The organism is Dysgonomonas sp. 520 (assembly GCF_010501095.1).
Classification (GTDB): domain Bacteria; phylum Bacteroidota; class Bacteroidia; order Bacteroidales; family Dysgonomonadaceae; genus QVMP01.
Genome location: NZ_QVMP01000002.1, coordinates 222,294 through 268,634, shown reverse-complemented (window position 1 = coordinate 268,634; position 46,341 = coordinate 222,294). Strand labels below are relative to the sequence as shown.

40 protein-coding genes (1 of these 40 cut by a window edge) are annotated in these 46,341 nt (G+C 40.5%); 29 read left to right on the top strand and 11 right to left on the bottom strand.

Annotation, left to right across the window (positions count from 1 at the left end; all coding sequences use genetic code 11):
* Nucleotides 1-274 precede the first annotated feature (274 nt).
* Entirely contained in the window at nucleotides 275-640 is a 366-nt protein-coding gene (locus D0T56_RS02550) for a polymer-forming cytoskeletal protein (protein ID WP_255490991.1), read from the bottom strand.
* 103 nt (nucleotides 641-743) lie between these two features.
* Here D0T56_RS02550 and folB point away from each other — a divergent pair, with 103 nt between their 5' ends.
* The 6 genes from folB (at nucleotide 744) to D0T56_RS02520 (ending at nucleotide 6,258) form a co-directional block, all read left to right on the top strand.
* Nucleotides 744-1,097 carry a dihydroneopterin aldolase gene (gene folB / locus D0T56_RS02545; RefSeq protein WP_163318562.1) on the top strand — a complete coding sequence of 118 codons (354 nt, stop codon included), beginning with the start codon at nucleotides 744-746 and terminating at the stop codon, nucleotides 1,095-1,097.
* A gap of 97 nt (nucleotides 1,098-1,194) precedes the next feature.
* Nucleotides 1,195-1,722: an RNA methyltransferase gene (locus tag D0T56_RS02540; RefSeq protein ID WP_163318561.1), complete on the top strand. Its 528-nt coding sequence runs from the start codon at nucleotides 1,195-1,197 to the stop codon at nucleotides 1,720-1,722.
* Nucleotides 1,723-1,822: 100 nt separating this feature from the next.
* Entirely contained in the window at nucleotides 1,823-2,272 is a 450-nt protein-coding gene (locus D0T56_RS02535; protein ID WP_163318560.1) for a sigma-70 family RNA polymerase sigma factor, read from the top strand.
* Between the two features lie 21 nt (nucleotides 2,273-2,293).
* Nucleotides 2,294-2,884 (top strand): hypothetical protein, encoded by a 591-nt coding sequence (locus D0T56_RS02530; RefSeq protein ID WP_163318559.1) that lies wholly within the window; start codon nucleotides 2,294-2,296, stop codon nucleotides 2,882-2,884.
* A gap of 439 nt (nucleotides 2,885-3,323) precedes the next feature.
* The gene (locus D0T56_RS02525) at nucleotides 3,324-3,908 is read left to right on the top strand and encodes a non-canonical purine NTP diphosphatase (protein WP_163318558.1); all 585 of its coding nucleotides are present in this window, start codon (nucleotides 3,324-3,326) and stop codon (nucleotides 3,906-3,908) included.
* Between the two features lie 10 nt (nucleotides 3,909-3,918).
* Nucleotides 3,919-6,258, top strand: a complete 2,340-nt coding sequence (locus D0T56_RS02520; RefSeq protein ID WP_221412324.1) for a hypothetical protein — start codon at nucleotides 3,919-3,921, stop codon at nucleotides 6,256-6,258.
* Nucleotides 6,259-6,328: 70 nt separating this feature from the next.
* Here D0T56_RS02520 and D0T56_RS02515 read toward each other — a convergent pair whose 3' ends face one another.
* From D0T56_RS02515 to dacB, 4 genes are all read right to left on the bottom strand, one after another.
* Nucleotides 6,329-7,144, bottom strand: a complete 816-nt coding sequence (locus D0T56_RS02515; RefSeq protein WP_163318556.1) for a purine-nucleoside phosphorylase — start codon at nucleotides 7,142-7,144, stop codon at nucleotides 6,329-6,331.
* Nucleotides 7,116-8,210 (bottom strand): tetraacyldisaccharide 4'-kinase, encoded by a 1,095-nt coding sequence (gene lpxK, locus D0T56_RS02510; RefSeq protein WP_163318555.1) that lies wholly within the window; start codon nucleotides 8,208-8,210, stop codon nucleotides 7,116-7,118. Before lpxK ends, D0T56_RS02515 begins: the two co-directional genes overlap by 29 nt.
* 20 nt (nucleotides 8,211-8,230) lie before the next feature.
* Nucleotides 8,231-10,006 carry a signal peptide peptidase SppA gene (gene sppA / locus D0T56_RS02505; protein WP_163318554.1) on the bottom strand — a complete coding sequence of 592 codons (1,776 nt, stop codon included), beginning with the start codon at nucleotides 10,004-10,006 and terminating at the stop codon, nucleotides 8,231-8,233.
* A gap of 195 nt (nucleotides 10,007-10,201) precedes the next feature.
* Nucleotides 10,202-11,632, bottom strand: a complete 1,431-nt coding sequence (gene dacB, locus D0T56_RS02500; protein ID WP_163318553.1) for a D-alanyl-D-alanine carboxypeptidase/D-alanyl-D-alanine-endopeptidase — start codon at nucleotides 11,630-11,632, stop codon at nucleotides 10,202-10,204.
* Nucleotides 11,633-12,290: 658 nt separating this feature from the next.
* On the opposite strand from dacB, the gene D0T56_RS02495 reads away from it, so the two are divergent.
* Both D0T56_RS02495 and D0T56_RS02490 read left to right on the top strand, forming a co-directional pair.
* Complete coding sequence (locus tag D0T56_RS02495) at nucleotides 12,291-13,421, top strand: AI-2E family transporter (protein WP_163318552.1); 1,131 nt, start codon at nucleotides 12,291-12,293, stop codon at nucleotides 13,419-13,421.
* A 51-nt stretch (nucleotides 13,422-13,472) separates the two neighbouring features.
* Nucleotides 13,473-13,838 (top strand): DUF3127 domain-containing protein, encoded by a 366-nt coding sequence (locus D0T56_RS02490; protein WP_163318551.1) that lies wholly within the window; start codon nucleotides 13,473-13,475, stop codon nucleotides 13,836-13,838.
* Nucleotides 13,839-13,955: 117 nt separating this feature from the next.
* On the opposite strand, the gene D0T56_RS02485 is transcribed toward D0T56_RS02490, so the two are convergent.
* The 3 genes from D0T56_RS02485 to D0T56_RS02475 form a co-directional block, all read right to left on the bottom strand.
* The gene (locus D0T56_RS02485; protein ID WP_163318550.1) at nucleotides 13,956-15,185 is read right to left on the bottom strand and encodes a hypothetical protein; all 1,230 of its coding nucleotides are present in this window, start codon (nucleotides 15,183-15,185) and stop codon (nucleotides 13,956-13,958) included.
* Between the two features lie 647 nt (nucleotides 15,186-15,832).
* Entirely contained in the window at nucleotides 15,833-16,342 is a 510-nt protein-coding gene (locus D0T56_RS02480; RefSeq protein WP_163318549.1) for a hypothetical protein, read from the bottom strand.
* A 184-nt stretch (nucleotides 16,343-16,526) separates the two neighbouring features.
* A complete protein-coding gene (locus D0T56_RS02475) occupies nucleotides 16,527-17,234 on the bottom strand; it encodes a DNA alkylation repair protein (protein WP_163318548.1) in 708 nt (235 codons plus the stop codon).
* A gap of 185 nt (nucleotides 17,235-17,419) precedes the next feature.
* Between D0T56_RS02475 and D0T56_RS02470 the strand changes: the two genes are divergently transcribed.
* The 13 genes from D0T56_RS02470 (at nucleotide 17,420) to D0T56_RS02410 (ending at nucleotide 31,979) form a co-directional block, all read left to right on the top strand.
* The gene (locus D0T56_RS02470) at nucleotides 17,420-18,364 is read left to right on the top strand and encodes a DUF6340 family protein (RefSeq protein ID WP_163318547.1); all 945 of its coding nucleotides are present in this window, start codon (nucleotides 17,420-17,422) and stop codon (nucleotides 18,362-18,364) included.
* A 13-nt stretch (nucleotides 18,365-18,377) separates the two neighbouring features.
* Entirely contained in the window at nucleotides 18,378-19,490 is a 1,113-nt protein-coding gene (gene pdxB / locus D0T56_RS02465; RefSeq protein ID WP_163318570.1) for a 4-phosphoerythronate dehydrogenase PdxB, read from the top strand.
* Nucleotides 19,491-19,499: 9 nt separating this feature from the next.
* Nucleotides 19,500-20,396, top strand: coding sequence for an FkbM family methyltransferase (locus D0T56_RS02460; RefSeq protein ID WP_163318546.1), 897 nt, complete (start codon nucleotides 19,500-19,502; stop codon nucleotides 20,394-20,396).
* Between the two features lie 410 nt (nucleotides 20,397-20,806).
* Nucleotides 20,807-21,565 carry a LytTR family DNA-binding domain-containing protein gene (locus D0T56_RS02455; protein ID WP_163318545.1) on the top strand — a complete coding sequence of 253 codons (759 nt, stop codon included), beginning with the start codon at nucleotides 20,807-20,809 and terminating at the stop codon, nucleotides 21,563-21,565.
* A gap of 12 nt (nucleotides 21,566-21,577) precedes the next feature.
* Nucleotides 21,578-22,567 (top strand): sensor histidine kinase, encoded by a 990-nt coding sequence (locus tag D0T56_RS02450; RefSeq protein WP_163318544.1) that lies wholly within the window; start codon nucleotides 21,578-21,580, stop codon nucleotides 22,565-22,567.
* A 300-nt stretch (nucleotides 22,568-22,867) separates the two neighbouring features.
* Complete coding sequence (locus D0T56_RS02445; RefSeq protein ID WP_163318543.1) at nucleotides 22,868-23,218, top strand: translation initiation factor; 351 nt, start codon at nucleotides 22,868-22,870, stop codon at nucleotides 23,216-23,218.
* On the top strand, nucleotides 23,196-26,444 hold the full coding sequence (locus tag D0T56_RS02440) for an exodeoxyribonuclease V subunit beta (protein ID WP_163318542.1): 3,249 nt from the start codon (nucleotides 23,196-23,198) through the stop codon (nucleotides 26,442-26,444). Before D0T56_RS02445 ends, D0T56_RS02440 begins: the two co-directional genes overlap by 23 nt.
* Nucleotides 26,445-27,182: 738 nt before the next feature.
* Nucleotides 27,183-27,803 carry a TetR/AcrR family transcriptional regulator gene (locus tag D0T56_RS02435; RefSeq protein ID WP_163318541.1) on the top strand — a complete coding sequence of 207 codons (621 nt, stop codon included), beginning with the start codon at nucleotides 27,183-27,185 and terminating at the stop codon, nucleotides 27,801-27,803.
* A 186-nt stretch (nucleotides 27,804-27,989) separates the two neighbouring features.
* A complete protein-coding gene (locus D0T56_RS02430; RefSeq protein ID WP_163318540.1) occupies nucleotides 27,990-28,610 on the top strand; it encodes an FKBP-type peptidyl-prolyl cis-trans isomerase in 621 nt (206 codons plus the stop codon).
* An 81-nt stretch (nucleotides 28,611-28,691) separates the two neighbouring features.
* The gene (locus D0T56_RS02425; RefSeq protein WP_163318539.1) at nucleotides 28,692-29,387 is read left to right on the top strand and encodes an NAD-dependent deacylase; all 696 of its coding nucleotides are present in this window, start codon (nucleotides 28,692-28,694) and stop codon (nucleotides 29,385-29,387) included.
* Between the two features lie 53 nt (nucleotides 29,388-29,440).
* Nucleotides 29,441-30,019, top strand: a complete 579-nt coding sequence (locus D0T56_RS02420; RefSeq protein ID WP_163318569.1) for a DUF5063 domain-containing protein — start codon at nucleotides 29,441-29,443, stop codon at nucleotides 30,017-30,019.
* On the top strand, nucleotides 30,013-30,591 hold the full coding sequence (locus D0T56_RS02415; protein WP_163318538.1) for a 3'-5' exonuclease: 579 nt from the start codon (nucleotides 30,013-30,015) through the stop codon (nucleotides 30,589-30,591). Before D0T56_RS02420 ends, D0T56_RS02415 begins: the two co-directional genes overlap by 7 nt.
* 71 nt (nucleotides 30,592-30,662) lie before the next feature.
* Nucleotides 30,663-31,979: a UDP-glucose/GDP-mannose dehydrogenase family protein gene (locus tag D0T56_RS02410; RefSeq protein WP_163318537.1), complete on the top strand. Its 1,317-nt coding sequence runs from the start codon at nucleotides 30,663-30,665 to the stop codon at nucleotides 31,977-31,979.
* A 60-nt stretch (nucleotides 31,980-32,039) separates the two neighbouring features.
* Here the strand turns inward: D0T56_RS02410 and pbpC are convergent, their stop codons facing one another.
* Together pbpC and dnaG are read right to left on the bottom strand one after the other, a co-directional pair.
* A complete protein-coding gene (pbpC, locus tag D0T56_RS02405; RefSeq protein WP_163318536.1) occupies nucleotides 32,040-34,472 on the bottom strand; it encodes a penicillin-binding protein 1C in 2,433 nt (810 codons plus the stop codon).
* A 158-nt stretch (nucleotides 34,473-34,630) separates the two neighbouring features.
* The gene (gene dnaG, locus D0T56_RS02400) at nucleotides 34,631-36,673 is read right to left on the bottom strand and encodes a DNA primase (protein ID WP_163318535.1); all 2,043 of its coding nucleotides are present in this window, start codon (nucleotides 36,671-36,673) and stop codon (nucleotides 34,631-34,633) included.
* Between the two features lie 175 nt (nucleotides 36,674-36,848).
* Between dnaG and D0T56_RS02395 the strand changes: the two genes are divergently transcribed.
* The 8 genes from D0T56_RS02395 (at nucleotide 36,849) to D0T56_RS02360 (ending at nucleotide 45,861) form a co-directional block, all read left to right on the top strand.
* On the top strand, nucleotides 36,849-37,868 hold the full coding sequence (locus D0T56_RS02395; RefSeq protein ID WP_163318534.1) for a branched-chain amino acid aminotransferase: 1,020 nt from the start codon (nucleotides 36,849-36,851) through the stop codon (nucleotides 37,866-37,868).
* Nucleotides 37,869-37,887: 19 nt separating this feature from the next.
* Complete coding sequence (gene lptB, locus D0T56_RS02390) at nucleotides 37,888-38,652, top strand: LPS export ABC transporter ATP-binding protein (RefSeq protein WP_163318533.1); 765 nt, start codon at nucleotides 37,888-37,890, stop codon at nucleotides 38,650-38,652.
* Nucleotides 38,653-38,685: 33 nt separating this feature from the next.
* Nucleotides 38,686-39,120, top strand: a complete 435-nt coding sequence (gene ruvX / locus D0T56_RS02385) for a Holliday junction resolvase RuvX (protein ID WP_163318532.1) — start codon at nucleotides 38,686-38,688, stop codon at nucleotides 39,118-39,120.
* Nucleotides 39,117-39,674: a peptide deformylase gene (def, locus tag D0T56_RS02380; protein ID WP_163318531.1), complete on the top strand. Its 558-nt coding sequence runs from the start codon at nucleotides 39,117-39,119 to the stop codon at nucleotides 39,672-39,674. The genes ruvX and def overlap by 4 nt, the downstream gene beginning before the upstream one ends.
* 14 nt (nucleotides 39,675-39,688) lie before the next feature.
* On the top strand, nucleotides 39,689-40,468 hold the full coding sequence (locus D0T56_RS02375; RefSeq protein WP_163318530.1) for a polysaccharide biosynthesis/export family protein: 780 nt from the start codon (nucleotides 39,689-39,691) through the stop codon (nucleotides 40,466-40,468).
* 9 nt (nucleotides 40,469-40,477) lie between these two features.
* Nucleotides 40,478-41,245: a polysaccharide biosynthesis/export family protein gene (locus D0T56_RS02370; protein WP_163318529.1), complete on the top strand. Its 768-nt coding sequence runs from the start codon at nucleotides 40,478-40,480 to the stop codon at nucleotides 41,243-41,245.
* A gap of 33 nt (nucleotides 41,246-41,278) precedes the next feature.
* Nucleotides 41,279-43,675: an exopolysaccharide transport family protein gene (locus tag D0T56_RS02365; protein ID WP_163318528.1), complete on the top strand. Its 2,397-nt coding sequence runs from the start codon at nucleotides 41,279-41,281 to the stop codon at nucleotides 43,673-43,675.
* Between the two features lie 128 nt (nucleotides 43,676-43,803).
* Nucleotides 43,804-45,861 (top strand): tetratricopeptide repeat protein, encoded by a 2,058-nt coding sequence (locus tag D0T56_RS02360; RefSeq protein WP_255490989.1) that lies wholly within the window; start codon nucleotides 43,804-43,806, stop codon nucleotides 45,859-45,861.
* A 275-nt stretch (nucleotides 45,862-46,136) separates the two neighbouring features.
* Here D0T56_RS02360 and D0T56_RS02355 read toward each other — a convergent pair whose 3' ends face one another.
* Nucleotides 46,137-46,341: the 3' portion of a DUF1570 domain-containing protein gene (locus D0T56_RS02355; protein WP_163318527.1), read on the bottom strand. Its footprint extends 569 nt past the window's final position; 205 of the gene's 774 nt are visible here — the last part of the coding sequence; the start codon falls outside the window, past its right edge; its stop codon occupies nucleotides 46,137-46,139.

Below are 46,341 nucleotides of genomic sequence, written 5' to 3'. Positions count from 1 at the left end.
TGGTTTTGACGATTTAGTCATGATTATTGCTTGCGGTCTGCATAATTTTAGAATTGCAAATTCATTGATTTTTAATCATATATAGTTTTATTGAATATAATGTCTATTAAATTGTATTATGATATGGTTTACTTTTACCTGATTATATAGTAAACAGGGTACAAGACGCAAGATACCGGTTTTTTCACTTGCGTTGCATGGGATTTGCAATCCCCCTGCTCGGCTGCTATCCGAATTCTGTAAAGATACTAAAAAAAATAGCCTCTATTAAAGGCTATTCATCTATTCTGCGGTCATTCATCTGACATGTTCCATAAAAAGAAGCGCCCGGTTCAATCTCTATTATCTGGGTTTTTATATTTCCATCCAGCCTGGCACTGGATCGTAATATAACAATCTCGGAGCATTGGATGTTTCCCGACACCTTGCCCATCAGGTCGAGGTTGTGACATTCTATGTCGCCCGAAACATTTCCATTGTTTCCCACAATTATTTTCCCACTACTAATAATATTCCCTTCAATTGTACCGTCGATACGTATATCGTCGCCTGTCACCAAATTTCCTGTCAACACTGTCCCCGAAGATAGCACGTTGTGCATACTGCTCGGATTTGGAGGTGTTATTTCTTTTCGCCCCATATTCATTAAAAAAAACGTTCGTTAGATAATATATAAGAAGGGCAAATATAAAAAAAAAACATAGTTTTGCACTTACTAAACAAAAGAAAGATGTTTTACGATTATGAAAACTTTCATTTTAATTGAAAACGCCCGGTTTTATGCTTATCACGGGGTATTTGAGCAAGAAAATATTGTTGGTAATACGTTCGTAGTCAACGTTAAAATTGAACTTAACGCTCTCTCTGCCTGTGAGAAAGACGACTTGGAAGGAACTGTGAGTTATGCCGATGTATTCGGTATAATTGAGCAGGAAATGCAAGTCAGATCGAAATTATTGGAGAATATTGGGTACCGAATTATTAAAAAACTTAAGTGCGAGTTCAAATTAATAGAAAAAATAGAATTGAAAATATCGAAAGAAAATCCTCCGATTGGTGGTCAGGTAGAACAGGCCAGTGTTGTTTTGATAGACTAAAGAATATTTTGTCATGCTGACGATAGGAAGCATCTGGAGAAGAGCAGATCCTTCGTTACACTCAGGATGACAAATTCTAAAAAAAATAGAAATAGACATGAGAAAACTTAAGATAACCGAACTGAACAGGCTTTCTGTTGATGAATATAAAGAAACCCGAAAAATTCCATTGGTGGTGGTGCTGGACAACATACGCAGCCTTAACAACATAGGTTCGGTGTTCAGAACATCCGATGCCTTTCTGGTAGACAGCATTTATCTTTGCGGAATAACCGCTACGCCTCCGAACGCTGAAATTCATAAAACAGCACTTGGTGCGGAACATTCCGTTTCGTGGAAATATTTTGAAGATACGCGAGCGGCTGTTTCCGAACTGAAAGAGGCTGGTTATCATATCTTCGCAATAGAGCAGGTAGAGAGCAGTGTTATGCTTGACAAACTTGCTGTTGATAAGGATAAAAAATATGCCGTTATTCTTGGCAATGAAGTGAAAGGGGTGCAACAGGATGTTGTAGATATGTGCGACGGAACCATAGAAATTCCCCAATTCGGAACCAAGCACTCCTTGAATGTTTCGGTAACGGCAGGCATTGTGATATGGGATTTCTTTAAACTCCTGAGCTGATTTTTAACATTCTCATTTGTGACAAAACTGCAAAACTATCGACTAACAATAATAAAATACAATAAACGTGCATAGGGGATCGGAACAGGAAAAGGAGTTTATGAGGGTGATACGTGAGCATGAGCGTATCATTTACAAAGTCACTTCTTTCTATGTGAGTGAAGATCAGCCTATCGGCGATTTGTATCAGGAGGTTGTTATCAACTTGTGGCGGGCTTATCCAAATTTCAGGGGCGAGAGCAAGATATCTACATGGATATACCGCATAGCACTGAATACTTGTGTGACTTTCTTTCGGAGGAGCAAGAATAAGCCTCAGTATGTAGATATAACGATGGATGTTCCGGATATTCCGGACAACAGCGACGATATTAAAACTTTATACAAACTTATAAACAGGCTAGGTAAGATTGAACGGGCATTGGTTTTGCTTTACCTGGACGATAAACCCTACAAGGAGATAGCCGAAATTACAGGATTGACGCCTACGAATGTGGCTACTAAATTGGGGCGGATTAAAGAAAAATTGAGAAAAATGTCGAACGAGTAAGAGTGAGGAGAACAATATAATATGGATTTAGACAACATAAAATCGAAGTGGAACAATCTGGATGTGGAGCCAACCATCAGCGAAGAAAAAATACGCAGAATGGTTGACAACAGAGGACAAGGTGCTTTGAGTAAACTGAAAAAAATGGAATTTATTTTTCTTTTTACCACTCTGTGCTGTATCCCTTTTCCGTTTATTCATAATATGATTTTTGTTCATGCACAGTACAATACAGTGCTTAAGGCATGTTATATAGCCACCTGTTTGATAATGTTTTGTTGGCAAATGTTCAAGTTTAGATATTTGAAAAATATTGATTTTGAAAAACAGGATATACTGACAAGTTCGAAAAAAATACTGCGATATAAAATGTATATTTCGTATGAAAAATGGGGTGGGGCGGTTTTTGCCATCCTGTTTATGTCTTCTTTCACCTACACTATTATCGGAAATCTACCGGAATATGCGAGGATATATTTTATCATCTACACTGCCATCATAATTGCGGCGATACTATTCATCGTCTTCTTGTTTTATAAAAAGACCTACCGGAAATTTATCCAGCAAATACAAGATTCATTGAAAGAAATAGAAGACTTCGAAACTGAATGACGCTTGCTTCAATTTTTTTTAATGTTGAATAGTGTGGTTGGATTACATTAGATAGATCTTTCGGGCAGAGCAGAGCCCTGCCCCTACAAACGCACCCCTACTCTCATTGCATTTTGTCGGATAAAATCCAACATTTTTCAACTACTGGTTCACATATTTTATGATTTTCGCAATTGGCTTTATTCTGTTGTTTTGAAAAAGTTGGGAAGACTTCTATGAAGTCATCTAGACTTTTTAAATTATACTTAATTTTTGAGTTTTTGTCATGTTGAACGTAGTGAAACATCTAAAAAAACAGATCCTTCGATACTCTCAGGATGACAAAATTGAATAAAACGGAAAAGTCTAGACGGTTTCTATATTAAAATACTTTCAATGTGATGTCTTTTCAATCTAAATTTAATATATTTGCCAAAGACCACTGTTTTTTACAATTACTATGTTTTTGAAAAAGTTGATTTTTGCGACAAATAACAAACACAAATTAGATGAAGTGAGAGCCATATTGGCAAACGATTTTGAAGTACTGAGTCTGGAAGACATCGGGTGCATTGTTGACATTCCGGAAACAGGAACAACCTTAGAAGAGAATGCGAAAATCAAAGCACAGTATGTAAAAAACAATTATAAGTTCGATTGTTTTGCAGATGATACAGGTTTGGAAGTGGAGGCTTTGAATAATGCTCCGGGTGTTCATTCGGCACGCTACGCCGGAGAAGACAAGGATTCTCAAAAAAATATAGAAAAACTTTTGTCCGAACTGAAAGGCAAAGAAAATAGGAAAGCCAGGTTCAGAACTGTTGTTGCGCTTATAATTGATGATGAAGAGCACTGTTTCGAAGGAGAGGTGAGAGGTGTTATAGCAAACTCATGCAAGGGCAACTCCGGCTTCGGATACGATCCGGTATTTGTTCCCGAAGGATATGATAAAACATTTGCCGAACTTAGTCTTGAAACAAAAAATACGATAAGCCACAGGGCTTTGGCAATAGACAAACTATGTAAATTCCTAAAAAATGAATAATAATCTAACTATGAATTATACAAAGACTATATTGATTGCTTCTTTCGTTTTTCTTTGTAATTTGCTATATGCTCAAACAGAAGAAAATACGTGGAAATCGCACTTCTCGTATGAAAAAGATGTAGAGCAACTAGCCACCGGAAATAGTGGCGAGGCATTTGCTGTTATTGATGGCAAGTTATTTAAATATGATGCTGTTTCAGGTGGTTATGACATCTGTTTTCGTCAAGACAGGGGCAACGATAAAGTTATGAAATTGGCATACAACAGTCTTCGGTCGGCATTACTCATTGTGAGAGAAAACAATAAAATGGATGTGATGACTTCCGATAAAACATTCTATTCCGTTCAAGGATTGGATTCTTCAAATCCGGCGTTAAACAAGAAGGTGAATGACATATTTATGTTGAATAATGTGGCTTATGTGGCCACAAATTTTGGCATTTATGCTATCGACATAGACAATAAAACAGTAAGACAGACATGTTTCTTCAATATTCCGGTATATTCTATAACATACCTTGATAACCAGTTTTTTGCTGCAACCAGTGATGGAGTGTATACGATACCCGAACAAAAGAACATTCAAGATATCTCGGAATGGAAGAAATTGAATCTGAGTAGCAAGTATGTCGGTTCGGTATCATTTTCCGATTCTGAAATATGTAAATTATCATCTTATCAGGATAAGTTGCATTTTTTAGTTTCGGATAAAGGTTTGTACACACTGTCCGATAGCGATAAAGTAGAGGACATTATTACCGGAACCAGTTCTGCTATAATGGTTTCGGAGAATATAGAACATCTTGCTGTTTATCAAAAGAACAAAATTTATTATTTTTCGGGTTACAAGTCTTACAAATCATACGATACAAATAATCTAATTACCCTTTCATATGCAAATTATTCCTCCGGCCTGTTTTGGGTTGCATTCAATGGAAGTAGATTGTCTCAGATTCAGCTTGACCTGAATGGATCAAGTATATCTCAACTGAAAAGTAATTTAAGACCTAATGGGCCTCATAGCAATTATCCATTTTTCATGGCATATACCGGAGGGAAAGTAAGAGTTGTTAGCGGAGGCTATTACCTTGACAACTACAATTATCCGGGACAGCTTAGCGAATGGGACAATAACTCGTGGTTTAACTATCCGGCTGTAAATGGGGGGAGAATTGATTTTTCGAATGTTATAAGCGACCCGGAAGATTCAGATCACCTATTTGTAACCAGCTGGGGAATGGGTATTTATGAATATAAATCGAAAGGCGATCCTTATTTATATAATAGCTCCACTACCGGAGGTAAATTTTTGCCTATAAGTGGTTGGTATGGTTTTTTGCGTGTCAATGGGTTAGCTTTTGATAAGAATGGGGTATTATGGACTGTTGGATCACATACAAAAACTAAAATATATTCTTTCGAAAGAAAAAGTGGACCTTGGGAAATCAAAGCACATTATATCCCGGAATCGGAATTTCTTGGAACAAATAGTAAATCTTTAGCTATTGATAGTTATAGCAATAAGTGGTGTGGGGGAGAGCGTGGAGACTTCCCGAACTTGGTTCTTTTTAATGAAAACGGAACACTAGGAGACTCGTCGGATGACAAATCGAAAGTTGTTTCTTCCTTTCTTGATGAGAATGGAAATAGGCTAGATATAGAGCGCTTTATGAGGATGGTTGAAGACAAAAAGAAAACCATGTGGATTTGTACAAACATAGGCGTTTTTACTATTAAAGTAACAGAGGATTTATTAGATAACGACATTCGGTTTGGTTATGCGAAAACAATAGACAAGGGGTCGGGCAATTTGATAAATTTATTCGAAAATACGTTTGTCCGCTCAGTAGCAATAGACAGAATGAACAGAAAGTGGTTTGCCACTGACGATCTTGGTTTATTTTTGATGGATGAAGATGGGAGAGAAACAATTTATAACTTTACAACAGAAAATAGTTGCCTTCCATCAAATTGTATTTTTGATGTGGTTGTAGATAATGACAATGATATTGTATATGTTGGAACCGATAAAGGGATGGTTTCGTTTAAGTGTACACCTTCAAGCGCAAGTTCCAGAGAAATATCGGTTCTTGTTCAGCCAGCATCAATGTCTGTGAACGGAACCAAACAGGTTAATATATTCGGACTGAAACCAAATTCGTATCTGAAATTGGCTGATGAGAAAGGTAATTTAGTTTTGGAAACAAATGCAGTAAAAGGTGAGTATTTATGGAATCTGAAAGATAATACCGGAACTATCGTAACACCCGGATTGTATTATATATTCGGAACGGATGAATTTGACAAAACAGGGATGGTTGGGACAGTGTCCGTCACAAATGAATAGAAAGACATTGTGCATATATACAAAAAAAGGAAACCCGGTCAGGTTTCCTTTTTTGTTATGTTTTCTTTCATTAGCTAATTCGCCGGATGATTTCTTCCATGATGAGCGCCATTTTGGGTTGGGCTATTTTGGCCGCTTCCTGCACTTCTTCGTGCGACACTTCCACAATCTTACCGATCACACCCAAATCGGTGATTATAGAGAACGCCAGAACCTTCATTTTAGCATGATTGGCGACGATAACTTCCGGCACAGTTGACATGCCCACAGCATCACCTCCAATTATTTTGAAATAATTGTATTCCGATGGCGTTTCAAAGGTAGGACCTGATGTACCCACATATACTCCGTATTGCAGTTTTATGTTGTTCTCCTTTGCAATGTCAGTCGCCATTTTCCTTAGTTCTTTGTTGTAGGCTTCGCTCATATCGGGAAAACGGGTTCCCAGTTCGTTGAAGTTCTTGCCTCTGAGCGGATGTTCGGGAAACAGGTTGATGTGGTCTTCAATCAGCATGATGTCTCCTATCTCGAAGCTGCTGTTCATTCCTCCGGCAGCATTAGACACGAAAAGATAATCAATGCCCAACGCTTTGAAAACCCGAACAGGAAAAGTAACTTCTTTCATGTTATATCCTTCGTAGTAGTGAAAGCGTCCTTGCATTGCCAGCACGTCTTTTCCCCCTAGTTTTCCGAAGATCAGTTTTCCGCTGTGCCCCTCTACTGTGGAAACAGGAAAGTTGGGAATTTCTTCATAAGGAATTTCTTTTTTCTCGGTAATGACATTTACCAATTCGCCCAACCCTGTGCCAAGTATGATGGCATAGTTTGGTATTACCGTTATCTTACTTTTAATGTAATCAGCTGTTTGTTGTATCTTCTGTAACATGCTTAATTATTTTATCGTTAAATGTTTCTTTATCTTCTGCATTAACAAACTTTATTTCTATCGGCAGATAGTAGATAGCGTTTCTCACGTCGTCACTTATCCCCGGCATCGATTTTAATCTTGCTGCATCTTTTTCAGTTACCACTACCATTTTATCGTTGCCACTCATTTTTGCAAATCGTTTGTTGATAGCAACAATATCTCTCCTCTGAAAGTTGTGGTGATCGGGAAAAATCATTGTCTCAACAAATTTTGTAGACCGATTCAGCTTCTTTATCAGAGGGTGGGGCGAGGCAATGCCCGTAACCAGCAAAACCGTTTTACCTTTTAGCTGCGATAGCTTTGCTTTAGGCTTCTTTTCGCTGAAAAGGGGTGTCAACTCGCCATAAGAGAGTGATGTATAAAATAAATACTGATAAGGAAAAGGATTCAACTCGTGATTTAGTATCCGTTGGTCGATGGGTTTCAGGTCTTCCGGGCACTTTGTTACGATTATTATATTTGCACTTTCCGAGTATAATGCCGGTTCGCGCAATCTTCCGGCAGGCAATAGCGCATCAAACGTGTACAACCTGTTGTAATCGGTCAGAAGGATGGAAAAAGATGGCTTCACATACTTGTGCTGGTAAGCATCATCCAGAAGGATGATTTGAGGGCGGGATGCTTCGGGCAGCGAGAGGAGCTTTTCTATTCCTTTGCATCTGTTTTCCGATACGGCAAAAGTCACATCGGGAAATTTAAGCAACATCTGATATGGTTCGTCTCCTATGTCCTTGTATGTAGATGTCTTATCGGCAAGGATATATCCTGAGGTTTTGCGTTTATAGCCACGGCTCAAAACTGCTATCCGGTAATTATTCTTCAATAATGTTATGAGATACTCTATATGCGGAGTCTTACCTGTTCCTCCCACAGTGAGGTTTCCGACACAGATAACAGGAATGTCGTATGATTTTTGTTTGAGGATGCCCCATTGGAAGAACTTATTGCGTAGATACACAACAAATCCGTACAACCAAGATAATGGTAATAAATATTTCCTGATATGTACGGTATGTTTACTCATTCATCGTGTTTCATGCAATTTTAGCGAACTTCCATTTCAAATGGCATACGGGCTTGCATATAATCCTGATTTTTCAATTCTCTCAAAGTTTTGACAATCTCGTAGTCTGCACCCAAATATTCTTTCAGGGCACGGGTTGCCAGTTCTTCTTGATTGGAGTTCAATATCGTTTCAAAAAACTCCTTTTTATGCGGATATTCCGTTGTTGAATAGTCTGTCAATTCTGCTAATTCGGCAGCTATTGAGATCGCTTTTTCCAAACCGCCCAGTTCATCCACAAGCCCAAGTTTCAGAGCTTGCTTACCAGACCATACACGACCCTCGGCAATAAGGGCAAGAGAGTCTTTCGGCATTTTTCTTCCGTCGGCACAACGTGTAAGGAACAGATCATAACCACGCTCTACGTAGGCCTGTAACAATCTTTTTTCGTCATCACGCATTGGGCGAGTGAAGTCTCCGAAGTCGGAATACCTGTTTGTCTTCACTTTATCGAAAGACAATCCTATTTTTTTAGTCAAACCTTCCACATTAGGGAACATGCCAAAAATTCCGATCGAACCGGTCAGCGTTGCCGGCTGTGCAACAATCTTGTTTGCGTTGCAAGAAATGTAGTATCCTCCCGAGGCGGCATAATCGCCCATCGACACTACTATCGGCTTTTTAGCTTTCACTTCCGAAACGGCTTTCCATATCTGTTCCGAGGCATAGGCACTTCCCCCTCGCGAATTTACTCTGAAAACCACGGCTTTCACATCATCGTCATTTTTCAGTTTTTCCAATTGCTTCACCACATCCCTGTCAACGATGGTTCTGTCGTCGTCGGTGTCGGTTTCGGCAGACACGATGCTACCTTCGGCATATAAAACTGCAATCTGAGGTTTTTCCGTATTTATTTTTATTTCGTCTAAAAGAACGAAACTCATATTGTCAATGCTTGCGAGATTCAGTTTGTCGTCCTTTTCTATTCCTACCATAGTTTTCAAATAATCTTTCACTTCCGATGGGTAAAGCAAAGAATCTACAAAGCGATTGTCTATCAAGAATTTCTGGTCTTGAAACGTTACGAGCGAATCGGTAAATATATTGAGTTGCTCAACGGAAATATTTCTCGAATTGGATATTCCTGTCAGCATCTCGCCCCAAAGGTCGCCCATATAAGCCGTTATTTGTTGCCTGTTTGGCTCACTCATCTTGTCGGAAGAATATGGTTCGACAGCCGATTTGAAAGTGCCGACTTTAAATATTTGCATTTCGATGCCCAATTTGTCGAACAAACCTTTATAGTAGGTTGGTACAGCTGCCAGACCGTGCATATCTACTTGTCCTTGCGGATTCAGGAATACTTTGTCGGCCATAGACGAAAGGTAATAACAACCTTGCGTGTATACGTCTCCGTATGCAACGACAAATTTGCCGCTTTCCTTGAAGTCGGTCAAAGCATTACGTATTTCTTGCAGGGAGGCTGTTGAAGCCGAAAACATTCCGGCGTGTATGTAAATACCTTTTATTTTGTCGTTGCTCTTGGCTTTTTTTATAGAACCGAGAATGTCGTCAAGTCCGATTTCGGTAACCGATTCCACGCCTAACATTTTGAACAAGGGATTTTTTACGCTTGTCCGTTCAAACAAGACGCCCTCCAGCTTCAGCTCCAAAACAGTATTTTCTTTCAGTGAAAAAGAACCGGATGATGAACTTACAATAATTGATACGATAAGAATTCCTAATAGGAAAAACAAGAAAGTAGCGACTAAAACACCGACTACCGTAGAAAATACATTTTTAAAAAACTGTCTCATTTTAATTCAAAATATATGCAAATAACAAAAATAAATAAAAATCAGGACAATATGCCCTTTCACAAGAGATAAAAATGAAAGGAACAACATGCCTGTCAAAATATTATAAGTCGCACTAATTGGAATTTTGTCACAGAACTCTTGTTTGTGAACAAAATGGGGGTTCTTTATGCACCCGCAGACGAAAGAAACAAGTCAAAATACATCCAGCAATAGCTTCTCTATTGCTTTGACCACATTTCGCCGTTGACCTGTGAAATTATTTACCATCACGGCAAATGGGTATTTATTCTTCCCCACAATCACATAACCGGCATAGCATTGCACATTGGCAATACTCCCGCTTTTGAGGTGTACTTTCCCTTCCAGACGGGTTCCTTTCAACAAGTTTCTCACAGTTCCTTCTTTTCCTGCCCTTGGCAGAGACTCGAAAAAAGCGTCCTTGTGTTTCGATTTCGTATTCATATAGTGAAGAATACCACAAATAAATTCGGCACTGACGGCGTTAGACGGAGCCAATCCGCAGCCATCGTACATAAACAGGGCATCGGTATTCAATCCCTTCTCTTTCCACAGTTTCTTTGCCTGATTGATGCTTTCGGCTAAAACGTTTTTTGAGTCGGAACCTTGCTTCTTTCCCACCAAACGGATGAGATGCTCTGTGTAATGATTGTTGCTGCGCACATTCACCACACGGATTATGTCTTTGAGAGTGGGTGAGTGGTGAGTGTAGAATACTTTATATTTGCTCTTACTATCATTTCCCTCGAAAGGGATAGTTCGGATCGTATTTATTGCTCCAACCTGAATGCCACTATCAGCAAGGCAGGTTGCTAATGTTTGTCCCAGATAAAAACCGGGATAGGGGATGTCTCCTTTTATGCTGAACGATTTTTTGTTGACAGGAATGTCACCCATCAACAGCCTGTCGTGCGAAAAAGGTTCACCCAAAATGTAGCCATTATCCTGGCCTGTTTTGTTTAAGGTCATATTGTTAGTAAATACCAGATCCGGCATGTCAGGTTCTGTCCTTACAATTACAGGACGATCGGACAAATCAAGACCCTGTGTGTCGAAAAACAACCTGTATGTGTTATCGAAAATGCTGATTCCGTAACTTCCTGCCGCAAAGTAATTGCCCATATCTTCACGAATCCATTTTCTGGAAATCCCGTCATATCCAAAATAACTGTCGTCGATTGTGATATCAACAGGCTGCCCTTTCACATTCTTTTCAATTGCCCGATACCATTTGCCGATAAACGCTTTGGCCGGTTCGTCCATATATTCCGAACCTAGCGTGGGATCGCCATATCCCGTAATCAGAAGCCTGCTTGGCGATAGGCTGTCGACAGCCAACTCAGTCTTGATGCGATAGTCGCTGCCAAGAACTTCCAAAGCCGTTGAGGTAGTCACCAATTTCAGAACGGAAGCGGGTGTCAGTGACTTTTGCTTATCGTGTTGATACAATATCTTTCCTGTATTGTCCATAGCGCAAAACCCAAGGGAAGCATTTTCCAGACCTTTTGTTTTGACAAAAGCATCTATCGCCTGCTTTTTATTCTGAGAAAAGAGTGAAGCTGACAAGGAAAAAATAAATATCAGCAAATAAGCCTTTAGTTTCATCGACAAAAAAATAGAATTGTTGAAAAATCAAATATCTTTGTAAAGATAAAATTAAATAATGTGAATCAGTAGTTGAAAAACGTTCTTTTATTTTGAAGTCATCTAGACTTTTTCGTTTTATTCAATTTTGTCATCCTGAGAGTATCGAAGGATCTGTTTTTTAGATGTTTCACTACGTTCAACATGACAAAAACTCAAAAATTAAGTATAATTTAAAAAGTCTAGATGACTTCTTTGAATAAATTGCATTTGTCCGTTAGGAACAACGTATAGCAGGCGTAAAATTTACGCCCGAATATCAACAATACCTGTTCTCCGGAGTTTGTAACCCCGGAGTATTATTTTCCGGATTTTAAATCCGTACAGTAGCTAAGGGCGTGTGTCAAAAGTTCCAAATTTCAGAAAATAACCCCCAGCCCCTAAAGGGGTGTATCGATTATCAATTGTTTAAAAAGTCCCCTTTAGGGGATCTAGGGGTAGAAAAGACTTTTGGCACACGCTCGACGACAGGTTGTTGACTGATAACTGTTTTTATAGATGCTTCGCGTTGCTCAGCATGACAAATCTTTCGGGCAGACCGAAATGTTATTTCTACTCCACCCGGAAAAGGTAGAATAAAAAAAGAAGACTTAATATCAGACATAAAGAAAAAAAAAATATGGAGTATCGCGATTATGAAAAACCCTTTACTTTCGACAGGGTTGTGAGGCTGGTCATCAGCATTGCTTTGTTTGCTTTTGGTATCTACCTGATCTATATTCTCAGCAGTGTTCTCCTTCCTTTTCTTGTGGCTTGGCTGATAGCTTATTTGCTTAATCCTGTTGTCCGTTTTTTTCAGAACAAAATAAGAATAAAGAATCGGTTGGCATCCGTCACGCTTACTTTTGTGCTTATGATAGGGATAATCATAGGTGTTGTAGTGGGTATTACCCCGTTGGTGGAAGACGAAATCAACCAGATCAACCAGCTTATAGCTTCATATCACCTGCAAACGCTTAACATAGAAGGACTTCCTGTAAGTATGCGGGAGTTTGTAAATCAATATTTAGACTTTAATAAAATAAGAGAAGCCATATCAAAACAACAAGCACAAGAGGCCATTAAGTATCTTATTCCTACTGTCCGAGGCATTTTGTCAAGCGGTATATCCGTCTTGTTAGGTGCTACCGTGATTTTCATAATCATACTTTATCTTATTTTCATATTGCTCGATTATGAAAAGATCAACAAGCTGTGGATAAACCTCATTCCTCCCAAATACAGGGCTTCGGTGCAGAAACTTGCATCGAACGTAGAATTCAGCATGAACAGGTATTTTCGCCATCAGGCACTCATCTGCCTGATTGTGGGAACGTTGTTTGCTATATGCTTCCAGATTGTGGGCCTTCCGCTCTCTATCCTGATGGGAATATTAATTGCCATCTTGCACATGATACCATACATGCATGCTCTTACCATAGTTCCCGCAGCAATGCTTTGCTGGCTGAACGTTGCCCAGACCGGAGGAAGTTTTTGGGCTCAGTTTGGGGTTATCTTCCTCATATACATAGGCATACAATGTATTATAGACCTGGTTCTTACTCCTAAGATAATGGGGAAGGCAATGGGTCTGAATCCGGCAATCATATTGCTCTCGCTTTCGATATGGGGTTCGTTGATGGGCATTGTGGGTATGATTATAGCCATACCGATGACGACCTTGCTTTTGTCGTATTATCAACAATTTATCGATTCAATGGCGTCAGACATTGAGCCTAAAGAAAAGCCCGGCGACAAACAAGATGGATAAATCAGTATTTTTTGTACCTTTGGCGTTCAAAATTAATTAAAAAATATATTCATGCAATTAACAGCAAAATTAATACAGGTATTACCTTTGCAAACAGGAACCGGGAAAAACGGCGAGTGGAAAAAACAAGATATAGTTGTCGAAACAGACGGGCAATATCCTAAAAAAGTATGTATCTCTATCTGGGGAGATAAAGCCAGCGAATCAGTCTTGCAGGTAGGCAATGTTTTGGATATATCGTTCGATGTTGAAAGTCGTGAATATAACGGACGCTGGTATACGGACGTAAAGGCTTGGAAAATTGACTTGGTTGGAGCCAATGCAGCAGGCACGCCTCCTTCCTATCCTGCTCCTGACATGGCATCTGCCCCTCCTGTCGACTTGTCGGGTGACGGAACAGACGATTTGCCATTCTAAGAAATTCCGAGAATTAATATAAAAAACAAAAGAGTTTGCTCACTCTTGAGCAAACTCTTTTCATCTTCAACTTATTTGAATAAAATAACCATGTGTGGTTGGTTATGTGCTGTTATGTTATAGCTTTACCTTGCTGGCTACTTCTCCTATACGAACGATAACTATTTGTCCCGAATTGATGTCGGATATTTCCGTAACTGCTTCCGAAGCTATACCTGTGTAAAGTATGCGTCCGCTCAGGTCGCTGACTGTGATTTTCTCGCCTCCATTTGCTTTCACTGTCAGGATGCCATTGTTTGCGTATGCATAAGCAGCCTGAGAAGTTTCGTCGTCCATCCCTACGGTTGAGTTATCTTGAAATTTATAAGCCACAATACCATTTTCTGCCGCCATTGCAAATATCTTCACATGATCTGCTTGAACATCTACACAAATTGGTGTTATTGCAGGAGATTTCCCTTTATCTGAATTGCCTAAATCGTCAGTGATAAATACTTCTTCTGCTTTGTTTAGTCCGGCTGTAATGTCCAGTATACGTATTGCTCCAAAACTTCCATGTGCAATTATCAGATATTCTTTACCTTTAAATTTGAAGTATGCGCCACCAGAATTTGTCCCGGAAGGGGCAGCATCAACGCCTGCCATCTCAACAAAAGTAAAATCTGTCTTGTTGAATAATTTGGGTTTAGGGTTTTGAAAAACATAGAAAAACGAATTTTCATCTTTTACGATTGCTAACGCAGATGTTAAGGAGGAAACAGCAGCATCAATTTGTCCCGAAAGAACAGGTGTTCCGAATACGCCGTTTGCCATTGGGATATATCCCACTTTGTTAGAGTTGCTTGCAAATGCTATATATCCACCTTCTGCTGTATTTCTGTTTCCATATATGTCAAAATAGTCTGATCTACCCATGCCATTAACAGTTACATTGCCCAGGGAAGTTGTACTTGCCGTGGCAAGGTCGCAAGAAGTAAATATAAAGTAAGTTGAGCCGGTACCGCTACTACCCAATATTGCTTCTCCATCGTCGGTTATAGCGATACAGTTTTTGTACCAGAAGTTAGGATTGGCTATTAAAGTAGTTGTTACGTCACCCAAGGTTGTACCATCGGCCGTATTAACTTTTGCGATGTTGCCATTACCCATGTTGTTTATATATAAAACGTCATTATGCACAGCCATTGAGCGTTGAGACATGTTCCATACATAAGGAACCATATAAGATGGTACTCCGTTCTTGTTCAAAGAAAATTCCCATAAAGGTTCTAATTTCAGGTTTGAAAGGGCCGACAAGGATGATACTAGTACACACAAACTTACAAGTGAAAGGTATAATTTTTTCATATCCGTATGATTTTAGGTTAGTAATTCACTTTACTAAAAGCAAATATAACACATAAAATCATAGTTGATTACAAATTTTCCTATATATTATGTTTTGTTTATTTATTTTAAATGAAATTAATATATCGTTACTAAATTTAATATTTTGTGCTATCTCTTACATAACTGCCTGTGTATGGGCAAAATACTAAGCATTTGAGGCATGTTGAGCATCGACGTACATCTACAATACTACCCGTGGTGCATTTAGTACTTTGATATAAACTCATTTATTATAAGATTCATATCGGTTTTGTCATTTTGAGCGAAGTGAAAAATCATGATGTTTCAATTCAGACCCTTCGTTTTACTCAGAGGGTGTCCCAAAAGTAAATTTTAATGTCTTTTTGTCATCCTGAACAAAGTGAAGGATCTGTTTTTAGAAAGTACAGATTCTTCATTGCACTCAGAATGACAATGTTCGAGAAGCGAAAGCGAGGCAATGACAAAGTCCTCAATCAAAAAACTTTTGACACACCCGTCGTTGCACGGGGATTTGCAACCCCATGCAACGATACAAAACTCGTATCTCGCACCCTGTATCTTGTTTACTATATACTCAGAACTACAACAAACACAACCGGCTAAAAATAAATCACACGTAATTTCTATCGGAAATTTCTATGCTTTGGTTTCGGCAAAAGCATTTCCGACATATCAACCACAAATTTCATTACATTCTCATCTATTTCTTCCGTCAAGGTTTCCAGATTGTTGAAATTTGGTTCTTCAACCAGCATCTTTTCCAGAATAAATCTATCAGGTTTGGCAGGAAGTTTGTATTTTCTCTGTCTCTTTTTCTTAAGCATCTGCCAATATTCGTCCTGAATCTGTTTGCTTTGTCCTGTCAGCCAAATTTCGAAGCATATTTTTTCGTGATTAAATATCACGGTTATTTTCAGTTTCCTATTCCTCAAAGCCTCAGGCGTGAATGTAAAGAACGACATGTCCATATACCCCTGATAAACATGTCCGCAGATATAATCTTTGGGGTATTTATTTGCAAAATGCCCTCTTAGAAGCACTAGAAATTCCAACAAATGCTTATAGGCTATCTTCACATCCCCTATTGCCAATTGTTCCCTATACACATTCACATAATCGTTAAAAGATTTCATATTCTAATTTATTTAAATTTACAATCAGATCCTTAAATTCTTCACTATTTATCAAGATCAAGTGTAATTTTGTAACCTTTCTGAGTTTCTCAAACTTTTTCCTTTTATAATATAAATAACGTCGCAGGAGGTATCTTCGTTCATTTTTTTTTTGTGTAAAATATGCTTAGAAGAACTTTCCTCCTTATTTTTCCATTGCTTTCGTCCTCAAGTCCTGAGACATCTTTTCGATTGCATATCTCAGCGATGTGCGGGGCATGATGGCTTTTTTGCTCATCACATATTCAAACACTTCCTGCTGGTGTGCTTGGCTGGCAGCCTTTAGCATCCACCCATAACCTTTCTGCACCATATCATCGCTATCGAGCAATAGTATGTCAGAGATTTCGAAAATATCTTTCAAGAACATGCCCTTACGGGCAGGAAGTATCAGGGTTACGGCAGCTCCACGCTTCACCCAGCGATTTTCCGATTTTGCCCATCGTTTCAGGTCTTCTATATGTTGGGGATACATTTCAATAAATTCACCTACCGAATGATTGCAAAAAGAATCGCACGAAGACCAATTGTTTACATACAAGTCGACCCATTTTTCAAAAACTTTGAAATCTTCCGGCTTATAATCTTTTCGGATATAAAAAGACCAATCGCAGGCGATATAGGTTTCTTCGTTCAACCCCGATTTCCATAATTCTTCACAAAGTGCAAAAATTTCTTTTTTGGGTTTATCTTTTATCCGGCTGAATGCTTGTTTGGCAATTTCGTGAACTTTAGTGACTTTCACTCCATAAAACCGGATTTCTTCCTTGAAAAATTTTTGACCGGTACTTTTTGTTTTCTCGTCCACACTGTTTTTCAGTGCTTGCCTTATATCTGCAATAATGTTTCCCATGAGTTCATTTTGATGACAAATATATGCTTATTCAAGAAATAACCTACAAAATATTATCAGTATTTAAGTTTTTTGGAAGTTAAGGATAACTTTTTTCAAATAGGTTGAACCTAAATCTGCGAATTCAGTTGCTGATTCGTATTAATAATCATTTTTTTCTTACTTTTAGAGCAAAATAGACAGATATGAAAAAGGTTGTATATTGCATGCTATTGTCTCTGTTGCTGGGTGCGTGTAGTTCATGGAATTATGTGAGTATCGAAACACGCGAACCGGCTATACTGCCTCTTCCTGCCGATGTAAGGAATATTGTATTTATTGATAATTCTTTGGTAGGACAGAGAGATAGTTCCAACATTATTTTGTTAAATGCTCTAAGCCAATTTATTCGAGAAAATCAGTATTTTGATAATGTGGACGTTCTTGCCGAAACAGAGGGCAGGATAAACGGAGAAAGGCTAAAGAGTATACGTGACTCGCTGGATGCAGATGCGTTTGTGCTTCTGAATAGTTTTGTAATGTCTGCCACGAAAACAAAAAGTGGAAACCATCAAATACACGTTGATTCGCTGATTGCATATTTGCAGGTGAATATGAGCCTGTTTGGGGCGGATGGGCAAATTTTATCTACAACTCCGCTCAGTATGTCGGACAGCCTGTTGTGGGTCGAGGTTCGAAGCGGAGACGATTATTACTTGACAGAGCCTTTGCCATCGGGCGAAGAACTGCTGAAAGAAATCACTATCTACACAGCCACTCAGCTCGAAAAATACTTTGTGCCATATTGGAACAAACGTGACAGGCAATATTACACCGATGGAACCACGCAGATGAAGCAAGCCTCGGCCTTTGCCAGGGGAAGCAACTGGGAAAACGCTTTAGAGGTATGGCAAAGTCTGTATAACGAAAATAAGAATGTGAAAAAGAAGGCTCGATTGGCATTGAATATCTCTCTTGCACATGAAATGTTGGATAATCTGGAGGATGCTTTAGCGTGGATTGCCAAAGCGGAAAAAGATTATTCCGGAGTCGAAGTTGATGTTGAAGAATCGGACTATGTAGAGGCATACAAAGAGGAACTACAAAACCGGATCGAGGCCTTTAAAGTGTTAGATTCACGGGAAGAGTAACAAGACAGCGATGATGAAAATAGTAGCAGACAAAAACATACCATACCTAAAAGGAATTGCCGAACATTATGGTGATGTGACCTATCTGTCGGGCAATGAATTTACGAAGGAATCGATAAAAAATGCAGATATACTGATTGTGCGTACTGTCACATATTTTGGCAGGGAAATATTGGAGGGGTCGAGAGTGAAACTTATTTGCTCTGCTACCATCGGGTACGATCACATCGACACGGATTATTGCGATAGAAACGGAATAAAATGGACAAACGCACCGGGGTGTAACTCTGCTTCTGTTCAGCAATATATTGTTTCGGCTTTAATTCAAATATCCCGTAAAAAGCGCATCAGCCTGAAAGGTAAAACTATCGGCATAGTTGGTGTAGGGAATGTCGGCTCCAAGGTTGCTAAAGCCTGCGAAATACTGGGAATGAAGGTCTTGCTGAACGACCCTCCTCGGCAAGAGGCGGAAAAATCGAAAATATTCGTTGAATTGGAGAAAATACAGCAAGAGGCCGACATCATTACCTTTCACACACCATTGAATAAGACAGGAGAGTATAAGACCTTGCATCTTGCCGATAAGGACTTTTTTCTCGGATTGAAAAAACAACCGATAATCATCAATTCGGCAAGAGGGGGGATTATTGATACAAATGCGGTGAAAGAATCGATAAAATCGGGAATAATATCCGCTTCCGTCGTTGATTGTTGGGAAAATGAACCGGATATTGACATCGAATATATGAATATGGCGGATATTGCGACTCCGCACATTGCCGGATATTCAGCAGATGGTAAGGGCAATGCCACAAGAATGTCTTTAGAGGTGATTGCCGATCTCTGCAATTTGCCAAGAACGCCCATTTATTCGATAAAAGTGCCCGATCCTGAGAATTTGGTTATAGACTTAAATGCTTTTCGTGCAGAAAACAGGGTGTATGAGGCGATATTGAAAACTTATAATCCCGAGGACGACTGCTTACTTTTGCGGGAAAATCCCCGGAATTTTACTAAATTGCGTGGCAGTTATCCTTTGCGACGAGAATATCCGGCATATAGAGTAATAAATGAAACTCCCGATGAAAAGGAAATATTAAGTCAACTGGGATTTATAACAAATTAACCGAAAACGATGCAAACAAAACAAAAGAATTTTTTTACAAATTCTTGGGATTATGTGAAAATGAAACTTGGGGCATTCTCCCTGTGGCAATTGAAAAGAGATATTCTGAGCTATTATAAGAATGTGGATAAGAAAACTCAGGATGTGAAAATCGCTGAGGCTTTGGAGTATCTCCGTAAGCACAGGCTTCATGTTTTTCCATATCCGTTTGCCAAAAAATACAAGAAAGAAGACGTAGAGGTTTTCATAGATCAAAAGTGTGGTTTGAAATATGTTGTGCACAACAACGGACACCGCCTGTATTTTAGAAGAGGCTCGAAAACAAAGCGTATTCAACGGCAATATTCGTTCCTTTGTTGCGAGCAGGACCCCAAATCTGCTCATTGCTATCTGTCCGATACTTTCCGCCTCTCGGACGGGGATATTTTGTTTGATGTAGGAGCTGCCGAAGGAAATTTCTCTTTGTCGGTGATAGAGAAACTGAAGCATGCTTATCTTTTCGAATGTGATGAAGAATGGATAGAAGCATTGCAAAAAACGTTTGAACCCTGGAAAGAAAAAGTGACCATAATCAACAAATTTGTTGCCGATAAGGATTCTCCCGAAACTATCAAAATAGACACAGTGACGGAAAATATGAAATCGGGTTCCCTCTTCTTGAAACTGGATGTGGAAGGTATGGAAAAGGAAGTTCTTGAAGGTGCTAAAAATACGTTGAATTCGGAAAATTTTGACACAAAAGTTGCTCTTTGCACATATCACAATCAGAATGATTTTGAAGAGCTTTCAGGCTCGATGAAGAAGAAAGGCTATAAAATTGAGCCATCCGACGGATATATGCTTTTTGCGATGGAAAAATTGTCTCCTCCATATTTCAGAAAAGGACTTATTCGCTGCTCCAAGTAAGAATTTCTTCGATAGTTTTTGTTCTCAGGATGACAAAAATCGTTGGTGTGCGATAGCCTCCCGTTATTTCATCCCCCGAATTCTGAATTTCGTCAGAATCCGACCAACGCATATACGATATATAGATGATTATAAGTAAATTTATGATTTATTTGACCCGTGGTGCATTTAGGTCTTTGATATAAACTTATTTATTATAAGATTCATATTGGTTTTGTCATCCTGAACAAAGTGAAGGATCTGGTTTTAGAAAGTACAGATTCTTCGTTGCACTCAGAATGACAATGTTCGAGGAGCGAAGGCGACTCAATGACAAAAATGAGTAACACTTTGATAGTGCAATCTTACTTTTGGGACCTGGTTATCTTTCATTATCTAAATGCACCACGGGGTTTATTTATTAATTTCCGATGACAAAATACCTGATCATAGAAGACGAGCGTTTCGCATACGAAGAAATGAAACGTATGATGGAAAAACTGCGCCCCGATTATCAACTCACCAATTGGATAGGAACAGTAGAGCAGGCCGCCCTTTATCTGAAAGATAACAAGGTAGACCTGATTTTGATGGATATACGGCTCGCCGATGGCAGTTGCTTCGAAATATTTGAGCAGGTTGAAGTCTCCGTTCCCGTAATTTTTACCACCGCCTACGACGAACATGCCATTCAGGCTTTCAAGGTAAATAGTGTCGACTATCTGCTGAAACCGATTGAAGAGGCAGACTTGCAAGCCGCCTTAAGCAAGTTTGAAAAATACGGGCATGCAGAAACAACTATTCCCGCATACAAGAAACTGGAAAACGCCATCATCGGCAACAGCAAGAAAAACCGTTTCCTGATTCAGAAAGGTGAAGCGTATCATTACATCGAAACGCCAGAGATCGCATTCTTTTATAGCGAAGAAAAGGTAGTTTTTCTGCATACTGTTTCGGATAAAAGGTATATCGTAAACTACACACTCGATCAGATTGAGCAACTGTTAGACGCAAGCGTATTTTTTCGGGTATCACGAAGCTGTGTTGCCAATATCAGCTCGATCAGGAAGATTTCGAAATATTTCAACAGCCGCCTGAAAATCAGCTTTCAACCCGAATGCCCCCACGAGGTTTTGGTGAGCCGCATAAGGGTTCCCGAATTTCTGAAGTGGGTAGACGGAATTGTGTAAATTAGTCCGGTTATGAAAAACAAAACATACATATTCTTTTTCGTGCTGATAATATCGTTCCTGCTTTTTATATTCTTGCTCATGTCTTTTGCCTGGGAAGGAAAATATTCGCAGGAAAGAGTGTTGTCTAACTTCTTTTTCAACCTCCCCAGCTGGTTGTTGATGGGCGCATCCGACTATTTTGTGATCAAACTGTTGAGCAATAAAATAAAATGGAAAAACGACACGGTCAGGATAATGACGGGGTTGGTCTTGAATAATTTATTCATCATACTACTGTTTCTTGTAGCGCATTATTTCATTCTTTCGACAGGGTATAGTTATATAACCCGCTACATAATTCCACTTTGCATCTGGAACAGTATTATTGTTTTCCTGATAGAAATATTCAGGTACAGCCGAAAGCAGGTAGAGATAGAGAAAAGACTGGCAACAATAGAAAAAGAAAAAATACAATATCAGTACGAAACCTTGAAGGCACAAGTTAACCCTCATTTTCTGTTCAACAGCCTGAATGTGCTTTCATCACTGGCATATCAGGATGCGGAAAAGACAAACCTTTTTGCGAAAAAAATGTCGGGCGTATACCGTTACCTGCTACTGACAAACGATCGGCCGGTGGTTACCCTGAGGGAAGAACTGGCGTTTCTTGAGTCTTACATATTTCTTGAGCAGATCAGGTTTGAAGATGCCTTGTTCGTTGAGATAGTGAATGATGAATCGCAACTGAACAGGAAGGTAATCCCCGTAAGCCTGCAATTGCTTGTGGAGAATGCCGTCAAGCACAATATTACAACAACACATTCCCCCCTGACCATCCGTATTGTCATCGGCAACGAAGGTATCACCGTTTCCAACAACCTGCAATTGCGCAGTTCGGTTGATAAAGGTGGCGTGGGATTGAAAAACCTGCAACGGCAGTATGCCTTGTATCAGAAGTCGATTGATGTGGAACAAACAGGCGGCGATTTCATCGTGAGAATACCGTTTATGGAGGAATAGAATTTTTGTGGAAAATTTAAATACTGACTGGTATAACAAATTTATTTATTATAAGATTCATATCGGTTTTGTCATTTTGAACGAAGTGAAGGATCTGTTTTTTAGAAAGTATAGATTCTTCGTTGCACTCAGAATGACAATGTTCGAGGAGCGAAGGCGACTCAATGACAATATAGATGTAAAGGACTGCAAGAATCCTCATACAACTTCGGTTCGGTAGGTTTTGATGCGTTTACTTTAATTTCTATCCAATAAAATCCGGCAAAATCGTATCTTTGTTGTACATATAACGGAAAAATCATGGCAAAAAGCAATAACGACTGGAAAGACCGCCTGAATGTGGTATATTCCACTAATCCCGACTTCAAGTTTGAAACAGAAGACGAGGACGATGTGGAAACCATTGCACAGGAGAAACAACAACTACGCATTCAACTAGACAAACGCAATCGGAAAGGAAAAGCCGTTACTCTGATAACAGGCTTTATCGGATCGGAAGACGATTTGCAGGCATTGGGCAAAATGCTGAAGGTGAAATGCGGAGTCGGAGGAAGTGCCAAAGACGGAGAAATAATCATTCAGGGAGATTTCAGAAACAAAATATTGGAATTGCTCCAAAAGGAAGGTTATGCCAAATCACGAATCATCTGATCGCTCCAACCTTGTTGTATACAGGGCGTCTGCCGGCTCGGGAAAAACCCATCAACTGACAGGGGAATACCTTCGTTTGCTTTTTTCTTCGCCGTACGCTTATCGCCATATCCTTGCCGTAACCTTTACCAACAAGGCTACGGACGAGATGAAAACCCGTATCATAGACGAGTTGGCAAATCTGGCTTCCGGCAATAAATCGGATTATATAGAAAAGCTGCTGCAACCCCGTTTCGATACCGAAGAAAAAGTAAGGGAGGAAGCACGTATCATACTGACTCATATTCTGCACGATTATTCGGCTTTTTCTATCAGTACCATCGACCGTTTTTTTCAGCAAACCATGCGAGCCTTTACCCGCGAATTGGGTCTTGGCGGTGGCTACAATGTGGAGCTTGATACGGAAAAGGTATTGGGCGAGGCTATCGACTCCATGCTGTCCGACTTAGAGAAGAAAGATAACAGGCAACTTCTGGACTGGCTGATACGGTTTTCGGAAGAAAAGATAGAAAGCGGTAAAACGTGGAACATAAGAAATGATATCCGTTCGCTTTCGTTCGAAATTTTCAAAGAAAGTTACAAGGCTTTCAGCGACGATGTGCAGAAGGATATTTCCGACAAAAATCTGATGGACGATTATAAAGAGATGCTGATAGCATATATCCGTCAGTTTGAAAAAATATCGCAGCAAATAGGCGAAAAGGCTCTTAATACGATGGACAGGTTTGGGCTTGTACCCTCCGATTTTAAGGGTAGCACCCGTTCTCCCATGAACAGTTTTGTGAAGTGGGCAAATGGCGAAATTAAAGACCCATCCATGACCTTTGGCCTGCTAGCCGGAGAGGTTTCGGTTTGGTATACGGCAAAAGACAGTGCCGAAAAGAAGAACAAAATAGAAGAAGCGTTTTCGGGTGGGTTGAACCGATGTGTATGCGACATTATAGATCACTATCAGAATACGAGAAACTACCAGACTGCATACGAGATCAACCGCTATTTCTTCACGCTGGGTATTCTTGGCGATGTGGATAAAAAGATAAGGGAATATGCTGCCGAAAAGAATATTATGCTCATTTCGGATACTACCGAATTGCTGAATAAAATAATTAAAGGTTCGGATACTCCTTTCGTTTACGAAAAAATCGGAACGTATATAGATCATTACATGATTGATGAGTTTCAAGACACATCAAACATGCAGTGGATAAATTTTTCACCCCTGATTAAAGACAGTCTTGCAGCAGGAAAAATGAACCTCATAGTGGGTGATGTGAAGCAAAGCATCTATCGTTGGCGAAATTCCGATTGGAAACTGTTGGACGAACAGCTCGATATTGAGTTCAGGGAAAGGGGGATAAACCACCAGTCGCTCGATAATAATTGGCGAAGCCTGCCCAATGTGATAAATTTCAACAATACGGTTTTCACAAAAGGCTCAAAACTTTTGCAAGCCTTATATAACACCTCTTTGCCCGAAGATACGGAAAAGAAAAACCTGAGCCAGTTCGAAACGAAGATTCAAAGTGCCTATAAAGGTTCTGTCCAGACAATTCCATTGGCTAAAGGAGAAGAAGCAGGTCACGTAAAAATCAACTTCATTGACAGGGAAGAAAACCAGAACTGGCAGCAGAAGTCGTTGGAAGAGCTGCCTCTGATTATCGAAAATCTGCAAGATAAAGGCTATTCACTGCAAGATATTGCCATCCTTGTCAGGACAAAAAAGGAGGGTGCTGACGTGGCAAACACCCTGTTGGAATATAAAGGCAGTAACCCCGACTCAAAGTATAAGTATGATATTATTTCTGATGAAGCTCTTTTCCTGAGCTCTTCACAGAGTGTGAAACTGGTGGTTTCCTTGTTGCGATATTTGCAAAAACCGGCAGATTTGTCATTGAAGGCATTGGCTGTTTACGAGTATTATAAGTTTAAAAATCAGCTTATGGCAGAAGATGCGCTTAATATTTATTTCTCTACTTCGCAAGATTTTCCTGCGGAGGTTTTGGAGAGGCTCAATCATATCAGGGAACTTCCCCTGTATGAAATGACGGAGGAGATTTTCGACCTTTTCCGTGATGCCATGGAGAAGAACGAGAATATATATATCCAGTCGTTTCTTGATGCAGTACTTGATTTTACGGTCAGAAATATATCCGACCTCGATTTGTTCCTGCAATGGTGGGACGAATCGGGAGTGAAAAAGACAATCTTCACACCCGACGGGCAGGATGCAATACGCATTATGACTATACACAAATCGAAAGGCTTGGGCTTTAACGTTGTTTTGCTTCCTTTCTGCAATTGGGATCTGGATCATAAACTGACTACTATCCTTTGGTGTCAGCCGAAGGAAGAACCATTCAGCAGGTTGCATCTTGTGCCTGTAAAATATTCTCAAAAATTGACGAATACAATTTTCGAGTACGACTATTTCGAAGAGCGTTTGCATGCCTTTGTCGATAATCTGAATGTGCTTTATGTGGCTTTTACGAGAGCAAAAAAGGAATTGATAGCCTTTGCGCCGAAGCCAAAGGAAAAGGACGAAATTTCAAACATATCAACTCTTTTGTGGCAATGTATCAATAATACGGTGGAAATAAGAAATGAAGGATGCGTTGATCTGGCAGAATATCTGGATGAAGAATCGGGGATTTTCGAGATCGGTGCGGAGTATCTTCCGTCTGCAAAAGGAAAAAAAGGGCAGGCAAAGCAAGAAGAAATTTCGGTAGGTGCCTTAACCGGTGTTCCGTTTGATGAAAGGTTGAAACTCAGGCTGAATAACAAATATTATTTTGCCGATTCGGGTCAGCGGGATTATGGAAATATGATGCACGATATTCTGAGTGGTATCGATACTTTCGACGATCTGGAAAATGCGGTGGATAATTTCTGCCTTAACGGAATGATAAACTCGGAAGAGAAAGAAACTATCTATCAAGAGCTGAAGAATTTTTTGTCCGACGAGCAAATATCCGACTGGTATTCGGGCAAATATAAAATATTGAACGAGGTGCAGATATTACAGCCAAAAGGACCTTTTGTGCGCCCCGACCGTGTAATGATCTGCGGAGATGAAGTGGTTGTTGTAGACTACAAATTTGGAAAGCAGGAAGACCGCAAATACTTGAAGCAAGTAAAATATTATACCGACCAGATACGGAAAATGGGATATGAAGATGTCAAAGGTTATATCTGGTATGTAAGGCTAGGTAAAGTGGTGGAGGTGTAGGGTGCGCTTGTAGGGGCGGGACTCTGCTCTGCCCGGAAATTAAACACAAGATAATGTCCTGCAATTCGGGTGGAGCAGCCCCCCTACACTTCTCCTTAACCCTCTCCAAAAGAAAGGGAACAAACTCCTCCTGTCGTCGCAAGGGATTTGCAATCCCATGCTTGGCTACTGCTCGGATTTAAAACGGAGTAGCACAACAAACGAAGAATATCAAACGTCACTCGTTTACTGCCTATGTTTTCACGATGGCTACATAGATGCATAAGGCAGCAGCCTGTTTACTTGTGGATATTTTAGTCCGCTGTGTTGACTGCATTACATTCCATCGAAACAACGTTCGACGAAACGCATATGAGTCAATGTTATTTCTACTCCACCCGAAAAATACAAATTGTATAAAACAATTCACGGCTTTCGCTATGCAAATGCCAATTGATATTAGCTGAAAACGCTGGCTACGGCTGATGCCAGAAAAACAATGATTGCGATTATTATGCTCATAATATTAATACTTGCTATTTAAGTTTATCGTTTTTCGATATACAAAAGGAAGTATTATTTTCCAAAAAATGAAATATTTTATAAAAAAACAACAAAATATCCGTAACAGACTCCGAATCAGCATCAAAAACACAGCAATTTTTGTTGTATTACCTGTTCGTTTTATCTATTTTTGTATATATTTGTAGAACCGATTAATCGGTCATTATCTCAACACATACACATATATACAAACTAATGAATCCATCAAAAAAGAAAATTTTAGACAAAGCTTTTAGTTTATTCCTGACACAGAATTACGATTCTGTTTCGATGAGAGAAATTCAGGATGCGGCGCAAATCTCGCGCGGAGCTATCTATCACCATTTCAAAAGCAAGGAAGAAATATACGAAACAGTGGTGAATGAATATCTGCTGCCCATGTTTTCCAGCTATATGCTGATTCCGGAAGAAGAAAAGAAAACATTGCAGGCAACTATCGAGGCTTCCCTCAAATACAGGCAAAGCCATATTGCCACATTGAAAGAGATAGCAGCTTCGAACAACAAACTGAACGATTTTTATTTCTTCAAGTTCATTTTTCAGGCAACCGAGCACAGTAAAGAGTTTAACGAAAAGGCAAACCTGCTCTACGAAAAAGAGTTTCTGGGGTGGAGAAATGTGGTTCAGACAGCCATGCGTACCGGAGAGATAAGGCCCGATATAGACATCGACTTTGTTGCCCAGCAATTTGTAATTTCGCCATTCGGATTAGGTTTGTCAATGGCATTCAATAAATATGTGCATATAACAACCACCGAACTGAGAACCATTTACCTGAAACTGTACACTTTGCTGAAGAAAACAGGGTATATGTAAGCCTCTGTTGCATTATATTAGCCTTTTGGCTACTGATATTTACATTTTTTATAAAGTAGTTATCAGTAAAAAGACTATTTTTGCCTCATTAATTTTAGTTACAAGGAGGCAAGCTACTTTTGTCTTCTTGAGTATAACGAAAGTCTTGATTCGGAAATAAAAACTCTAAATAAAATAAAAACTCTAATGAAAAAGAAAGCATATATTCTTCCTATTCTATTCATCGGAATACTTTTCGCTACATATTCTTGTCTGGATGACGATAACGACGACAGCGGCATCGATGAAGAATGGAAATATATGAACGAAAAAGCCTTTGCCGAACTGGCAGTAGAAGGAGACAATGACACGGATACGTTGTACACGAAACTTGGTTCTATATACGCCAACAATGAGGTGTATGTGAAATGGCGTAAGTCGGACAGCATCACCAAATCGGATTTGCCTAAGATGTCTCCGAAAATAGACATCGAAGGAAAACCTCAGTTCAACGATAGCGTCAGGATACGTTACGAGGGTTGGTTGATTGACAAAAAAGGCAATAAAATCATTTTCGACTCAACCGAAAATCCCAAGACGGGAAGCACATCACAACCCAACAAATTACCGGTCGGATTTAGAGTTAACGGTGTGATTGCCGGATGGACAACAGTGCTTCAGGATATGGTGAAAGGTGAAGAACGTGAAGTCTGCATTCCGTGGCAATTGGCTTATGGCGCATCAGGAAACAGCTCTATACCCGGATACACAACACTTCGTTTCAGAATGAAACTTGAGGATATCATCCCCATGTCGGAAAGAAAGTGATAACTATTATTCGATAATTTGTCTTCATGTATTTGTTTTGTTAATTTTGTGTGTAACACATAGAATTTAACTTATCAGGATATGAAGACAATCGTAGTTTTGACAGGCGCAGGCATGAGCGCAGAAAGCGGCATATCAACATTCCGCGATTCGGGCGGATTGTGGGATCAATACAATGTGGAAGATGTGGCTACGCCCGAAGGTTTCAGAAAAAATCCCGAACTTGTATTGGATTTCTATAACAAGCGTCGCCGCGAGTCTTTTGGTGCAAAACCAAATCTTGGACACACGGGGTTGGCTGCTATGGAAACCGACTTCAACGTGCATGTGATAACCCAAAATGTGGATAATCTTCACGAAAAAGCCGGCAGCACAAACGTACTTCATCTGCACGGAGAACTGGTAAAAGTTCGCTCCGTGAACAATCCCGATTTGATATATACCCTCACGGAAGACAACCCTGACATTCACATAGGCGACAAAGGCGAAGACGGCGCCCAGCTCAGACCCCATATTGTATGGTTTGGCGAAGCTGTCCCTGCCATTGAAGAGGCTATGAATATTGTGCAAAAAGCTGATATTCTGGTTATCATCGGCACATCGCTGAATGTGTATCCGGCAGCAGGACTGATAAATTATGTCAAGGAGGGAACCCCTATCTACCTGATAGACCCTCAGGAAGTAAGGACAAACGTACAAGGAGTGCACTTTATCCGAAAAGGAGCATCCGAGGGTGTTAAAGAATTGCGGCAGATAGTAGGAAATAGTAGGGAATAGGCAGAAGTTTCTGTTTTTTTCTCTTAAATTTGTCATCTTTTGAATGATTTATGATGGAATCTGAAATAAAAAATACGGTTTTTTCCAAAAATGTTGTGGAATTTGTCGTTGTGGCACTGCAATATTGCGAATATCTGGAAGTTTTTGAAGAAAAAGATGCTTCAATCACAACAGACCAGTTTACGAAGTTGCTTCCCCTGCTTTATCTGAAAGCCTCGCTTCTGCCCGAAACAGAATCTTTGGATGAAGAGGACATAGAAATAACCGTGACGGAGGATATTTACAACAACATATTTTCCCGCCTTTTTGCATTATACGGAAAAGATGACGCATATCTTGAGGTCTTTCTTCAGGATATGAAATACAGTGATACCCCGATCGGGGCCAGTATCTCGGAAGATTTGACCGATATATATCAGGACTTGAAAAATTTCCTGACAGTATATGAAAGAGGAATAACCGAGAATATGAACGACGCACTGTATATTTGTACCGAAAATTTTAAGGAATATTGGGGTCAAAAATTGGTGAATGTTTTGCGTGCGCTCCATGCTCTGAAGTATAAACCATATACCGGAGACGATGATGCGGACAGCGAATTATATTCGGAAAATGAAGACGAACTGTGGTAGATAAGATATCAAAAGAACAAGTTGCCGCCCTGCCTCTGGAAGTTTTTGAGGGGAGGATAATTGTCGTCTCCACCGAAAAAGAAGCCGAGAAAGCGATAGCCTATCTATCCTCGTTTTCCAACATCGGGTTCGATTCCGAAACACGTCCCGCATTTCATAAGGGAAAGTCGTATCAGGTTGCATTGCTGCAACTGGCAACAGACGACACTTGTTTCCTGTTCCGCCTCAACAAGATGGGGTTTCCCGATTGCCTTATCAATTTGCTGGCAAACCCTGCGATAAAGAAAATAGGGTTATCGCTCAAAGATGATTTTTCAGCGATCAGGAAACGTGAAAAAGAATTTAAACCGGAAGGTTTCATCGAACTGCAATCTTATGTAACAAAATTCGGAATAGCCGAAGCCGGATTACAACGCATATATGCCATACTTTATGGCAAAAAGATATCGAAATCGCAACGCCTTTCCAACTGGGAGCAAGACGAACTGTCTGATGCCCAGAAAATGTATGCCGCCATAGACGCATGGGCATGCCTCAAAATATATGAGAAACTTTCTGCCTTGATAGATTAGCCGGTTGGAGCAGGAAAAAAACAGAATAGGAATGCGGAGAAATGTTTGTATCTAATAAATGATTTTTATTGATGAAAATAGCTATTGTAGGAACCGGGTATGTAGGTCTTGTTACAGGTACATGTTTTTCCGAAATGGGAACAGATGTATACTGTATCGACATAGACCGTGACAAAATAGAAAATCTGAAAAAAGGTATCATCCCCATTTATGAAGCCGGATTGGAAGAGATGGTTGTCAGGAACTATCAGGCAGGCCGGTTAAAATTCTCTATCAGTTTGAGCGAAGTGCTTAACGAAGTGGATGTGGTTTTCAGTGCAGTAGGAACACCTCCCGATGAAGACGGGAGCGCCGATTTGAGTTACGTATTGGAAGTTGCCCGCACAATAGGACGAAATCTGAATAAATATATCCTTGTGGTAACCAAGAGCACAGTTCCGGTTGGTACTGCCAAATTGGTGAAACAAGCCATTCAGGACGAACTGGATAAAAGAAATATGGGTGATTTGGCTTTCGATATCGCATCCAATCCCGAATTTTTGAAGGAAGGCACGGCTGTAGACGATTTCATGCGCCCCGACAGAGTTGTTGTGGGGGTTGAATCGGAACGGGCGAAAGAAATTATGGACAGGTTGTACAAGCCTTTCACCATAAACAATTACCGGATAATATATACAGACATACCTTCTGCCGAAATGATAAAATATGCGGCAAACGCAATGTTGGCCACACGCATAAGTTTCATGAATGATGTTGCAAACCTGTGCGAACTGGTGGGTGCTGACATCAATATGGTGAGGGCAGGAATCGGGGCAGATGTTCGCATCGGGAAAAAGTTTCTTTATGCGGGTTGCGGGTATGGGGGCAGTTGTTTCCCGAAAGACGTGAAAGCCCTGATAAACACCGCAAAACAGAAGGGGTATGATATGCAGGTATTGAAGGCTGTTGAAGAGGTGAACGAAAAACAAAAGAAAATCCTATTCGAAAAGCTGTATAATTATTACAACGGAGACCTGAAAGGAAAAACGGTTGCGCTTTGGGGTTTATCCTTTAAGCCTAAAACAGACGACATGCGTGAAGCACCATCGTTGGTGATGATAAAAGAACTGCTCGAATCGGGGGTAGTGGTGAAAGCCTACGACCCTGTTGCCATGGATGAGGCTAAACGTCGCTTGGGAGACAAAATAATATATTCTAAAGACATTTATGACACTACGGAAGATGCCGATGCCATCATTCTGCTGACCGAATGGAACGAGTTCCGTATGCCGTCGTGGTCGGCTATAAAAAAACTGATGAAAGAACCTGTGATATTCGACGGACGGAATATTTATAATAAATCCGATTTGGAAGATGCCGGATTTTCCTATCACTACATAGGTGGGTAGGGGATAGCAGGCAGTATCAGAAAAACACTCTGCTTTTCTTCCGCAAAAAGGGCGAAAAATTCACTTTATTCGGAATAAAGTTGATATAGAATAGCCGTTTTCATCCACAACAGTCAATTTATGCTCCCCGATGGAAGGGGAATATTCCAACTTATGAAAATCGTGTGTTTCGCCGATGAAAACATCATCTAAGTGCCAGAATATCTTGATGTCAGGCGTTCTTACGGCTAATTCAAACACTACTCGACCAACCGATCCGTCTATCTGTTTTGGCAGGCTCAATACGGCATTAGGGAATGGATAGATGAAATCCATCTGCTTTGTGAAGTTATTTCCCAAACATTCGGGTGAATAGGGCGGTAAAACCTTATATGATGGATGCTGTTGTTTGTAATACCACTCCCACGAAGGAGGCAAAATGAACCACGATTTACGGATAATTCCTCTGCTGCCCGCGCAATCTTCAAACACACGATAATTCAGGTCTTCCGATAGATGCACTATTTTGTGGTAAGAGCAAACTGCTCCGTCTGTTCCATTTTTCGGAATATAGATGGTGTCTGTTTCGCTTTCAGGGCAATCCATGCCTTTCAGACATCCGCTTTCAGGGCATATTTCCACTTTTTTCATATCGCTTTGTGGTGCAGCATACCATTGTGCCGAAGGCAACACATTGAATATATCGAACAAAACCATTCCGGCGGTGCGTGCACCTGTCAGTCCGGGGCGACCTTCGCCATCGGCATTTCCAACCCAAACGCCCACCACGTATCTACTGTTTAGTCCAACAGCCCATCCATCGCGGTAACCGAAACTTGTGCCTGTTTTCCATGCGATTTTCTGTATCGATGGAATCGACCGCCAGTCTATCTCTTCGGGGCGGTTTACGTTGGTCAACGCTTCGAATGTATGCCATACTGCTCCTGCCGAAAAAATGGCTTTATCTGTAAAATTTAATTCTACTTCCGCATCTTCATCCTCGTCCTTTTCATCCAGAATATAAGTGACCGGTGGGCGTTTCACATAGCGTTGATATTTATTAAAATCTTTCAGCGACTGCGCCATTCCGGTGTATATACGGGTAATATCCCATAGCTTTCCTTCTGCGCCGCCCAGTATCAACGAAAGTCCGTAGGTTTCGGCAGATCTGTTGAGCGAGGTCATGCCGGCTTCTTTCAACAGGTTGTAGAATTTGGCCACAGTATACTTTCTCAGCATCACCACAAACGGGATATTGAGCGATCTGGCCAGAGCCTCCGACGCAGGCACGGCTCCATCGTACAACAGACTGAAGTTTTTGGGTGCAAACCCGTTGTAGCTGATTGGTATATCGGGTTGTAGCTGATGCGGTAGAAGCATGCCGTCTTGCAACATAGCACAATACAGCAACGGTTTCAGTATGCTGCCCGTACTGCGGGAGGCTTTTATTATATCCACCTGATTGCCGTAAGCCGAGTTTTCGAAATCCACATTGCCACAATATGCCACAACTTCGTTCTTCTCTATATCAATGACCATGGCAGCAATATTATTCACACCGTTTTGTGCAAATTCGGCATTCCATCGGTTCAGTATCGTTTCCGTTTGGCTTTGGTAATGCTTGCTTATAGTAGATTGTGTCTCTTTGCCGGGTCTGTCGAGGTATATTCTTGTCACAAGGTGAGGAGCCACTTGGGGCAGGGTGTGAGGCTGAAAGGGCAAAGGTTCGGACAGAGCCAGTTCGTAATCGGTTTTATCGATGATTCCTTTGTTTTGCAATCTTTCCAGCAAACGGTTTCTCTTGTTCAGCAATTGATCTCTGTTCCTTCCAAAGTGCATTATCGAGGGCGAATTGGGCAATACGGCCAATGTGGCAGCTTCGGCCCACGACAATTGCGAAACATCGTGACCAAAATAACGCCATGCAGCCGCACTGATGCCCACCACATTACCACCCATGGGAGCATGAGAGGCATAGAGGTTGAGTATCTCATCTTTAGAATATGAAAATTCGAGCCGTGTGGCCAAAATCATTTCGATGAATTTCTCGCCAAAGGTGCGCTTCTCGCCACGAGACATTCTGATTGCCTGCATGGTTATAGTGCTGGCTCCGCTAAAAATCTTCCGCCTTTCGATATTCTGTTTTGCTGCCCGACCTATCGACAGAGGGTTTACGCCCCAATGACGGTAGAAGTGCTGGTCTTCAAATTCGACAAGGCAGATTTTATATTTCTCCGGAATGGAATCGGGAGGAGGAAACCGCCATTGTTCGTCGGCTGCAATGCGTGCTCCCAAAAGTTCTCCATTGCGGTCTGTAACCACTGTGCAATAAGCTACGTTGAAAAGGGGACGGGGCAAACAGAAAACATACCACAGCAACAAAGCGAACAAAACAGGGATAGCAATTCTATACCTCAATTTTGCCGATTTATACGTAACCCCGATTTTCTTTAAACAAGAAATGAGGGATGTGTAAATTCTTCTTATGTATTCTCTTATTTGCTTTTTTGCCATCAAAAAGACCCGATCAACTATACGCAAAGATAGCTTTTTCGCTTTATATGCGACGAAATATTTTACGCACCTCCCTACAAAACGCACCCTCTTTCATCCTCCCTCTAAAGGAGGAGAGGCTCAATTCCCTCTCTTTTGGAGAAAACGTCGAAATTAAATCACCATTTCAAGATAATTCGCTCACCCAGAGCTTTAGCCAGAGCCTTTTTTATATCCTCCAACTGTTTTATCTGTTGCATCAGGGCGATAGCAGCATCAAAATCACCCTCTTTCTGCATCTGGGTCATATCTTTTTTTATGGTCTTTATGCGTTCCGTGATGAGAGCGTTTTTCAATTCGGTAAGCACACGAGGAACAGCCGTAGCCAGATGTTTCGATTCGGACAAAGGAGTGTCTTCGAATTTTATATTTTCGCCAAATTGCTTAATGTGTACTTTACTTATCTCATATTTATCTTCCAACAATCTGGCTGTCAACAGACTTATTTCTTGTTGAGGATGAGCAAGAAAATAACGACCCGGATTGAATCCCTCATCGTAATGATGCTCTATTGCCTCGTCTAATATTTGCTTGTAAAGCGGATTATTCAACCATAAACCATCACGTTCAAGATCAAATTTTACATACTCCACCACAGTTGTTTCGTCTTGCTCCTCCTGCTCCTGAGCCTCCGCCGCATTTTCACTATTCTGAACTTTTGAATTTTCTTCCTTCTCCGGCTCCTGATAGAACAATCTGGCGGTACCATACCTTACCACATAATACAATATCGCCAACTCGTATTTGTCGAGAGCTGTTACGTTATTTTTCGGCAAAAAATCGGGATTAGCTGGCGAAACCGCTTGCGCCTGAACCGTATTTTGCACTTGCACCGGAGATTTCTGCGATTCCTTTTCGAGAACCGACAAGCGCCTTTTATTAGTTTCCTGCACAAGTACCCTTTCATCTACTCCCAGCAGAAGGCTGCAATCTCTGGTATATACCGAACGGATAATACTATCGGGAATAATTGAAATGCTGTTTACAATATCGCTGATAAGGGCAGCCCGTTTTATAGGGTCATTTCCGGCTTCATTCAAAAGCAGTTGCGTTTTGAAACGGATAAAATCTACCTCATGCTCTTTTATATATGTATTAAACGACTCTGCATTTTGTTTCCGGGCAAACGAGTCGGGGTCTTCACCATCAGGCAAAAGAACTACCTTTATATTCAGGCCTTGCTCCAAAAGCAAATCAATTCCTCTCAAAGCAGCTTTTATTCCGGCGGCATCACCATCATATATCACGGTGATATTAGTTGTGAACCGGTGAATTAATCGGATTTGCCCATGAGTAAGAGCTGTTCCCGAAGATGAAACAACATTTTCTATGCCCGCCTGATGCATGGAAATGACATCCGTATAGCCTTCAACAAGAAAGCACCTGTCGGCACGGGTTATAGCCTGTTTTGCGAAATACAAGCCATAAAGCTGGTCACTTTTGTGATATATTTCGCTTTCAGGCGAATTGACATATTTACCTGTGTTTTCTGCTTTTTTCAGGATACGCCCCCCAAATGCCACCACTTTGCCCGAAAGCGTATGAACGGGAAACATAACACGCCCACGAAAACGGTCGACCTGATAATTTTCACCCTCTATGGTAAGTCCCGTTTTCACAAGATACTCTTTCTTGTATCCGTTTCGCAGAGCTTCCTGAGTGAAAGCATCCCTCTGCTCAAGGCTATATCCCAGTTGAAATTTTTTAACAATATCTTCCCTGAATCCCCTCTCACGGAAATAACTCAACCCAACTGATTTTCCCTCGATATGCTCGTGAAGAGTAGTAACAAAATAGTTGCGGGCAAAATCATTCAGGATAAAAAGGCTTTCGCGTTCGTTTTGAGCTTCTTTCTGTTCGTCGGTCAGTTCACGTTCCTGAATCTCAATATTATATTTCTTCGCCAGCCAACGTAAAGCATCGAAGTACGAAAGCTGCTCATGTTTCATTATGAAGTGAACTGCGCTCCCGCCCTCGCCGCAAGCAAAGCATTTGCAGATATTTTTTGCCGGAGACACATAAAACGAAGGTGTTTTATCCGAATGGAAAGGACACAAACCTACCAGATTCACCCCCTTTTTTTTAAGGTTGACGAATTGAGACACAACATCTTCTATATGCGCTGTGTCAATTATCCGGTCTATGGTAAGTTGGTCTATCATTTTTTATGAAACAAATGAACCTACGAAGTTAGCAAATAAGTATCAAAAAAAAACTTTTCTGACAAATCTTAATATTTAAGCATAAATAATTGCAACAGACGAAAAGATTAATCATTTTTAATTGTATTTTTGCAAGTTAGTAAACACTTCGTCAAACAAATAAGCTATTTCGAGTATGAGTACAATAGACTGGGGAAATTTAGCATTCGGTTATATAAAAACCGATTACAACATCAGAACACACTACAAAGATGGAAAATGGAGTGAGTTGGAAGCAACATCTGATGAAACTCTCAATATCCACATGGCTGCAACTTGTCTTCACTACGGACAGGAAGCATTTGAAGGTTTAAAAGCATTTACGGGAAAAGACGGAAAAATCCGCATTTTCAGGATGAGGGAAAACGCCTTGAGAATGCAATCGTCGTGCCGTGGAATATTGATGCAGGAACTCCCGGTCGAAATATTTGAAGAAGCTGTGGTGAAAGCAGTGAAAATGAACGAACGCTTTGTTCCCCCTTACGGTAGCGGGGCATCGCTATACATACGCCCTCTGCTGATAGGAACAAGCGCACAGGTAGGAGTAAAACCTGCGGCGGAATACACATTCCTGATCTTTGTTACTCCCGTAGGGCCATACTTCAAAGAAGGGTTCAAACCTACACCATTGGTTATACTAAGAAGCTACGACCGTGCCGCACCACATGGCACAGGAACATACAAAATAGGCGGAAACTATGCTGCCAGCCTTGTGGCAGGAAACAAAGCCCACGAAATGGGATACTCGGCAGTGTTATACCTCGATCCTAAAGAAAAGAAATATATCGACGAAGGCGGACCTGCCAACTTCTTCGGTATAAAAAATAATACATACATAACACCCGATTCGTCATCCATACTACCATCTATCACCAATATGAGTTTGATGCAGTTGTGCAAAGACTTAGGCATCGGGGTAGAAAAAAGGCCTGTTCCGGAAGACGAACTGGCAACATTTGAAGAGGCAGGCATTTGCGGAACAGCAGCAGTTATAAGTCCGGTTGAAAGAATTGACGATGTGGAAGAAAACAAATCATACGTTTTCTCCAAAGATGGCAAAGCAGGTCCGGTCAGCACAAAACTGTACGAGAAATTACGTGCCATCCAAAACGGAGACGAACCGGATCCGCATGGCTGGGTAACTGTTCTGGGCTAAAAAAATAAAAACATAATTGATGAGTAAAAACAGCTCTATGACACTCAGGACGGAGAATCTTGTAAAAAAATACAAGTCGCGTACTGTTGTCAACAATGTTTCGATAGAAGTAAAACAAGGAGAAATAGTTGGCTTGCTTGGTCCTAACGGGGCAGGCAAGACCACTACTTTTTATATGACCGTTGGGTTGGTTATGCCCAATGCAGGCAATATTTTTTTGGACGACAGCAACATAACCAAATTCCCTGTATACAAACGGGCACAAAACGGAATCGGATATCTGGCGCAAGAGGCATCCATTTTCAGGAAAATGTCGGTGGAAGATAACATCCGTGCCGTTTTGGAAATGACCAAAACGACGAAACAATATCAGAAAGAAAAGCTGGAAAGCCTTATTTCGGAATTCGGGTTGCATAAAGTTCGGAAAAACTTGGGCGACAGGCTGTCGGGAGGCGAAAGACGGCGTGCCGAAATTGCCCGCTGTTTGGCCATCGACCCAAAATTCATTATGTTGGATGAGCCTTTTGCGGGAGTAGACCCTATTGCCGTTCAAGACATTCAGGAAATTGTAGCACAACTGAAATACCGAAACATCGGGATACTCATCACCGACCACAACGTGGACGAAACCTTGAGTATCACAGACAGAGCTTATCTTTTGTTTGAAGGGAAAGTGCTTTTTCAGGGTTCGGCCGAAGAATTGGCATCGAACGAAATTGTGCGGGAAAAATACTTAGGGAAAGATTTTGAGCTGAAACGACGTAGCTTTGATCACTTAAAGTGAAACTTTGGATGTTTTTTTTTATCTTTGTAGCTTGTGGGACGATTAATTGCTATTGATTATGGCACAAAACGTACAGGTTTGGCTGTCACAGACACATTGCAGATTATAGCAACAGGGTTGACGACAGTACCGACACATACGCTTTTTGATTTTTTGAAAAATTATTTTGAAAAAGAGCCTGTTGACTCTGTAATAATCGGATTGCCTAAGCAAACAAACAATCAACCTTCCGAAAACATGAAAAATGTGAAGGTTTTTGCAAATAAACTGGCGAAACTCTATTCAGATATGGATATTATATTCTATGATGAAAGATATACCTCGGTGATGGCTCACAAAGCCATGCTCGAAGGCGGGCTAAAGAAGAAAGCCAGGTCGAACAAAGCCCTGGTAGACGAAATAAGTGCCGTCATATTATTACAAAGCTATATGGAAAGCAGACAATACAACAATCATAAACAGACATGATATTACCTATATATTTATATGGGCAACCAGTGTTAAGGAAAGTGGCAGAAGACATAACACAAGATTACCCAAACATCCAAGAACTGATAAACAACATGTTCGAGACAATGTATAACGCCGACGGCGTTGGCTTAGCTGCGCCACAAATCGGGCTTGACGTACGCATATTTGTCATAGACCTGGAACCTCTTGCCGAAGACAATCCTCAATACAAAGACTTCAAAAAAGTATTCATAAACCCACGAATAACAGAACGTTCGGGCGAAATTGTTGCCCTTCAGGAAGGATGCCTGAGCATACCCGGCATAAACGAAACCGTTCAGAGGGAAGAAAAAATAAGAATAAACTATTTTGATGAGAACTTTGTTGAACATAATGAGACTTACGAAGATTTCTTCGCCCGTTGCATTCAACACGAATACGACCATCTGGAAGGAGCATTGTTCATTGATAAAATATCCGGCATACGGAAACAATTAATAAAATCGAAACTCAACAACCTTATCAAAGGTAGGACAAATTGCCATTATAGAGTAAAAGCTATTCAGAAATAATTATTTATTGGCTCATGAAGAAATTTTTTTTAATCCCCTTGTCAATTATATTATGTTTGCTTTCCTCGTGTATCACATCGAAAGATTATAATTTATTGCAGGATATACGAAAAAACTATCCGATAGAGGATACACCGAAAGACTACAGAATCATCCCCGGAGACCAACTCAGGTTAATGGTCTATACACTGGATGAAAATATGAAATCGCTGTTTTCTATGTATATAGAAACAGTGCCACAGGTAACAAATCTAGGAGTTGGAAATGCAGATGTATCCAACGATCTGAAAATATTGAATGTGGCATCGGATGGAACAATAAAAATTCCATACATCGGAAAACTGTTGGTCGAAGACAAAACAATTTTGGAAGCAAAGGCTTTGATAGCCTCCCGTTTCAAGAATTTTTCGTCAAATGTTACAGTAGATGTTGTTCTCAACAACAGATATTTTTCAGTATTGGGCGAACTGGGTTATAGCCGGGTATCAATGGACAAACAACGGTTAAACATTTTTCAGGCATTGGCAAAAATCGGTTCCGGCTCGGATATTGGAAACAGGAAAAAGGTATACATCATCAGACAAACTGCCGGAGGCAACTCTGTATATAAATCTTTCGACATCAGGTCGAAGGATATCATCGACTCTGAATATTACTATATTCAACCCAATGATGTTATATACATGCCAAGGGTAGGTTCTACATTCTTTGGACGGATCTCAAACTTCTGGGACATTTTTGCTACCATTTCTACTGTGACAGGACTATTTTTTATTTTTGATTCTTTCAAATAATAGATTGTGATGAAGAATAACATTATATTTAAAGGACTATTTTTATTACTGGCAGGCATTTCAATATATTCCTGTACCACTTCGAAAGAAATAAACCTGATGCAGGAAAAAGGTTCGTATAGTGCAATGCAAAAACTCGAAGATTACAGGTTGCAAGTATACGACCAGATATCGTGTACAATACTTACCCGCAATAAAGACTTTGCAGCCGAATTTAATGGTGTAGTATCTTCTACCGAGTCTGAAGGAGTAGGAGGCACAGCCAATACAGGATACACAATCTATGAAAATGGAAACATTTCTATACCTTATTTTGGCGAGATAGAAGTGAAAGGCCTGACCATAGCTGAGGCCGAGGTTGCCATACAAAGAGAAATGGTGCAATCGTATCCCGATGCACAGGTTGTTGTCAGACTGATGAATAAAGTATTTTATGTTGTATCAAATACTAATAATGCCACAGTGCAGGTATATAAAGACAATCTGACTATTTTTCAGGCATTGGCAATGATGGGAAGGGTTGATGAAGTAATGGACTTCAGCAAGGTAAAAATTGTCAGACTACAAGAAGACGGACGCAGCATTGAAAAAATTTTCGATTTAAGGTCGACAGCAATAATTGAATCGGAATTCTACTATATACAACCCAATGATGTAATATACTTTTCTACTAGTGGAAAAAGATCTTTCTTCCAGATAAGATCTGCAACACAGGTTGTAACAACCATTACTACTACATTATTGTTTGTTATAGGACTATATGCCAGATATAAATAAAAACTAACAAATTTAGACCGGAGTTATACATTAATGGAAAAAGATATAAAAAACATTTCAACATCATCGCCTCTCGGCGGAGTGGACCCATTTTTCGATGATCCGCAAACGAGAAACAGGATGTCTTTCGATTTCGTTTTGTGGTTTTACCGTATACTAAAATATTGGTATTTGTTTGCTATATCCCTGATTGTATGTATGGGCTATGCATTTATTAAGAACAAAACATGGACCCCCGTATATCAGACCCGCGCGCTGATGATCCTCGAAAATCGTGGAGGACTGGCAATGGGGCAAGGAGCTCCTCTGGGAAATCTGGTGCGCAATACGGTCAATCAGCAAATGATATTGCAATCGCACGATATGATTGTCAAAACCATCGAGCGGTTGCCACAAATGCGTGTCTACTATTTCAGAGTAGGTCAGTTCAATACAGATAACATGTATGGAAAGACTCCTGTCATAATAGAATGGCAATCGATAGGGCAAAAATCGTATCAAAACATATATACTATCGAACCCATTGATGCCAATAAATGTCGCATCTTTTACGAAGCTCGGGATGACAAACCTGAGTTTTCGATAGAAGCCTCCTACGGAGAATTTATTTCTTTAAACGACTTCTATATCAAAGTGACCAAAACAGACCGGTTCAGGGCAAATTTCAAACCTTTCAATTTTAAGTTTCTTACGGTAAATGATTTGGTTGCACGCTATTCAAACAGTATCCGTTCGGCCATAGAGCAAGAAGGATCTTCGGCACTGTCTATATACAAAACAGGAACAAACCCCACAGAGGATAAAGACTTCCTTACTGCTCTGATTGATGAATATCAGGCACACAACCTCTATCTGAAAAATGAAGCGACAGACAGAACTATTGCCTTTTTGGAGAGACAAAAACTGATGTTTCAGGATTCGCTTATCGTTTCGGAAAATGCGTTTAAAGATTTTCAGGATGAGACAGGTATTTACAGAATAGAAGATCAAGACTTAAGGCTCAAACTGGATGAGGTTGTAGCCAAAAAGAAGGAAGCTAAAGCAGCCGAAATAACGTTGCTTCAGATAACAAATATAATTAGCCTTGCCATAGGTAACAATACCGAGTTGGACGATATCACCAACACTTTAGGCATCAATAACCCATCATTGGATGCAAACGTCAAGGCATATAACGAATTGTTGATGTCGGTTCAGAAAATGGGTTCAGCTCATCCTCAATATCAGGAACAAAATAAAAAATTGGACAATGCCAAGCTAAAAATATTGAATGAGTTGAAGAACAGCCAGACAAAATTATTGGCTGAACAAGAGAACCTTGGCAAAAGTGAAATTCAACTGGATGCTCAAATAAACACACTACCCACTCAGGAAAGAGCATACGCCAGATATGAAAAGAATTATAAGTTGAACGAGCAATACTCTACCTACATCGACAGCAGGCTTAGGGAAGCAAACTTGCAAAAGCACTCTAACATCCCCGACAATTATGTTCTGGAAGCACCACGCCTGGTTAGTGGCCCGATCAACGGAGGAGACATAAAGCAAACATACATGCTCTATTTTATTATAGGATTGGCCATCCCATTAATATTTGTCATTTGCAAGGAAGAACTATTCAACTTCACAATAGCAACCAAAGAAGAATGCGAACGCATATCGGGCTTTCCGGTTATTGGTGCGGTTGAAAACGTATCGAAAAAGTTCAGCAAGGGCAGAGCCATTGTTAAGAATTTTCCAAAATCGAGCTTTGCCGAATCGTTTCGTAATATGCGTATCCGTATCGAGTATATGGCACAACGTGAATCGGGAATCATTGTCCTGGTTACATCGGCCGAACCTGCCGACGGTAAAACATTTGTTGCAGCCAACATTGCCTCTATCTACCAGCTGACCGGCAAGCGTGTGGTTTTGGTCGATTTCGACTTGAGAAGGCCGTCTGTAGCAAAACTGCTTGATGTGCAAAACAAGAAAGGGGTTTCAAACTTCCTGATCGGACAAGTGTCTTTAGACGAAATATTGATAACTCATCCCGATTTTGGTTTTGACATTATCCCTGCCGGAACGTTGCCTCCCAACCCCAGCGAGTTGATCAAGACAAAGAAAACTAAAGACCTGATACACTATCTGCATACCAAATACGATTACGTTATCGTCGACTGTAGTCCTGTGGGGCTGGTATCTGATGCGTACATATTGGCCAAATTGGTAGATACTACCATGTTTGTTGTGCGTAGAGCAAAAACAAACAAATCATTCTTCAAGAGTGTTATCACTCAGATCAAGAATGACGGTATTTACAATGTGGGACTTGTGTTTAACGATGTCAAAGGAAGGGAAGGATATTATGGAACATCACGCTATTATGGCGATAAGACATACTACCTGAAACGCAATTCGTACTACCACGATGACTATTTTGACAAATAGGTGAAAAACGAAAAAATATATAAAAAGGGAGGCTTATCGGCCTCCTCTTTTTTTCTGTATTGGCAGATTTAATATATTTGTCATATTATGCAAATAAAGCCAATCTGTTGATTCTTATAAATAACAAGATGATGAGAAATATACTCCTTTCTGTTTTCATTTTCTTCAGCCTCCTGCCTGTTTCGGCTCAGGTTATTGATACGGACAAAGTAATGGTCATAGGGCGTAATGCGCTTTACTATGAAGATTATGTATTGGCCATACAATATTTCAATCAGGTAGTGAAAGCAAAGCCATACCTGGCCGAACCATATTTTTACAGAGGGTTATCCAAATATTTCCTTGAAGATTTTAAAGGGGCGGAAGAAGACTTCGATGCCTGCATCAAGCGAAACCCGTTTATTTCCCGGTCATATTATCTGAGAGGTGACTCGAGGCTGAATACGGGAGATTACGACGGAGCTATTGTCGACTATGACAAAAGTCTCGACATGATACCCGACGAAAAGATGGTGCTGATAAATATGAGTATCGCCTACATCAAGAAAAAAGACTTTAACGACGCCGAAAAGACTCTGGACAAGCTATTAGACCTTAATCCCACTTATGTGCAGGGATTTTTGACCAGAGGCTCGATGTTTTTGGAAAAAGGCGACACCATTCAGGCAAAAACCAACTACAACAAAGCCTTGGAGCTAGACCCATACAACACGCAAACCTATTCTATGCTGGGACTTCTCAACTATCAACAAAAGAAATACGACGACGCTCTTACCAATCTCAATGAGGCTATACGCCTCGACCCGCTGATTGTAGGTAATTACATCAACCGTGGATTGGTATATTATGCGCAAGACAATTACCGCAGCGCTATGGACGATTACAACAAAGTGGTTGACCTGGAACCGAACAATATCATCGGGCGATTCAACAGGGCTTTGCTGCGTGCGCAAGTTGGCGACATAAACAATGCCATCACAGACTTCGATGTGGTGCTTGCCGCCGAACCCGACAACAACATGGCCTATCTGAACAGGGCTATGCTCAAATATCAGGTGGGAAACTATACGGGAGCAATAGCAGACCTCAACAAGGTGCTGGACGAATATCCCGACTACTATGAAGGGTTCTATACACGTGCCGACATGAAAAGAAAGCTAAAAGACACGAAAGGTGCGGAAGAAGACCTGAGGTATGCTCAGGCAGAGGAAGAACGCATAAGAAGAGCCGTATTGTCGGGCAAGGAGCCTGCCAAGAAAGAGAGCACCAAAACACGCGAAAAATCGGATAGAAGCATCGAAAACTTTAACTCGCTTGTAACGGCAGACAAAGAAGAACAGGAAAACAGCAAATACACAAGCAGTTCGAGGGGACGTGTGCAAAATCAGCAGGTTAGTCTTGATTTGGCTCCGATTTTTGTGGCTACATACTATCAGAAGTTGGACGATGTGAAGAATTTTGTTCACTACGACCAAGAGATACTGAACCTTAACAACAAAGGTATACTGCCTCAAAAATTAAAAATAACGAACGCCGAAATGCCTCTGACCGAAGATCAGGTGGCGTCGCACTTTGCATCCATCGACAACTTGTCGATGCTGATTGATTCGGATAAAGAAAACGCAGAGTTGTATTTCGCCCGTTCTGTCGATTACATGTTGATTCAGGACTTCGACAATGCCATTCAAGATCTCACTAAAGCAACAACGATAAAACCCGACTTCATTCTCGCGCAGTTCAATCTCGGAGTTTTGTACACAAAGCAAATGGAATTGAAAGAGAAAAACAGGATAGATGCCCTGTCGCAGACCAATACAAATGCTTTGGGCGACAAAACCCCTCCGTCAACTTCAGCCGGATTGCCGATTGCCGGAGTAAATACGGATAAGCCGGAGTTCAACCAAGCCATAAAATGTTATGATAAGATATTGCAGTTAGACCCTAAATTTACTTATGCCTACTACAACAGGGCTTGCCTGAAAGCAGAGCAAAGGGATTACAGGGGTGCTATACTCGACTTTAACGAGGCCATCAGGCTCGAAAATGAGTTTCCTCAGGCATACTTCAACAGAGGTATTTGCCAGCTTTACATCGGAGAAAAAGACAAAGGTGTATCCGACTTGCGGAAAGCGGGCGAATTGGGGGTAGTCAGTTCTTATGCCATCATAAAGAGGGTTTCGAAGTAAAGAGGTTATGAGTGATAAGTTTTAAGAGAAAAATTTATAATAATGCCAAGCAGATTGGATGCACCTCTCCCTAACCCTCTCCAAAAGAGAGGGAATAAGCTCCTCCGCCTTTAGGGACAGGGTGGTTTGATTGTAGGAAGGTGTCCCAAAAGTAAATTTCAATGTCTTTTTGTCATTGCCTCGCCTTCGCTTCGGCGAACGTTGTTTCTGAACAAAGTGAAGGATCTGTTTTTAGAAAGTACAGATCCTTCGTTTCACTCAGAAATAACATCTTTTTATTGCTTTGAAATGTAACTTAAGAAGTCTTTTTCAAATTGACCGAATCCTCCCCCGTATAGCTGATCAAATGTAATCGCACTATCCTTTTCGCTTGCCATCTTTCCCATATAGTCCGGAACCATATCTTTATGCTGTTCCATCAAAAACAAGACAATAGAATATCCTAAGGCATAGCCATATCCGTCATGAGCAAAAGACATT

Coding starts and splice junctions, on each gene's coding strand:
- D0T56_RS02495 (WP_163318552.1), top strand. CDS start 12,291: ATGGAGTATCGCGATTATGAAAAACCCTTTACTTTCGACAGGGTTGTG.
- D0T56_RS02535 (WP_163318560.1), top strand. CDS start 1,823: ATGAGGGTGATACGTGAGCATGAGCGTATCATTTACAAAGTCACTTCT.
- D0T56_RS02360 (WP_255490989.1), top strand. CDS start 43,804: ATGATGAGAAATATACTCCTTTCTGTTTTCATTTTCTTCAGCCTCCTG.
- dacB (WP_163318553.1), bottom strand. CDS start 11,632: ATGAAACTAAAGGCTTATTTGCTGATATTTATTTTTTCCTTGTCAGCT.
- sppA (WP_163318554.1), bottom strand. CDS start 10,006: ATGAGACAGTTTTTTAAAAATGTATTTTCTACGGTAGTCGGTGTTTTA.
- def (WP_163318531.1), top strand. CDS start 39,117: ATGATATTACCTATATATTTATATGGGCAACCAGTGTTAAGGAAAGTG.
- D0T56_RS02440 (WP_163318542.1), top strand. CDS start 23,196: ATGCCAAATCACGAATCATCTGATCGCTCCAACCTTGTTGTATACAGG.
- D0T56_RS02425 (WP_163318539.1), top strand. CDS start 28,692: ATGAAGACAATCGTAGTTTTGACAGGCGCAGGCATGAGCGCAGAAAGC.
- D0T56_RS02485 (WP_163318550.1), bottom strand. CDS start 15,185: ATGAAAAAATTATACCTTTCACTTGTAAGTTTGTGTGTACTAGTATCA.
- D0T56_RS02435 (WP_163318541.1), top strand. CDS start 27,183: ATGAATCCATCAAAAAAGAAAATTTTAGACAAAGCTTTTAGTTTATTC.
- D0T56_RS02365 (WP_163318528.1), top strand. CDS start 41,279: ATGGAAAAAGATATAAAAAACATTTCAACATCATCGCCTCTCGGCGGA.
- D0T56_RS02520 (WP_221412324.1), top strand. CDS start 3,919: ATGAATTATACAAAGACTATATTGATTGCTTCTTTCGTTTTTCTTTGT.
- D0T56_RS02460 (WP_163318546.1), top strand. CDS start 19,500: ATGCAAACAAAACAAAAGAATTTTTTTACAAATTCTTGGGATTATGTG.
- D0T56_RS02530 (WP_163318559.1), top strand. CDS start 2,294: ATGGATTTAGACAACATAAAATCGAAGTGGAACAATCTGGATGTGGAG.
- D0T56_RS02525 (WP_163318558.1), top strand. CDS start 3,324: ATGTTTTTGAAAAAGTTGATTTTTGCGACAAATAACAAACACAAATTA.
- D0T56_RS02395 (WP_163318534.1), top strand. CDS start 36,849: ATGAGTACAATAGACTGGGGAAATTTAGCATTCGGTTATATAAAAACC.
- D0T56_RS02375 (WP_163318530.1), top strand. CDS start 39,689: ATGAAGAAATTTTTTTTAATCCCCTTGTCAATTATATTATGTTTGCTT.
- lpxK (WP_163318555.1), bottom strand. CDS start 8,210: ATGAGTAAACATACCGTACATATCAGGAAATATTTATTACCATTATCT.
- pdxB (WP_163318570.1), top strand. CDS start 18,378: ATGAAAATAGTAGCAGACAAAAACATACCATACCTAAAAGGAATTGCC.
- D0T56_RS02450 (WP_163318544.1), top strand. CDS start 21,578: ATGAAAAACAAAACATACATATTCTTTTTCGTGCTGATAATATCGTTC.
- D0T56_RS02410 (WP_163318537.1), top strand. CDS start 30,663: ATGAAAATAGCTATTGTAGGAACCGGGTATGTAGGTCTTGTTACAGGT.
- folB (WP_163318562.1), top strand. CDS start 744: ATGAAAACTTTCATTTTAATTGAAAACGCCCGGTTTTATGCTTATCAC.
- D0T56_RS02430 (WP_163318540.1), top strand. CDS start 27,990: ATGAAAAAGAAAGCATATATTCTTCCTATTCTATTCATCGGAATACTT.
- D0T56_RS02455 (WP_163318545.1), top strand. CDS start 20,807: ATGACAAAATACCTGATCATAGAAGACGAGCGTTTCGCATACGAAGAA.
- D0T56_RS02420 (WP_163318569.1), top strand. CDS start 29,441: ATGGAATCTGAAATAAAAAATACGGTTTTTTCCAAAAATGTTGTGGAA.
- D0T56_RS02540 (WP_163318561.1), top strand. CDS start 1,195: ATGAGAAAACTTAAGATAACCGAACTGAACAGGCTTTCTGTTGATGAA.
- D0T56_RS02490 (WP_163318551.1), top strand. CDS start 13,473: ATGCAATTAACAGCAAAATTAATACAGGTATTACCTTTGCAAACAGGA.
- lptB (WP_163318533.1), top strand. CDS start 37,888: ATGAGTAAAAACAGCTCTATGACACTCAGGACGGAGAATCTTGTAAAA.
- D0T56_RS02445 (WP_163318543.1), top strand. CDS start 22,868: ATGGCAAAAAGCAATAACGACTGGAAAGACCGCCTGAATGTGGTATAT.
- pbpC (WP_163318536.1), bottom strand. CDS start 34,472: ATGGCAAAAAAGCAAATAAGAGAATACATAAGAAGAATTTACACATCC.
- D0T56_RS02515 (WP_163318556.1), bottom strand. CDS start 7,144: ATGTTACAGAAGATACAACAAACAGCTGATTACATTAAAAGTAAGATA.
- D0T56_RS02470 (WP_163318547.1), top strand. CDS start 17,420: ATGAAAAAGGTTGTATATTGCATGCTATTGTCTCTGTTGCTGGGTGCG.
- D0T56_RS02475 (WP_163318548.1), bottom strand. CDS start 17,234: ATGGGAAACATTATTGCAGATATAAGGCAAGCACTGAAAAACAGTGTG.
- D0T56_RS02370 (WP_163318529.1), top strand. CDS start 40,478: ATGAAGAATAACATTATATTTAAAGGACTATTTTTATTACTGGCAGGC.
- dnaG (WP_163318535.1), bottom strand. CDS start 36,673: ATGATAGACCAACTTACCATAGACCGGATAATTGACACAGCGCATATA.
- D0T56_RS02480 (WP_163318549.1), bottom strand. CDS start 16,342: ATGAAATCTTTTAACGATTATGTGAATGTGTATAGGGAACAATTGGCA.
- D0T56_RS02550 (WP_255490991.1), bottom strand. CDS start 640: ATGGGGCGAAAAGAAATAACACCTCCAAATCCGAGCAGTATGCACAAC.